Genomic DNA, 56,826 nt, shown 5'->3' with positions numbered 1-56,826 from the left:
GCGCCGAATTGTCCTTGCCCGGGTAGTAGTAGCCGCCTGCCGCATACACGAAGACGCGTGGATTGGCCTCGCGGCCCTTCTTTTCGGCGAGAAGGCGAAACAGCGGCTTGCCCGCGATCTTCGCGACCGCGTCCCAGACAGCCATGTCGAGCGTGCCGACAGCGACGGAACGCTCGCCGTGTCCACCGGGCTTCTCGTTCGCCATCATCGCCGCCCAGATGCGATGTGGATCGAGATTGGTGCCGCTGTCGTCGAGAAGGCCTTTGGGGTCGGCCTCGATGATGCGATTGCGGAAGCGTTCCCGGATCAGGCCGCCCTGACCATAGCGGCCGTTGGAATTGAAGCCGTAGCCAACCACGCGGCGGCCGTCGCGCATGACATCCGTCACGACGGCGACGAGGCTCGCTGTCATCTTCGAAAAGTCGATGTAGGCATTCCGGATCGGAGAGGCGATCGGCTTGGTGATCTCGACGACGTCGACAATACGCATGGCATTCCTTCCGTGTGGCTCTCGGATCGCTTTCGCTATGCCGGAAACGACAGTAGCGAAGGCGTCTGCATCAGCAGCAATCTAACGATGGGGTGTTGGTTATTGCTCTGGTTCAAGGATCGTTAGCGCTGGATTTCGCGCCGGGCCAATGCTATTCGCGCAATTGGTTATGTTGATATGGCATTACCAATGGAGCTGATCTGGTTTGAGGATTATCTGGCGCTCGCGGAAACTCTGAATTTTTCCAGGGCGGCGGAACTGCGCCATGTCACCCAGCCGGCCTTCAGCCGCAGGATTCGCGCGCTTGAGGGATGGGTCGGCGCGGCCCTGTTCACCCGCACGACACACGGGGTCGCGCTCACGCCGGCAGGCGAGCATTTTCACGATCAGGCGGAGGTCCTGACCCGGGCCCTGCACCAGCTGCGCCGCGACACGCTCGAGGTTTCCGGCCGGGGCATCAGGCCGTTGTCGATCGCGGCGACGCATGCGCTTTCGTTCACGTTCTTCCCGAAATGGATCCGCAGCAATGACAGGGTTCTGGCGCTCGGAAACCTCAATTTGATCTCCGACAGCATGCGGGCGTGCGAGCAGATGATGTTGCGGGGCGACGTGCAGTTTCTGCTTTGTCATCACCACAGGAACATGAGCAGCCGGATCGGATCCGGCCAGTTCAAGAGCATCGTGGTCGGCGCCGACACGCTGCTTCCGCTGAGCGCGCCTGCCGCAAACGGGGTTGCGCGGTGGCGGCTTCGTCGCGGTGAGCCGGTGAAATACCTTGCCTACGGCGCGCAATCAGGGCTGGGCCGGATCGTCGCAGCTCAATGGGGCGCGAAGGACCGTCCCTTCGCGCTTGAGACGGTCTTTACGTCGCATCTTGCCGCGACGCTGCTGTCGATGGCCCGCGCGGGGGATGGCGTAGCATGGCTGCCCCGGACGCTGGCGGAAGAGGACATCTCGGCCGGACTGTTGGTTGAAGCCGGCAACGTCGAATTCCAGATACCGATCGAGATCCGCCTGTTTCGCCCCGTGGCGCGCCAGAGCAAGGCGGTCGAAGCGATCTGGTCGGCCTTCGAACGGACCTGACGTTTCGGCGGGTCCGACGATCGCCCTGATCTCGACATCACTTGATCGAAGCATGCCGATGTAAAATTGCGCGCATCTTCGTTTGCGTGCCCGAATGGTTCGCGCCATTCGACATCGACATCGAGATCGATTGCGTCGCGCTGTCGTAGGGCCTTCCAATTCAGCGCAGGCCCTGGCGGTCGACGAGGATCCGATGGATCTGGATGAATTCCGGCAGCTCGATCAGGAACTCCGCATCGCGCGCGAGATGATGAACCTTGGTCGGCTCGCCCTTGGTGAAGGCGGTCATCGACTTGAGGTCCGGCCAATAGGAAATGGTCGTGAACCAGCTCTCGTGCTCGCGATCCTCCCGGAATAGCTGCACGCCAAGCGCGGTCTTCTCCAGCGGGGGCATTCCTTCGGCCTTGATATAGGCTTCATAGCTCTCCGCGACGTCGGGCCGTGTCCGGCCGCGCCAGATGCGCGCGATGGTCGGCTGGGTTGGCATCGGCAGTTCCTTCCCGAAAATGTCAGTAGTGATGGAGGCAGGCCCCGGCGCGACAACGGTGGGGCTGGCGCCGTGTTCCCGCCAGCTCATCCTACGGTTGAGCATGTCGACAACAACCGTCCTCACGCGATGGCAGCTATTCGCCCGCCTCAATCCATTCCGCGGCCTCGCGCCACAGCGTGTAGCGATGCTGCGGCCGGAAAAAGCCGAGATGCCCGATCTTGCCGGTGCCGGCATCCGCCGGTCTCACCGTGATGATCTCGGGCTTGATCGAGGTAAACCCCGAGCACAACAGCTCCACCGCGGGCCGCGTCGCCCAGGGATCGTCGGACATGCAGAGCGCGCGCAACGCCCCCCTGTAGTTCGGAAAATTCTGCAAGGCATCGAGCCTGGCATCGTCGAACAGGTAGCGCGGGCTCATCACCCAGCCGACCCATTGCAGGAAGGCATCCTTCGGCAGGTCCATGCCGAGGCCGGCCTTGCCCGGCATGTAGCCGAGCGCGCGGGTGAGGGGCGAGCCTACAAAATTCAGCATGGCGTAGACGCGGTAGCGCTCGGGCGAGGCCATCAGTTTCCAATAGCCGGCCTGCGCGGCGACGAACAGCGCGCGCGAAATTTCCGAATTGTTCGGCAATAGGCCGAGCGCCTGGCCGCCGAAGGAATGTCCGACATAGGCGAACGGCAGCGCCTTGTAACGCTGGCGCATCCAGGCCACCGCGGCGGTGATGTCATGGGCCGCCCAGTCCGACATCGAGGCCTTGAAGCCGACCAGCGATTTCGGCCTGATGGTGCCGGTCGCTTTCTGCCAGCTATCGCCGGTGCCGCGGTAGTCGTAGGTCAGAACCGCGCAGCCGCGGTTGGCGAGGTAGCTGGCAAAGCCCCGGTAAAGCTTGCGGGGGACGGCGGTCGCGGAATTGATCAGGACCGCCTGGCGCTTGGCCCCGCGGGGCAGAAACAGCGTCGCGGCGAGGGGATATCCGTCCGTCGCGGGCACGGTGATGTCGTCGCTAAAAACGTCGTCCAGCCCCGGCTCGGCCACTGCTTCTTCTCCTCAGGTTGCGAGCGGCCATTAACAAAAGCGAAATCGGCTTTTGCCGCAAGGGCTTGTCCGGACTACCGGAAATCTAACTAGCGGTCAGCGAAAGGCCTGTGTATAACGCGGCCTTCACAATCGCTTGTAAGTTGCGGTTTTTGCTCAGGAGTTGAGGTCATGTCCGAGCGGTGGACGCCCGATAGCTGGCGCACCAGGCCGGTGCTGCAGGTCCCCGATTATCCCGATGCCAAGGCATTGGCCGATGTCGAGGCGCAGCTCGCCACGTTCCCCCCGCTGGTGTTCGCCGGCGAAGCCCGCAGCCTGAAGAAGGCGCTGGCGCGCGTTGCCGCCGGTGAAGCGTTCCTGCTGCAGGGCGGCGATTGCGCCGAGAGCTTTGCCGAGCATGGCGCCAACAACATCCGCGACTTCTTCCGGGTGCTGCTGCAGATGGCTGTCGTCCTGACCTATGCCGGCGCGCTGCCGGTGGTGAAGGTCGGCCGCATCGCCGGGCAGTTCGCCAAACCGCGCTCGTCGAACACGGAAAAGGTCGGCGGCGTCGAGCTGCCGAGCTACCGCGGCGACATCATCAACGACATCGCGTTCACGCCCGAAGCGCGCATCCCCGATCCGCAGCGGCAATTGATGGCCTACCGGCAGTCGGCCGCGACGCTGAACCTCTTGCGCGCGTTTGCGACCGGCGGCTTTGCCAATCTCGGCAGCGTGCATCAGTGGATGCTCGGCTTCCTGAAGGATTCCCCGCAGTCGCGCCGTTACAAGGAACTGGCGGACCGCATCTCGGACGCGCTGAACTTCATGCGCGCCTGCGGCCTCGATCTGGAAAGCCATCCCGAACTGCGCGCCACCGATTTCTACACCAGCCACGAGGCGCTCTTGCTCGGCTACGAGCAGGCGATGACGCGGGTCGATTCCACCACCGGCGATTGGTACGCCACATCAGGCCACATGATCTGGATCGGCGATCGCACCCGCCAGCTCGACCATGGCCATGTCGAATATTTCCGCGGCATCAAGAACCCGATCGGCCTGAAATGCGGTCCGTCGCTAAAGCCGGATGAGCTGTTGAAGCTGATCGACATCCTCAATCCCGATAACGAGCCTGGACGGCTGACGCTGATCAACCGCTTCGGCTCCGATAAGGTCGGCGATCATCTCGCACCGCTGATCCGCGCCGTGCAGCGGGAAGGGCGGGTCGTGGTCTGGTCGTGCGATCCGATGCACGGCAACACCATCACCTCGACCTCGGGCTACAAGACGCGGCCGTTCGACCGCGTGCTGTCGGAGGTGAAGTCGTTCTTCGCCATCCACGCGGCGGAAGGCACCCATGCCGGCGGCGTGCATCTGGAGATGACCGGGCAGGACGTCACCGAATGCATCGGCGGCGCCCGCGCCATCACCGACGAGGACCTCAACGACCGCTATCACACGGTCTGCGATCCCCGCCTCAACGCCGAACAATCGATCGACATGGCCTTCCTGATCGCCGAGCTGCTCAAGCAAGAGCGGGCGGGCAAGGAAAAGCCGATGCCGGCCGCAGCGGGACTCTGACTTGCTGCGACTCTGGCGGGCCACCATCAACACACGTAACGGCCTCGCTTTTGCGATCCGCTCGGAGCAGGCCGTCCGCGAGGAACTGTTCGCGCTGGCGCTGTCGGTGCCGCTGGCCTGGCTGGTCGGCGCGACCGTCATGCGCCGCGTGGAACTAGTCGCGGCAGTCGCCTTTGTCCTGGTGGTCGAGATCCTCAATACCGCCATCGAGAAGCTCGCCGACCGGCTCACCACCGATCACGATCCGCAGATCGGGCGGGTCAAGGACATGGGTTCGGCGGCGGTCGGCGTCGCGCTGCTGATGGTCGGGGCGTTCTGGCTGTTTGCCATCGCCGAACGCATAGGCGCGTTCTAGATTTGCGGTCCTGACACCAGCTCAGAACCGCATATCTAAGTTTTTGTTTTGACGCGTTTTCTTCACGCGAACCGGTGTCCACTTCGCTCGAAAACGCTATCAAAGCAAGCAATTGCAGTTTGCTCTTGTGCAAGGCACCATCGCCCCATGACCGACACCTTTACGATCACGCTGGCGCAGTTGAATCCGACGGTCGGCGATATCCCGGGCAATGCCGCCAAGGCGCGCGCCGCACGTGACAAGGCCAAAGCCGATGGCGCCGACCTCATGGTGCTGCCTGAACTGTTCATCTGCGGCTATCCGCCGGAAGATCTGGTGCTGAAACCGGCGCTCCAGGCCGCCTGCCGCGCCGCCGTCGAGGAACTGGCGCGCGAGACTGCAGGCGGCGGCCCGGCAGTGCTGATCGGCACCCCCTGGGTCGAGGACGGCAAACTCTATAATGCCTGCGCACTGCTCGATCAGGGCCGCATCGCCGCGCTTCGCTTCAAGGCCAACTTGCCGAACTATGGCGTGTTCGACGAGAAGCGCCTGTTTGCGCGCGGGCCTGCCGCGGGCCCGGTGACTGTCCGCGGCATCCGCGTCGGCGTCCCGATCTGCGAGGATATCTGGCTCGAAGAGTCCGAAGAATACGAAAACGTCGTCGAATGCCTCGCCGAGACCGGCGCGGAAATTCTGGTGGTGCCGAACGGCTCGCCATACGCGCGCGACAAGAACGATCTGCGGCTGTCGATCGCAGTCGCCCGCGTCACCGAGAGCGGGCTGCCGCTGGTCTATCTCAACCAGATCGGCGGGCAGGACGAACTGGTGTTCGACGGGGCGTCGTTCGCGCTCAACGCCGATCTTTCAGTAGCGGCGCAACTGCCGGCGTTCGAGGAGAGCGTCGTCACGCTGCGCTGGACCAAGGGCGCCGATGGCTGGCGTTGTTCGGGCCCCGTGGTGCCGCTGGTCGAGGGCGACAAGGGCGATTACGCGGCCTGCGTGCTCGGCCTGCGCGACTACGTCCGCAAGAACGGTTTTCCCGGCGTGCTGCTCGGGGTCTCCGGTGGCATCGATTCCGCGCTGTGTGCGGCGATTGCGGTCGATGCGCTCGGCGCCGATAAGGTCCGCGGCGTGATGCTGCCGTTCCGCTTCACCGCGCAGGTGTCGCTGGATGACGCGGCCAAGTTGGCAAAAGCGCTCGGTTTCAGTTACGAGGTGCTGCCGATTGCCGATGCCGTGAACGGCTTCGAAAAGATCCTGTCCGGCCCGTTTGCCGGCCTGCCGCGCGACATCACCGAAGAGAATTTGCAGGCGCGCACCCGCGGCACGCTGTTGATGGCGATTTCCAACAAGACCGGCGCGATGGTGGTCACGACCGGCAACAAGTCGGAAATGTCGGTCGGCTACGCCACCATCTATGGCGACATGAACGGCGGCTTCAACCCGATCAAGGACATCTACAAGACCGAAGTGTTCCGGCTCTCCAGCCTGCGCAACGAGTGGAAGCCGGACGGCGCGCTCGGGCCCTCGGGCGAGGTCATCCCGGTCAACATCATCATCCGGCCGCCGACGGCCGAGTTGCGTGAGAACCAGACCGACCAGGATTCGCTGCCGCCTTACGAGATGCTGGACGGCATCCTTGAGCGGCTGGTGGAGCGCGAGGAGCCGCTGGCGACGATCATCGCGGCCGGATTCCCGGCCGATGTGGTGACGCGGATCGATCGTCTCCTCAACGTCGCCGAATACAAGCGCCGGCAGGCGGCACCCGGCGTCAAGGTGACCGAAAAGAATTTTGGCCGCGACCGCCGCTATCCCATCACCAACCGCTTCCGCGACAACGGCAAGGCGCTGCCCGCGCCCGACGACAAGCTGGTCGCTCGCGCCGGCCGCGCGTCGGCCGATGTATTCGAGGGGTAGTTTCGACGCTATTCAAGCCGGCGACCCGAAGAACAGCACCCGTATGAGGTGCGTGTATTCGGATTCGAATACCATGATGGCCACGAAAACCAGCACCGCTACTGGAGGCAGCAGGATGGCATAGGCAAGAGCCAGCCGCTCCCAGGCCATGTGCATGAAGACGGCGACGATCAGGCCGGCCTTCAACACCATGAACAGCAGGATCAGCGACCATCTGAGATAGCCTTGCAGGTGAAAGTAGTCGACGAGATAGGAGCATGCGCTGAGGACGAACAGCCATCCCCAGACCACAAGGTAGACCTTGATCGGGTGCTGCTGCCCCTCCACGTGCGGAGCTGCAATGGCGTCATGGACATGGGCATGCAGTGAAGGTTGCTGTGCTTCCAGATGTACTGCCACGTTAGCCATGTGCTGACCTCACCACAGATAAAAGAAGGCAAAGATGAATACCCACACGAGATCGACGAAGTGCCAGTAGAGGCCGGTGATTTCGACGACCTCGTAATTCCCCTTCCTGCTCGTGAAAAAGCCGCGCCTTCCGACGTCGAAGTCTCCGCGCCAGACCTTCCGCGCGATGATGATCAGGAAAATCACGCCGATGGTCACGTGCGTGCCGTGGAAGCCGGTGATCATGAAGAAGCTGGAGCCGAACTGCGCCGCTCCCCAGGGATTTTCCCAGGGGCGCACGCCCTCCATGATCAGCTTGGTCCATTCGAACGCCTGCATTCCGACAAAGGTTGCGCCAAGCGCCGCCGTGACCAGCATCAAGACCGCGGTTTTGACGCGATCGCGGCGGTAACCGAAATTGACGGCCATCGCCATGGTCCCGCTGCTGCTGATCAGCACGAAGGTCATGATGGCGATCAGGATGAGCGGGATATGATGCCCCGCGATCTCGAGCGCGAACACCTCACTGGGATTCGGCCACGGCACGGTCGTGGACATGCGCGCCGTCATGTAGGACAGCAGGAAACAGCTGAAGATGAAGGTGTCGCTCAAGAGGAAGATCCACATCATGGCCTTCCCCCAGGAGACATTCTTGAAGGCGCGCTGATCCGAGGACCAATCGGCCGCAATGCCTTCCCAGCCGTCCGGTCGTGCAGGGGATAGTCCGTGGGTTGTCAGTGCCGTCTCCGCCATCTGGCGTCTCCTTAGGTGAGCAACCGGCGACAGATGTCGACGAACTCGTCCGTCCAGCCTGTCAGCAGGCCGAGCAAGGCCAGCCAGATCAACAGCAGGAAGTGCCAGTAGATGGCGCAGAGCTCCACGCTCAGGCGCAGTTGGGGCATTTCAACGCCACGCCATGCCTTGGCAGTCGTTCTGCCCAGCGCCACCAGGCCGCCGATCAGGTGCAGTCCGTGCGCAGCCGTGATCATATAGAAGAAGGAATTGGAGGGATTGGACGCGACGAAATAGCCCGCGGCCCTTAGCTGCTGCCACGCCAATAATTGCCCGACCAGGAATGTAACGGCGGCTACGCCCCCTGCGCACAGGCCGATGACGACATCTTCCATGTCGTCGCGCCGCGCGGCCACGTAGGCCCATTGCAGCGCGACGCTGCTCAGGACCAGGACGGCCGTGTTGAACCACAGCAGTCCAGGCACGGGCAGCGTCCGCCAGTCCGTCATGTTCATGCGCATGGAGTAGGCGCTGATGAAGAGGGCGAACAGCGAGCCGACGACCGCGAGAAATACGCCCAGTCCGATCTTCGCGGCGGGCCACGTCATTTCGTGCGCAGCGGGAAAATCACCAAGCGCACCTTCTTCCAGCCAGGGTTTGGACATCAGCCGTTGCTGCGAGAGCCACCATCCGGCGATGACTGCTATGACAGCCATGAACAGGACAATGGCGCTCACGGCGCGGCTCCCTGAAGGACCGGCGTCGCGCGTGGCTGGTTCTGCGGAATGAAGTCCTGCGGTGCACCCGGCACGCTGTAGTCATAGGCCCATCGATAGACCACCGGGAGCTCCTTGCCCCAGTTGCCGTGCCCGGGAGGGGTCTCCGGCGTCTGCCATTCCAGAGTCGTCGCCCGCCATGGATTGCCGCCCGAAGGCCGGCCCTTGAAGTAGCTCCAGGCGAGGTTGAACAGGAACACCATCTGGGCGAAGCCGACGATCAGGGCCATGATGGAGATGAAGGCATTGAGCGTATGGGTCGATGAGGGGATGAACGCCGCCTCGCCGATGTCGTGATAGCGGCGCGGAACGCCGAGCAGTCCGATATAATGCATCGGGAAGAAGATCAGATAGGCGCCGAGGAACGTGACCCAGAAATGAAACTTGCCCAGCGCGTCGTTGAGCATCCGCCCCGTCATCTTGGGGTACCAATGATAGATCGCGCCCAGCACGACCATGATCGGGGCTACGCCCATCACCATGTGGAAATGCGCGACGACGAACATCGTATCCGATAGCGGGACGTCCACGACCACGTTGCCGAGGAAGAGGCCGGTAAGCCCGCCGTTCACGAACGTAATGATGAAGCCGAGCGCAAACAGCATCGGGACGGTGAGATGGATGTCGCCGCGCCACAGGGTCAGCACCCAGTTGTAGACCTTGATAGCGGTCGGGACGGCGATGATGAGCGTCGTGGTGGCGAAGAAGAACCCGAATTTCGGGTGCATGCCGCTCACATACATGTGGTGCGCCCATACGATGAAGCTGAGCGCGCCGATCGCAACGATCGCCCAGACCATCATGCGATAGCCGAAGATGTTCTTTCGCGCATGGACGCTGATCAGATCGGAAACGATACCGAAGGCGGGCAGGGCGACGATGTAGACTTCGGGATGGCCGAAGAACCAGAACAGGTGCTGGAACAGGATCGGGCTGCCGCCGCCATACTTCATCTGTTGCCCCATCTCGACCAGGGCCGGCATGAAGAAGCTGGTTCCGAGGAGACGGTCGAACAGCATCATGACGGAGGCGACGAACAGCGCCGGGAAGGCCAACAGCGCCATGATGGTCGCCGTGAAGATGCCCCACACCGTCAGCGGCATACGCATCAATGTCATGCCGCGCGTGCGCGCCTGCAGCACGGTCACGACATAATTCAGGCCGCCCATCGTGAAGCCGATGATGAACAGGATCAGCGAGGCCAGCATCAGAACGATGCCCCAATCCTGCCCGGGGGTGCCGGCGAGAATCGCCTGCGGCGGATACAGCGTCCAGCCGGCGCCGGTGGGTCCGCCGGGCACGAAGAACGTCGAGGCCAGCACCAGGACGGCGAGCAGGTAGATCCAGTAGCTCAGCATGTTCACATAAGGGAAGACCATGTCCCGGGCGCCGACCATCAGCGGGATCAGGTAATTGCCGAAGCCTCCCAGGAACAATGCCGTGAGAAGGTAGATCACCATGATCATGCCGTGCATGGTGATGAACTGGAGATACTGGTTTGCATCGATAAAGGAAAATGTGCCGGGAAATCCCAGTTGCAGCCGCATCAGCCACGACAGCACCAGTGCTACCAGCCCGATGGCTGTCGCTGTGAGCGAGTACTGGATGGCGATGACCTTGGCGTCCTGCGAAAAGACGTAGCGCGTCCACCAGCTCCTGGGGTGATAGAGATCGACCTCTGCTACTTCGGCAGGCGGGACTTCTGTAACGGCATCATACGGAACATCGACCATAGAAATACCTCCTCGGTCGCTTCCATCGGGCGCGAAGATCTGGTTTCACGCGCCCGATCTGTCTTCGCTGCGGCGCCTACTTGCCGCCGGATCTGTACGTCGCCTTCGTAACGGCGTTTCGGCCTGACAATTCTGCGAACGTCTTCTGCTGCGCCAGCCAGGCGTCATATTCGCTTTGTTCGTCGACGATGACCTTGGTGCGCATCTGCGCGTGCGCCGAGCCGCACAGCTCGGCGCACAGCACATCGAACGTTCCCGTGCGGATCGGAGTCATCCAGAAATAGGTGACCATGCCGGGCACCATATCCATCTTGGCGCGGAATTCGGGCACATAGAAATCGTGCAGGACATCGACGGAGCGGAGCAGGACCTTGACGGGTTTTCCGACCGGCAGATGCAGCTCACCACTTTCGATCACGACGTCGTCTTGCCCGTGCTTGTCGTCGCGATTCACGCCCATTGGGTTTTCGGGACTGATGTAGCGGACATCGGTCGTGCCCATCCGGCCATCCTTGCCCGGCAGGCGGAAGCTCCACTGCCACTGCTGGCCCATCACTTCGATCTCGGTGGCGTCAGCCGGAACCGTGACGAACTGATGCCAGACGAACAAGCCCGGTGCCAGCATCGCTGCGACGCCGATCGCCGTTCCGATGCTGAGCCACCATTCGAGCTTCTTGTTTTCGGGATTGTAGTGGGCCTGTCTTCCTTCCTTGTGGTGAAAGCGGAAGACGCAATAGGCCATGAAAGCAATCACCGCGAAGAACACCACGCCGGTGATCCAGAAGGTGATGCTGATGGTGTGGTCGATGTAGCTCCAGTTCGTGGCGATCGGCGTCCACCACCACGGGCTGTAGATGTGAAACAGCACCGAGCCGACGGCGACCAGCAGCAGTATGATAGCAACAGCCATCCTCATTCCTCCTTGCCACCAAAGGCAACGGAGACGAATCAAGGGCGGAGCTCACACCTGTCTCGATGGCAGACTCCACACATGCGCCATCGCAGTGCGTCTTGCCTCGCCCACTTTGATCGGTCGCGACATCAGAAACGTGACACGGAACTCACGTTACGACCGCTAGTCATCAAATCGGGGCGTCCCAAATGAAGATGATACGCGTCGAGGCTGGCGTCAATAGAGCAGTAAGGAACCTGCGGCTCATGGATATGCGCAGCATGATGCACAAGCCGCGCGCAATCCCTTGATGATGCGCCGCACCAAACGACCGTGCGTTCACAATTCACCCAACAGTGCTTACCCAACACAGTGCTTACCCAACAGTGCGTGCTTTCTGATTCCAATCGCGCTAAGCTCGCGAAGCAGGTCGCGACAAGTTTCGTCCGGCTAAGCTCCTTCGCTGAACTTGGGTTTGCCGTACCCGGCTCGACCGCGACTTTCGCACATCAGGGCGGAGGCGCGCGGTTGCGGCGCGTCGTTCTGACCGCCGCAACTTGAAAGCACGGGAGGGTGCGCATGGCCACTCTGTATTCCGACAGCATCGCAAGGGTAGGACGGCACGTATTCGGCGAGGCCGCCACATATCCGGTTCGCAAAATCGAACTGTCCGACCTCGGGGAGGCGCTGCGCCTGGGGTGGGAAGACTTCAAGGCAATGCCGAGTCACGCCGTCGTGGTGTGCGTGATCTATCCCGTTCTCGGTATTGCCCTGTTCAGGATGGTGCTCGGCTATTCGATACTGCCGCTGCTGTTTCCGCTGGCAGCCGGGTTTGCCTTGCTTGGACCCTTTGCCGCGATCGGTCTCTACGAACTCAGCCGCCGCCGCGAGCGCGGCGAGGAACCTTCCGTGTCGGATGCGCTTCACGTGCTGCGTGCTCCCGCTTTCGGTGGCATGGTCGAACTCGGCGTGCTCCTGCTGGTTCTGTTCGGGGCGTGGATTGGGGTCGCGAACGCGATCTATGTCTCGATCTTCGGCCATGCGCCGGCTGCAAGCATCCCTGATTTCGCAACGCGCGTGCTGACGACGTCAGACGGGTGGGCATTGATCATCGTTGGTTGCGGCATCGGCTTCCTGTTTGCGGTCGTGGCGCTCTGCGTCAGTGCCGTGTCGTTTCCGTTGATGCTCGACCGGCATGCGACGGCGATCGACGCGATCCGGACCTCGCTGCGCGTTGTGATGAAGAATCCGGTTGCGATGGCCGCCTGGGGCCTGATCGTCGCAGCGCTGCTGGTGATCGGCTCGATACCGCTCTTTGTCGGCCTCGCCGTCGTTCTGCCGGTGCTCGGCCATGCCACCTGGCATCTGTACCGGAAAGCGGTGGAGCCGGATCCCAATCCGCCACAGGAAGAGGAGCCTCACCTGCGCAAAGGGCATCGCTACGCGGCGGATTTCCCGGCCAATCTGTTCCCGTGGAGCCGCGAGCGCGAGCCGTAGCCGCGAAACGAGAGCCTGGGATCGGCGTCCGTCGCCGGACGCCGATCGAGGCGCTATTGCTTCGGTGGGATGAAGGTCGGTCCGACCGTGCGGATCTGCTTGTCGCTGGCCGCGGCGGTCGCATCGGCCGCAGCAGCCGGCGCAGGTGCTGTGGCGGTGCCTGCAGGCGCAGCACCCTTCTTGGGCGGCGGCTGCGAGCCCTTCGACTGCGCGCGCTGCTGCATCCGTTTCGCACTTTCCTCGGTCACGATGATGTCGCCCTGCTGTTCGACCGAGGCCTTGTCATCGACGGATTTCAGCGCTTCCGACCAGGTCTGGCCCGCCGCCTTGCAGGAGCAGGAGGCGTTGAACTCGGTGCGGAATTTGAACGCGTTGGGCAGCGAGGAATAGGGCTGGCCGTTGATCGAGACCGCCTGATTGATGTCCTCGCCGGGATTGCGATAGGTGAACAAATTCGCCTCCGCCGCCGGGCAAAGCGCCTTGCAGGTCCGCTCGTCGTCCTGAAAGCGCGCCTGATAGGTGGCGAACGACACCGGGAAGTAGGCGCCGTCGCAGGTGCGGACGCAGACGGTGCGGAAGGTGCCGGACGGCGGGCCGAGCTCCGCGCTAGGCGGCGGGATCGGGTTGTTGTTGTTGCCGAACAGGCTGTCGATGAAATTGCCGGGGCCGCGGGCGGCGGCCGCATATTGCGGGCCGCAATTGTTCTGCGCCAGCGCCACCAATACCGAGCGGCGCTGGTTTTCGCGGTCGGCGCCGCCGATGCCGCCGCTGCGCAGGCGCTCCAGGCTGGTGGTGATCTGCTCGAGATTGGCGCGCATCTGCTGGATCTGGTTGTTCACTGGACCGCACTCGGCGGAGCGGCCGTTGAACAGCGAGAAGAAGCCCGAGCTTTCGCAGCCCATGCGCTTGGCCTGCAGTGTGACGCGATCGAGTTCGGACTGCTGCTTGGCCTGGGCTTCCTGATAGCGGCGGATCTGCTCATCCTTGGCGGGATCGCCGGTGCCGGCGCCGCGGTCGATGGTCGCCAACTGTCCCTCGAGCCGGATGCAGATCGGATTGGCTTGCGCGCCCTGCTGCGGCGGAGGCGGTACGGCGCCGGGCGGCATCTGCGCCATGGCGTCCTCGTTCGTCTGCGCCAAGGCGGGCGCGGCAATGCCGAGCAGGACGGCGCAGGTCAAAATCCGGAGAGAGAAGGGAATGATGCGAATTTCCAGCATATCCGGCCATTGAGGGCTGATCCGCGCGGCTTGCAAGCCCGGTGGCGCGGCCAAGGCGGCATTCTGCGGCCAAGGCTGCATCCAATACCTGCTTCTCGGGGCAACGTCACGTCGTTTCCGGGGCGCGGATGTGGCAAGCCAGCCCTTGAAATTACGGGAAAAGTACCGCTAGCGCTCGCAGGTAATGGCGACGTAGTCGCCGCAGGCCGGACCTGAGCATTTCTCGCCGCCGCCGGCCGGAATCGCGCCGGTAACCTCGTCGGGCTCGACCCGGCGATAGGCGGTGGCCTGCGCAAATTCCCGTGACTGGCAGTAGGAGCGGGCGGCGTGGGCGCCGCATTTGTCGCCGCGAGCGAGGCACTCGTCCACGCCGTAACCGTCGGCCTGGTTGGCAACGATGAAAACGCGGCTGTCGGCGGACGCGGCCGAGGCGACGAGCAGTAAGGCGCAGGCAACGAGTGCGGAAGAGCGCATGGATGACACCGGCAGGGGGAAAGACCGCGCTCAGGAATAGGCCCAAAGGGTTAACAATGATTAACCATGAGGGCCGAGCAGCGGCGAAAAGGAAGGTTCCGCGGTCTGATCGGCCCCAAATTGGGCGCGAGCAAGGCCTTGACGGCATCCTTCCGATACCGCAATGGTGGAACCATGAACGGTCTCCTCGCCATCTGCAGCATTTGCCGCGAGATTATTAGCTAGCGATTCGCTGGCTGAGGCCGTCTTTTCTCAAAAATGAGATCACTGGACGCCCGGCCGCAAGGGATGGGTATGTCATGCAATTACGCTTGTACGATACGTTGACGAAGGAGAAGCGGCCGTTCGTGCCGATCGATCCGAAGAACGTCGGCATGTATGCCTGCGGACCGACGGTCTATGACTTCGCCCATATCGGCAACGGCCGCGCAGCGATCGTGTTCGACGTGCTGTTTCGCGTACTGCGCCATCGCTATGGCGCCGATCACGTGACGTACGTTCGCAACATCACCGACGTCGACGACAAGATCAACGTTCGCGCCGCGCGCGATTATCCCGGCGTGCCGCTGAACGAGGCGATCCGCAAGGTCACCGAAGAGACCTATCAGCAGTATCAGGACGACGTCACCGCGCTCGGCTGCCTGGCGCCGACGGTGCAGCCGCGCGCGACCGAGCATATTCCGGAGATGCGGGCGATCATCGAGAAACTGGTTGCCGGCGGCTTTGCCTATGTCGCTGAAGACCACGTGCTGTTCTCGCCGCAGGCGATGAACGAGGCCAATTCGGTGATGCCGCGCTATGGCGCGCTGTCGAAGCGCTCGCTTGACGAGATGATCGCGGGCGCCCGCGTCGATGTCGCCCCCTACAAGCGCGACAACACCGACTTCGTGCTGTGGAAGCCGTCGAAGCCGGGCGAGCCGTCATGGGCCTCGCCATCGGGCATCAAGGTGGAGGGACGTCCCGGCTGGCACATCGAATGCTCGGCGATGGCCTGGAAGCATCTCGGCGAAAAATTCGACATTCATGGCGGCGGCATCGATCTGGTGTTTCCGCACCATGAGAACGAGCTCGCGCAGACCTGCTGCGCGTTTCATTCCGATCGCATGGCGAATGTCTGGATGCACAACGGCTTCCTGCAGATCGAGAGCGAGAAGATGTCGAAGTCGCTGGGCAACTTCTTCACGATCCGTGACCTGCTGGCGGATTGGCCCGGCGAGGTGCTGCGCCTGAGCATGCTGAGGACGCATTATCGTTCGCCGCTCGACTGGACCTTAAAGGGTACCGAAGAGAGCGCGAAGACGCTCGACGACTGGTATGCGATCGCGGCCGATGCCGAGGGCGGTGAGCCGTCGCCGGCGGTGGTCGAAGCCTTGTATGATGATCTCAACACGGCGCAGGCGATGGCGGTTCTGCATGGCTTGCGGAACGCCGCGGTGTCGGGCGGTGCGCGTGAACGCGGCGAGTTTGCGGCGTCGCTTCGGCTGCTCGGCTTCCTCTCGGTGAGCGCTGCAGCGTGGATAGGGCGGAAGCAGCAGGCGAGCGGCATCGATGCTGCGGAGGTCGATCGGCTGATTGCGGAGCGCGCAGCCGCTCGGGCGCGGAAGGACTTCAAGGAGTCCGACCGCATCCGTGACGCACTTGCCGCGATGGGCGTTGCCATCAAGGACGGCAAGGACAAGGACGGAAAGCCTGTAACCACATGGGAGGTCGCGTGATGGAAAAACCCGATACCCCGTTCCCGAAACACTGGCGCTACTACATCTTCATCAAATGGGCGCTGATCGTTGCCGCGGTCATCCTGGCCTTGAGATTGTTCGGAGTGATTTGACGCGATGGGACAGGCTCTGCCCAAACCCGGCTTGCGGCCGTTTCTGCCGGCGGATGTTCCGATGCTGGCGGCGATCTTCGTCGCCGCCATCGAGGGGTTGACCGGCGACGACTATAGCGAGGCCCAACAGGAAGCCTGGGCTGCCGCTGCCGAGGACGAGGAAAAGTTCGGCGAGAAACTCGCCGGGCAGTTGACGCTGATCGCGACCATTCAGAACGCCCCGGTCGGCTTCGCCTCGCTGAAGGGCGCTGACCATATCGACATGCTGTTCGTCCATCCGAGCGTGGCGGGGCAGGGCGTCGCCTCGATGCTGGTCGACGCGCTGGAAAAACTGGCGGGCGCGCGCGGCGCCAAAAAGCTCACGGTCGACGCCAGCGACACCGCGGAGCCGTTGTTTCGGAAGCGCGGTTTCATCGCCATGCAACGTAACAGCGTTACCATCAATGGCGAATGGCTTGCCAACACCACGATGCAGAAGACGCTGGCAGACGCCGCGCCGGGAGCGCCACAATGAGCCGCGAACGCCTTTATCTCTTCGACACCACGCTGCGCGACGGCGCGCAGACCAACGGCGTCGATTTTACGCTGCACGACAAGCAGATCATCGCGCAGATGCTCGATGAGCTCGGCATCGACTATGTCGAGGGCGGTTATCCCGGTGCCAATCCGACCGACACCGAATTCTTTGCCGCGAAGCCGAAATTCGAGCATGCCAAATTCACCGCGTTCGGCATGACCCGCCGTCCGGGCCGGTCGGCCTCGAACGATCCGGGACTGGCGGGATTGCTGGAAGCCAAGGCCGACGCGATCTGCTTCGTCGCGAAATCCTCTGCCTATCAGGTGCGGGTGGCGCTGGAGACCACCAACGAGGAAAACCTCGCCTCGATCCGCGACAGCGTCAGCGCGGCCAAGGCCGCCGGCCGCGAGGTGATGGTCGATTGCGAACACTTCTTCGACGGCTACAAGGAAGACGCCGATTTCGCGCTCGCCTGCGCGAAGGCCGCTTATGAGTCCGGGGCGCGCTGGGTGGTGCTGTGCGACACCAATGGCGGCACCATGCCGCATGAAGTCGAAACCATCGTCGGTGCTGTGACAAAACACATTCCGGGCAGCCATGTCGGCATCCACGCCCATAACGATACCGAGCAGGCGGTGGCGAATTCACTCGCCGCCGTGCGCGCAGGCGCGCGGCAGATCCAGGGCACGTTGAACGGGCTCGGCGAGCGCTGCGGCAACGCCAATCTCTGTTCGCTGATCCCGACGCTGCGCCTGAAGAACGAATTCTCCGACGCGTTGGAAATCGGTGTCACGGACGAGAAGCTGGCGACGCTGATGAAGGTATCGCGGGCGCTCGACGACATGCTCAACCGCGCGCCGAACCGCCACGCGCCTTACGTCGGCGAGAGCGCTTTCGTGACCAAGACCGGCATTCATGCCTCCGCGGTCCTGAAGGACCCGCAGACCTACGAGCACGTATCGCCCGATTCCGTCGGCAATCACCGCAAGGTGCTGGTGTCGGACCAGGCCGGCCGCTCCAACGTGATGGCCGAACTCGACCGCGCCGGCATCCCCTACGAGAAGAGCGATCCGAAACTGGCGCGGCTGGTCGAGGAGCTGAAGGAACGGGAAGCGGCGGGCTTTGCCTATGAATCCGCCGACGCCTCGTTCGACCTGCTGGCGCGGCGCACACTCGGCCGCGTGCCGGAATATTTCAAGGTCGAGCAGTTCGACGTCAATGTCGAGCAGCGCTACAATGCCAATGGCCAGCGGGTGACGGTGGCGCTCGCGGTGGTCAAGGTCGACGTCGCCGGCGAACGGCTGATCTCGGCGGCCGAAGGCAACGGCCCCGTCAACGCGCTCGACGTCGCGCTGCGCAAGGACCTCGGCAAGTACCAGAAGTATATCGAGGGCCTGAAGCTGATCGACTACCGCGTGCGTATCCTCAATGGCGGCACGGAAGCGGTGACGCGGGTGCTGATCGAGAGCGAGGATGAAAACGGCGAGAGCTGGACCACCATCGGCGTGTCGCCGAACATCATCGACGCCTCGTTCCAGGCGCTGATGGATTCGGTGGTCTACAAGCTGGTGAAATCAGGCGCGCCGGTGTGAAGTGAAAAAGAACGTAGCCCGGATGAGCGAAGCGATATCCGGGAATCGTTTGGGCACCGGCCCCGGATATCGCTTCGCTCATCCGGGCTACAAGTGACCGTGATGGGAAGAGAGCAGGGGGCATTCCATGATCGACCACATCTCCGTCGGCGTCAGCGACCTCGAACGTTCCGCTCGCTTCTATGAAGCCACGCTCGGAGCCCTCGGCCTCACACGCCTGGTCACTCGGCCCGCTACCATCGGCTTCGGAAAAACCTATTCCGAATTCTGGATCAACCTTCGCGCCGGCATGGCGCCTGTGCCGCCGGAGAGCGGCACGCACATCTGCCTTCGCGCGAAATCACCCGCCGATGTCGATGCGTTTCATGCCGCCGCGTTAGAGTCCGGCGGCCGTTCTGACGGCGCGCCGGGCCTGCGTCCGCATGATCGCGTGAAATATTACGCGGCTTTCGTCGTCGATCCCGACGGCAACCGCATCGAAGCGGTGACGTTCCCGGCCGAGTGAAGGCGTAACGACTACAACTTCCGCGCCAGTTCCGGCGCCAGCTTCTTGCCGCCTTCAGGTGCGCGCGACGCGGCGGCGCGCAGGCGCGGCACGATGTCCTCGACCCGGTCGGCCTTGAGGACGTCGACGTTCAGTCCCGGCCGGATGAATTCGGTCTCGCGCATATGCGAAAGCAGCGCGAGCAGGGGCTCCCAGAAGCCGTCGATATTGGCGAGCAGCACCGGCTTGGAGTGACGGCCGAGCTGCTGCCACGTCATCTGCTCGACCAGTTCTTCCAGCGTGCCGACGCCGCCTGGCAGCGCCACGAACGCATCGGAATGCTCGAACATCAGCCGCTTGCGCTCGTGCATGTCGGGCGTGACGATCATCTCCTGGACGCGCTTCAACATGTGTTCGCGCGATCGCAGGAAATCAGGAATGATGCCGGTGACCAGGCCGCCGTGATCCAGCGTGGACTTGGCGATCGCGCCCATCAGCCCGACCGATCCGCCGCCATAGACGAGGCGGATATTGTTCTCGGCAAAAGCCTTTCCCAAGGCTTGGGCAGCTTCCACAAAGCGGGGGTTGGAACCAGGGCCGGAGCCGCAATAGACACAAACGGTTTTGATTTGATCGGTGTTGATTTGATCCATGGAAATCATGTGGCACTGCACTCGGTAAAGCTCAAGTCCGGTGGAATTCGGTGATGCAGCAGAAATAGGCCCGAAATCCAACCAAACGGGGGAAAGATTTATCTTTCAAGGCTGTACGGCAGAGGTAAACGCTCTATATGACGACCACATGCAGACTGCCAAAAATTCCCTGAAGGCGACCGGTGCGCCACCTTGCCGTGAGCGCGACGCCAATGGCTGATCCTGATTCGCGCTCCGATGCCGTTGCAGCCGAGCCGGCCGGCGCTTCCCCTGACAAGGCGACCCTGATCGGGACGCTGGTGCATCTGTGGCCGTATATCTGGCCTGGCGACCGCGACGACCTGAAGATGCGCGTGGTCTGGTCGATGGTGCTGCTGCTGGCGGCCAAGCTCGCCACGCTGGTCGTTCCGTTCACCTTCAAATGGGCGATCGATGCGCTCAACGGCATGGGCACCGCGCCGGTCGAGCCGTCGAACTGGATGCTGTGGCTGATCGCCTCGCCCTTGCTGATGACGGCAAGCTACGGCGCGGTGCGGGTCCTGATGGCGGTGCTGACGCAGTTTCGCGACGGCATCTTCGCCCGCGTCGCCATGCATGCGGTGCGCAAGCTCGCCTACATCACCTTCGTTCACATGCACGAATTGTCGCTGCGCTTTCACCTCGAGCGCAAGACCGGCGGCCTGACGCGCGTGCTGGAGCGCGGCCGCACCGGCATCGAGGTGATCGTGCGGATGGTGATCCTGCAACTGATCCCGACCATCGTCGAGGTCTCGCTGCTGATGGCGGTGCTGCTGTGGCAGTTCGACTGGCGCTACGTGCTTGTCACCGCCATTACCGTCGTGATCTACATGTACTACACCTATATCGCGACCGAATGGCGGATCGAGATCCGTCGCAAGATGAACGATTCCGACACGGAAGCGAACACCAAGGCGATCGACTCGCTGCTCAATTACGAGACGGTGAAATATTTCAGCGCCGAGACGCGCGAGGCAGAACGCTACGACCGCTCGATGGAGCGCTACGAGCACAACAGCATCAAGACCTATACGTCGCTCGCGGTGCTCAATACCGGGCAGGCGGTCATCTTCACCATCGGCCTCACCGCGACCATGCTGATGTGCGCGATTGGTGTTCGCAACGGCACCAATACCGTCGGCGATTTCGTCATGGTCAACGCCATGATGATCCAGCTCTACCAGCCGCTCAACTTCATGGGCATGGTCTATCGCGAGATCAAGCAGGCGATCATCGACATCGAGAAGATGTTCAATGTGCTGTCGCGCAATCCGGAGATCAAGGACATCCCGGACGCCGCGCCGCTCGCTGTCAGCGCCGGCAATGTGCGCTTCGACGATGTGCGCTTTGCCTACGATCCGGAGCGGCCGATCCTGAAAGGCCTCAGCTTCGAGGTGCCCGCCGGCAAGACGGTGGCGATCGTCGGTCCGTCCGGCGCCGGCAAGTCGACGATTTCGCGGCTGCTGTTTCGTCTTTACGACGTCTCCGCGGGCAAGATCCTGATCGACGGCCAGGATATCCGCAACGTCACGCAGGCGTCGCTCCGCGCCTCGATCGGCATGGTGCCGCAGGATACCGTGCTGTTCAACGACACCATCCGCTACAACATCCGCTACGGCCGCTGGGACGCCAGCGACGCCGAGGTCGAGCAGGCGGCGCAACTGGCGCAGATCGACAGCTTCATCCGCAACTCGCCGAAGGGCTACGAGACCCAGGTCGGCGAGCGCGGGCTGAAACTATCGGGCGGCGAGAAGCAGCGCGTCGCGATCGCGCGCACCGTGCTGAAGGCGCCGCCGATCCTGGTGCTGGACGAGGCGACGTCGGCGCTCGACAGCCACACCGAACACGAAATCCAGGAAGCGCTGGAGCGCGTCTCGCGCGGCCGCACCTCGCTGGTGATCGCGCACCGGCTTTCGACCATCATCGGCGCCGATGAAATTATCGTGTTGGATCAAGGCCGCATCGCCGAGCGTGGCACCCATGTCAGGCTTCTGGCGGCCGGCGGGCTCTATGCCAGCATGTGGAACAGGCAGCGCGAAGCCGAGGCGGCGCGGGAGAAACTCGCGCAGATCGACGACGACAATGAGGCGCCGAACCGCGCCCCGCCACGGGTCGATGACGCGCTCAATGAGCCGTCGCGGGACCCGCCCGCGGCCAAAGATCCCTTGGCAACCGTCGCGGAATAATCCAAATACGGCGTGCTTTCCGACAAGGGAAGTTGGCCAGAAAGCAGTGAGCTTCGATGTCGATTGCGAATTCCATCCGCGCGCAGATCCCGCCAATCCATCCTGAAGGCTATCCCTTCATCGGCGCCTTTGCGCTGGCCAGCCTGATCCTGTTCTGGATCTGGACGCCGCTCGGCTGGATCGGCACCGGGCTGACCGTCTGGTGTGCGCTGTTCTTCCGCGATCCTGTCCGCGTCACGCCGGTGCGCGACGGCATCGTGGTGTCACCGGCCGATGGCCGCGTCTCGATGGTGGCACAGGTGCTGCCCCCGGCCGAACTCGGGCTTGGCGACCGGCCGCTGCCGCGCGTCTCGATCTTCATGAGCGTGTTCAACTGCCACGTGAACCGTAGCCCGGTGGCGGGCCGTATCGACCGCATCGCCTACCGGCCCGGCACCTTCATCAACGCCGAGCTCGACAAGGCCAGCGAAGACAATGAGCGCAACTCGCTTGTGATCTCGACCACCAACGGCCGGATCGGCGTGGTCCAGATCGCCGGCCTGGTGGCGCGACGGATTGTCTCATTCGTGCGGGAAGGCCAGTCGATCGGCGCCGGCGAACGGTTCGGTCTGATCCGCTTCGGCTCGCGTCTGGACGTCTATCTGCCGGAAGGTACGCGGGCGCTGGTTTCCGAGGGCCAGACCGCAATTGCCGGCGAGACGATTCTGGCCGATTTCGGCTCCAGCGAGCAGGGCCGGACGTTCCGCGCCGATTAACCCTCCGAACGGGTGATTTTGCCGCCCGGTCGCCCAATGGCGAACCGGGCGGGTGCTTGCTATATAATAGCTCGCATGCTGATCCCGGACCCCAAAGACCCTGAATTGCGCCGCCGCCGGTTTCGCCCGATCCCGGTGCGGATGCTGGTGCCCAACGTCATCACCCTGCTGGCGATCTGCGCCGGCCTGACGGCGATCCGCCTGTCGATCGAGGGGCGGATGGAGCTTGCGGTTGCCGCAATCGTGTTCGCAGCCGTGCTCGACGGCGTCGACGGGCGCATCGCCCGTATGATCAAGGGCCAGTCCAAATTTGGCGCCGAGCTCGACAGCCTCGCCGATTTCGTCAATTTCGGCGTCGCGCCGGGCCTGATGCTGTATTTCTGGCAGCTCCAGGAATTGAACAATGGCGGCTGGATCGCGGCCATGGTGTTTGCGATCGCGGGCGGCTTGCGCCTGGCGCGCTTCAACGCCAGCATCGACGATCCGAACAAGCCTGCCTTTGCGGCGAATTATTTCACCGGCGTGCCGGCGCCGGCCGGCGCGATCCTGGCGATGCTGCCGTTCTATCTGGCGTTTCTCGGCGTCGCGAAACCGCCGGCCACGCTGACCGCGGCCTATCTGCTCCTGATCGGATTCCTGATGGTGTCGCGGCTGCCGGTGTTCTCCGGCAAGACGGTGAAGATGCGGGTGCCGCCGGAAATGGTGCTGCCGGTCTTCGTCTCCGTCGTGTTCTTCGTAGCACTTCTGATCGGCTATCCCTGGCATATCCTGTCGATCGGCTCGGTGCTCTATCTCCTGAGCCTGCCCTGGGGCTGGAAGTCCTATCGCGACCACGAGCGCAATGCCGCCGCCACACAACCGGCTGCGACCGCAGATGCCGCCGCGCCGTCATCTGCCGCGGCGCCGTTCTCGCCGGCATCCGGCGATAGCGAGGGCGAACGGCCGGCGCGGCTCAACTGAGCGTCCGCGCCACTCTCCGATATAGCTGCCATGAGCCGCGGCCGAGTTGGGTTCTCCGCCAATCTCGGCTATAGGGGCTCAAGCGACGTACGGCCTGAAAGAGCCGGGCCGAATAATCAGGAGAGAACGCCGTGAACAAAGCCGTTACCGCCCCGCTGCCTGCTTCCGTCCTCGAGGCGTTGGCGCGCTATGACACGCCGACCATCTGCAATGCGATGGAGATCGTGGCGCCGGAGCGCCGCCTGATCGGCTACACCACCAAACAACTGGTCTGTCCGTTTCCCGATCTGCCGCCGATGGTCGGCTATGCCCGCACCGTGACGATCCGCTCGGTGCTCAAATCCACGCTTCCGGCGGACGAGCAGGCGCGGCGTCGCATCGCCTATTACGAATATGTCGGCACCGGCTTCGGTCCGCGCATCACCGTGATCCAGGATATCGACGGCGCCGATGTCGGCTACGGCGCGTTCTGGGGCGAGGTGCAGAGCAACGTGCATAAGGCGCTCGGCTGCCTCGGCGTCATCACCGACGGCTCGATCCGCGACATCCCGCAATGGGCGCCGGGCTTCCAGGCGCTGGCCGGTTCGGTCGGCCCGTCGCATGCCTGGGTTCATGCCGAACACTGGGGCGGCGAAGTCCGCGTCGCCGGCATGACCGTGCATTCCGACGATCTCATTCATGCCGACCAGCACGGCGCCATCGTCATCCCGCACGATATCGCGGCCAAGATTCCGGAAGCCGCCGAACTCTGCGGCCGGCGCGAGACGCCGATCCTGGAGATCGCGCGCAGCCCGGACTTCACGCTGGAAAAACTGAAAGAGGCGCTGAAGCGCTCGGCGGAGATTCACTGACGAAAAGTCGGATCTAACAAACAGGCGAGGGGGAGCGTGATGAGAGGGTTCTGGGCAGCACTGACATTATCGTTCCTTCTCGGCCTCGCAGCCGCGCAGGCACAGACCTATCCCTCTCGCCCGATCACGCTGATCGTGCCGTTCCCGCCGGGCGGTTCGACCGATACCGCCGCGCGCATCATGGGCGAGCGGATGCGCACAACGCTCGGGCAATCCGTCGTGATCGAAAATGTCGGCGGCGCCGGCGGCAGCATCGGCGTCGGCCGCGTGGCGCGCGCCGCGCCTGACGGCTACACCTTCGACATCGGCCAGTGGGATACCCATGTCGGCAGCATCATCTACAAGCTCGACTACGACCTCGAAAAGGACTTTGAGCCGATCGCGCTGGTCTCGAACAATCCGCAGCTCATGGTCGCCAAGAAGGACCTGCCGGCCAACACGCTGGCCGAACTCGTGGCGTGGATGAAGGACAATCCCGGCAAGATCAACTTCGTCAACCAGAATGCGGCGGCGAACGTTACCGGCGTCTTGTTCGAGAACCTGACCAAGCAGAAGGTGCAGTTCATTCCCTATCGCGGCGCCGGACCTGCGATGACCGACCTGGTCTCCGGCACGGTCGATCTTTTGGTGGTGCAGGGCGCGGTGGCACTGCCGCAGATTCGCGCCGGCAAGATCAAGGCGCTCGCCAATCTTTCAGCCACGCGCTCGGCCTCGATGCCGGATATTCCGACCGCGGACGAAAGTGGCGTGGCGGGCCTCTATATGTCCGGCTGGTTTGGCTTCTGGGCGCCCAAGGGCACGCCGAAGGAGATCATCGCCAAACTCAACGCGGCGACGACGGAGGCGCTCGCGGATCCGGCGATCCAGAAGCGCTTTTCGGAGTTGGGACTGGATGTCGCCACGCGCGCGCAGCAGACTCCGGAAGGGTTGGCGGCATTCCAGAAGGCCGAGATCGAAAAATGGTGGCCGATCATCAAGGCCGCCGGCATCGGCACGCAGGCGCAGTGAACGCTTGCGGTCAGGGCGACGGCCCAACCGCGTCATTGCGAGCGAAGCGAAGCAATCCATAGGGCAGCTTGCTGAGACATGGATTGCTTCGTCGCTTCGCTCCTCGCAATGACGGCGAGAGAGGCGGGCTCCAACGATAACCGACCGGCGCCATATAGTTAGCAAATCCTTGCGACCGCGCCCCGCAAGCCCCGCAATTTTACGATCCCTGTTTGAGTTTAACCTTTACGGCTCTTTAATTGCGCCGACGTAGGGTTCCTCTTGCGCAAGCTCCGGATGGGGCGCGCGACCGGTCGAATACATGGTGGATGCCGGACGAGACCGGCGAAATCGCGATGGCCGGTACTTCGCGTATGCGTTGGAGTTCAGAATGGATATCACCACGCTCGTAGGCCTGATCGTCGGCATGATCGTCCTGGCGACGCTGATCCTGATGGGCGGTGATTTCCGGATGTTCTACGACATCCACGCCGTCATCATCATTTTCGGCGGCTCGTTCGCCGCGACACTGATCCGCTTTCCGCTCAGCGCCATCCTGCACGGAATGCCGCTCGGCGCCAAATTCGCCTTCACCATGAGCCGCCTTTCGGCGCGCGACCTGGTCGACGAACTGGCGCGCATCGCCGAAATCGCCCGCAAGCAGGGCCCGGTCGGACTGGAAAAGGTCGAGACCGACGAGCCGTTCCTCGCCAAGGGCATCCGCTACGTCGCCGACGGCTACGACCTCGAATTTATCAGAGACAATATGGAGCGCGACCGCGACAACTTCCTGATGCACCTCAACGAGGGCTCGAAGATCTACCGCGCCATCGGCGACTGTGCACCGGCGTTCGGCATGATCGGCACGCTGCTCGGCATGGTGCAGATGTTCTCCAACATGTCGGACCCGTCAAAACTCGGTCCGTTCATGGCGGTCGCTCTGCTGGCCACGCTCTACGGCGCGCTGGTGGCGAACCTGATCTGTCTGCCAATCGCCGACAAGCTGCATGGCAAGCTGATCGACGAGGAAACCAACCGCACGCTGATCATCGACGGCATCCTGATGATCCGCGATTCCAAGAGCCCGGCCTTGGTGCGTGAAATGCTGCTGGCCTATCTGCCCGAAAAGCATCGCCACGAGGAAGGCGAACTGGTTCCGGCCTGATCGGCTGACAGCATCAAGGCACGGACATAGAGCATGGCCAAGAAAAAACGCGAAGAGGCGCATGGCGGTCACGGCTGGTTCGTGACGTTTGCCGACCTGATGGCGCTGTTGCTGTCGTTCTTCGTGATGCTGGTGGCGTTCTCCAGCCAGGACCAGCAGAAGCTCAAGATCGTCGCCGGCTCGATGCGCGAGGCGTTCGGCGTGCAGACCGAGTCCCGGCATTCGGGCATCGTCGAATCCGACGGCCTGCCGACACGGCCGAAGCTGAAGAACGTCGCGCATATTTCGCCCGAGGAAGCCTCCAACACCCCGACGCCCGACGAGAAGGACCGTCAGCGCGAGGTCGGCGCCCGCCTGAAGGTCGACCGCGAGTTCGCGCTCGCCGCGGCCTCGTTGCGCCAGGCGCTGCAGGACATGCCGGAACTGACCGAGATGTCCAAGCACATCATGTTCGAGGAGACCAAAGAGGGCCTCAATCTCGAAATCGTCGACCAGGATGGCCGCTCGATGTTCGCCGACGGCTCCAAGGTCCCGTACGAGCGCACCCGCCGGCTGATCCAGAAACTGGCGGTGCCGCTGAAGGCGACGCCGCTGCGGGTCAACATCGTCGGCCACACCTCTGCCGGCTTTGTGCCGTCGCGGGGCGAATACAGCGCGTTCGATCTGTCGGCCGACCGCGCCAATGCCGTGCGGCAGATCCTTGAGCGCGAGGGGCTGCCGTCATCCCATATCTACGCCGTCGGCGGCCGGGCCGACAGCCAGCCGCTATTTCCCGACGATCCGACATTGCCGGCAAACCGTCGCGTCACCATCACATTGATGCGCGAAAATCCGCCGCTGCCGCCGAATCTGAAGCCGTAGTTGGAGCTACCATAATACCACCATGTCGTTTCGATGGAATCCGCTTTGCGTAAGCTCCGCAACGCAGGTGGTGCTATGCTCGTCCGAGATTGACAGGCAACGCGGAAGCGTCGATAGCCGCGCGGATCAATTCAACGACGAGAACGTTCCTCTTCGATCATGACTGTCAGCGTCACATCTACCGAAGCCCATGAGGGGCATGCGACCTCAGGCTTTTGGGCCCTGACGTTGGGCAGTATTGGCGTGGTGTTCGGCGATATCGGCACGTCGCCATTGTACGCGTTTCGCGAGGCCGTCACGCACGCGGCCGAAGGCCAGCCAGTATCGCGTATCATCGTGCTCGGCGTGCTCTCGCTGATCCTGTGGTCGCTGTTCATCGTCGTAACCGCCAAATACGTGCTGCTGCTGTTGCGCGCCGACAACAACGGCGAGGGCGGTACGCTTTCCCTGATGGCGCTTGGGCAACGGGCACTGGGTCGCCGAAGCTTGCCCTTGCTGGCGCTCGGCGTGGTCGGCGCCTCGATGTTCATCGGCGATTCCATGATCACACCGGCGATTTCGGTGTTGTCGGCGGTCGAAGGCCTCAAGCTCGTTACGCCCGCGTTCGAGCATTACGTCGTGCCGCTGACGATCTTCATTCTGGTCGTGCTGTTCTCGGTGCAGAGCAGCGGCACCGCGCGTGTCGCCTCGGCTTTCGGGCCGGTCATGGTGGTCTGGTTCGCGACGCTGACGGTATTGGGCCTTATCCACATCAGCGACGATCCCACGGTGCTCTACGCGATCAACCCCTGGTACGCGATCCAGTTCATGCTTTCCCACGGCACCATCGGACTTGTGACGATGGGTCTGGTGTTTCTGGCCGTGACCGGCGGCGAGGCGCTCTATGCCGACCTCGGCCATTTCGGGCGCAAGCCGATCCAGACCGGCTGGTTCTATTTCGTGATGCCGGCGCTCCTGATCAATTATTTCGGGCAGGGCGCGCTGGTGCTGGCCGACCCGTCGGCAATCGCAAATCCATTCTACCGGCTGGTTCCCGGCGTGCTGCTGTTGCCGATGGTGGTGCTGGCGACGGCGGCGACCGTCATCGCCAGCCAGGCGGTGATTACGGGCGCGTTTTCGCTGATCCGGCAGGCGGTGCAACTCGGCCTCCTTCCGCGGTTCGAGGTGCGCTACACCTCGGAGTCGCATGCCGGCCAGATCTATCTGCCGCGCGTCAACCGGCTGCTGCTGATCGGGGTCGTGCTGCTGGTCCTGTTGTTCCGCACCTCGAGCGGCCTCGCGTCGGCCTATGGCATCGCCGTTTCCACCACCATGGTGGTCGACGGCATCATGGGCTTTGTGGTGATCTGGAAATTGTGGAACTGGCGCGCGGCGACGGCCGCGGCCGTGATCCTGCCTCTCGTCATCGTCGACACCAGTTTCTTTGCCGCAAACCTGTTGAAGCTGCTCGAAGGCGCCTGGGTGCCGCTGCTGTTTGGCATTGCGGTCGCGGTGATGATCTGGACCTGGCGCCGCGGCGCCGCGATCCTGACCGCCAAGACGCGGCGCATCGAAGTGCCGCTGGTGGACCTGATCAAGAGCCTGGAAAAGCGTCCGCCACATATCGTCAAGGGCACGGCGGTGTTCCTGACCTCCGACCCGAGCTTCGTGCCGACCGCGATGATGCACAATCTCAAGCACAACAAGGTGCTGCACGAGCACAACGTCATCCTGACCATCGAGACCGCGCAGACGCCGCGCGTCGATCTGTCCGAGCGGGTCAAGATGGAGAGTATCAGCGAGAAGTTCTCAACGGTACGGCTGCGATTCGGCTTCATGGAATCGCCGAACGTGCCGAAGGCGCTGGTAATCGCGCGCAAGCTTGGCTGGCAGTTCGACATCATGGCGACGTCGTTCTTCGTGTCGCGGCGGTCGCTGAAGCCGTCGGCGCAGTCGGGCATGCCGCTGTGGCAGGATCACCTGTTCATCGCGATGAGCAGGTCGGCGAACGACGCCACCGACTATTTCCAGATCCCGACCGGACGGGTGGTCGAGGTTGGAACTCAGGTAACCATTTGATATTGCTGGCGATTGGACTTGGGGGCGATTCCCAATCCATGCTTGGGCTGCATACCGGAGGCCTGAATCCGGCCTAACCTATGCGTTCGCGCCGGGAGTATAGCCCTCCCGTTCTAAATTGTGCACTGCAGCAAGCAATCGAGGCGCAGATCCCATGTCAGTCCAGTTTTCGGTCACCGCGGCGGAAACGCCCGCGGCCAACGGTCATGGCGAAGCGCATTCCACCGCTACCTTCAAGGCCCTGATGCTCGGCAGCATCGGCGTCGTCTATGGTGACATCGGCACTAGCCCCTTGTACGCGCTGCGCGAAGCGGTCGTAGCGGCGAGCGAGGGCTCGACCGCGGCGACGTCGCAGGCCGTGCTCGGCGTGCTGTCGCTGATCCTGTGGGCGCTGATCGTGGTGGTGACGCTGAAATACGTCGTCATCCTTCTGCGCGCCGACAACAATGGCGAGGGCGGAACGCTGGCGCTGATGGCGCTGGCGCAGCGCGCGGTGGGGAAGGGCGGGGCTGCGATTGTGCTGCTCGGCATCATCTCCGGCGCGCTGTTTTACGGCGACGCGGTGCTAACGCCGGCGCTGTCCGTGCTGTCGGCGATCGAAGGCATGAAGCTGATCACCGTGTCCTTCGAACATTATGTCGTGCCGCTGACGCTGATCATTCTGGTCGCGCTGTTTGCCGTGCAGTCCCACGGCACTGCCCGCGTGGCTGCGTTCTTCGGGCCGATCATGTGCGTCTGGTTCGCCGTGATCGCGATCGCGGCCGTGCCGCAGATCGTGCGCCACCCCGAAGTGCTTCAGGCCTTCAATCCGCTCTACGCCGTCTCCTTCATGCTCCATCACGGCCTGATCGGATTCGTCACGCTCGGCGCGGTTTTTCTCGCCGTGACCGGCGCGGAGGCGCTCTATGCCGACCTCGGCCATTTCGGCAAGCGGCCGATCCAGACCGCCTGGCTCTTCATCGTGCTGCCGTCGCTGGCGGTGAATTATCTGGGGCAGGGCGCGCTCTTGATCGCCAATCCCAAGGCGATCGAGAATCCGTTCTTCCTGATGTTCCCGGACTGGGCGCTGATCCCGATGGTGGCGCTGGCGACGGTGGCGACCGTGATCGCGAGCCAGGCCGTCATTACCGGCGCCTACTCGCTGACGCGCCAGGCGATCCAGCTCGGCCTGATGCCGCGGTTCGAGATCCGCCACACGTCGGAAGCCCATTCCGGCCAAATCTACATTCCCCGCATTAACCTTCTGCTGTTTCTGGCGGTAATCCTGCTGGTGGTTCTGTTCCGCTCCTCCAGCGCGCTAGCCTCGGCCTACGGCATCTCCGTCACCGGGACCATGGTGGTCACCGCCATGATGGGCTTTGTCGTGATCTGGCGGGTCTGGAAATGGTCGCCGATCGCGGCCGCCGCCCTGATTGCGCCGTTCCTGTTCCTCGACGTCACCTTCCTTGCGGCCAACCTCTTGAAGGTATTCGAAGGCGGCTGGGTGCCGCTGGCGCTCGGCGGCGTCGTGATGCTGCTGATGTACACGTGGCGGCGCGGCAGCCGGCTGTTGTTCGAGAAATCGCGCAAGCTGGAATTCCCGCTGGCCGGCCTGGTGGCGATGCTGGAGAAGCGTCCGCCGCAGCGGGTGTCGGGCACCGCGGTGTTCCTCACCTCCGATCCCGATTGCGCGCCGACGGCGCTGATGCACAGCCTCAAGCATTACAAGGTGCTGCACGAGAAGAACGTCATTCTCACCATCGAAACCGCGCCGACGCCGCGGATCGACGATGCCGAGCGGGTGCGGATGGAGCAGCTCAGCGAGACCTTCTCGCGGGTCACGCTCAAATTCGGCTTCATGGAATCGCCGAACGTGCCGAAGACGCTGGCGATCGCCCGCAAGCTCGGCTGGCAGTTCGACATCATGTCGACCTCGTTCTTCCTGTCCCGCCGCGCGCTGAAGCCGGCCGCCCATTCCGGCATGCCGCGCTGGCAGGACCTGCTGTTCATCCGCCTCAGCCGCTCCGCCAACGACGCCACCGATTATTTCCAGATCCCGACCGGGCGCGTGGTCGAAGTGGGAACGCAGGTCACGATCTAGGGGCGCGAACCCCGCAAGTTCCGCCTGTGTTGTCGCAAGACGGCAACAGCTTGACGGTTTCTGAGGCGGCACGGTACATCTGACTCCACACGCATCCCGGTTTGTATCAGGCTCTTGACACCGGGGGTCGGTGGATCGAAGTTTCGTCCCACCGGCCGCAGGCGCGAATGCTTGCGGTACTTCATGCCAGACTGTGGGACAGTGCTCGGAAGCCCAGGCGGAAGCCTTGAGTGGCAAATTCCGATGCGATGATGTGGTATTGTGAGGAGTAGCGCTAATGAGTTTCATCCGCGCGAACGACCATCCCAACCCCGATGATCCCCAAGATCCGCTGTACTATGCACCGCGCTCAGCGCGCAGCATGGCGAACCCGCGACCTAACGAGACACCGCAAACGGGATCGCACCATTTTCCTGCCGATCCCCCTTTGTCGCGTTTTGATGAGATGCGCGAAAAAGCATTCGCCAAATCCACCCGTCCGCTGGAATCCCAATTCGTTTACGAACGTCGTCCGTCACGCGGACTGCTCGCCACGGGTGCAATTGCCGCAGCGGTCGGTGCAGCCGTCATCGTGGCGCTCGTGTTGCTGAACATGCCTCCGAGGTCGAAAAGTGAGCCCTCGGACCTCGCCGTCTCCATTTCTACCCCTGCATTGGCTACGCCGGCTCAAGCGACGTCCAAGGAAGACTCCGAGGCACTGCTCCAGGGCTTCAAGCAGTTTCAATCAACGCAAGGAAGCGAAGACCCGGCTGCTTCCGAGCCCACTGGAGCGGCCAAAGCAGCGCCCGAAAAACCCTTGCTTGAAAAATTCATGCAGTGGGAGCAACGGAAATAGCGAACCCTGCTATCCGCGGATCGCCGCATTGGCTTTCTCGGCGGCGTTCGTCATCGCAATCTTGGCCGGTTTCGCGCCGGAGACCACTTCATTCACGCCGATCATGAAGGCGTCGAGGATGGGTCTTGAGTGCGGGTGAAAAAGGATCGCCTTGGCGCGGTCGACATCGGCATTCTGCAAATTGGTCAGCGCCGCCTCCGCGGCTAGCGCGCCAAACGCTTTCTTGAAGCCATCGCTCGACCAGGCCGACACGCGCGTCGTCGCCAGTCCCGCCGCGGCGGTCAGCATTGAGGTCGGCTTGCTTGTCGCCCACAGCAGGAACAGGAAAGCCGCCCGCTTGTTGCGTGACCTGGAATTGATGCACGCCTGCCAGTGCGACATGAAGGGCACGGACGTGCGGCCGGCAACATGTGGAAAGGCGGCAAACACGGCCTTGCCAGCAACGTGGCTTCTTGCCGGATTGGAGATGTCGGTGGCGAAATTGCTGCTGTCGATTGCGATCGCCGTTCTGCGCTGCAGGAAGTCGTCCAGCACGTGGTACCATTCGTAGCCGCTGATGCCGCCAGGCCCGGCCTGGCTGAGCAACCGACCGTACATCTCGATGGCCGCGATTGCCTCGGGGCTCGCGAATGCCGCCCTGTTGTCCTTGACCATGTCGGCGCCATAAGAGAACACGAAGCTCATCGCCGGTACCGACGAATTGCCGCCGGCCTGCGCCCGCATGGCGATCCCGGACATCTCATCCGTCTTGATTGCGTTGGCGGTGACAAGCAGCTCTTCGAAAGTGCGGGGAATCGACAGGTTCTTGGCGGCCAATGCATCGCCGTTGATGAACAAGGTCACCGCCTCCGAGGTGATCGGCATGGCGTAGCGTTCGCCGTCGCGCCAGAGCGGAAAGGCTCGGGCCGTCTTGAGAAGGTCGCCCTCGTCATACCAGCCGAGATCGGTGAGCGACTTGTCGGCATAGTAGGCGTTCAGCGGCTCGAGCCAGCCTCCCGAGATACCCTGGCCATAGGTCGTGTACATGAAGACGTCGGGTGTGCTGTCACGACGGTTGAGCTGAATCGGCAGCGCGCCCAGGTACGTGGTCTCCAATCGGAAGTCGGGAACGACGTTGATGCCGGTGAGCTCGGTGAACTCGGGCAAAAGCGGAGTGATCGCGTTCGTCCAGGGATGGATCGCGCCTGCGAGCGTGATCGTCTGCCCGGAAAATTGTTTCCAACCGATCGCAGCGCCGGCATAGTCCGCGGCGGCGTCCTTTGCGAAACCCCGCCGCGGCAGCATGGTGAGGGCACCTGCCGCACCCAACGCCTTGACGAAGCTGCGTCGGCTGGCTGACCCTGAATTACGCCGCGGCTTTTCCGGCAATTTTTCACTTGGAGCCATGTTGTTTGCTCCTGCCAGTGGATCGGCTTTTCGCAACACGAAAGGCCGGGTCGTTGCCGTGACGTTGTGGCCCCTTGCGAGGGGACTGACGGGCCGGTGTAATCTGCGCAGTTGAGCGCGCCGGTTCCCGCGTCATCTACGCGGACCGTTGGCTGTATTTTCATTATACTAGCAATACTCTGCGTCGGCATCAGAAAACAATTGCTCACGCGAGCATCGAAGACTTTAGGCCAATGTCAGTTCCTCTGAGCCAATCCTTTCGGTGGTTTGCTCGCCCGCTGGCGCTGGTGGTTGCGGCGCTTCTAGCTGTGGTTGTCGCGACCGGGATTCTCGGCTTCCGATATTGGCAGGAGCGTCAAGCGGCAAATCTTGTGCAAGAGCGCAACCGCCAGGTGCTCGAGACGCTGGATCGGCTGAAAACGATCATCGCCGACGTGGAGGCGCAAAGGCGCGGCTATCTGCTGACGCTCGATCCGCACTATCTCAAGGCCTATGGCGTCTCCGACGAAAGCGTACGACGGGACGCGCAGGCGCTCCAGGCTCTGGTCGCGAGCGATCCATTGCAGAGCCACCGCGCCGGACATCTGGCGACGACGGTTGCAGCAAAGTTGCGCGAAATCGATGAGATCGTCAAAACGGCCCGCACCTACTCCGGGCCGGCCGCGATGGCAATGATCCGCAGCCTGGACGAGATAAGGTCGCAGATCGACCAGATGGTGGATCACGAGCGCTTCCTGCGCGTGGACCTGGAGAAGCGTGCCGAGGCGCTTGAGCATCGCAAAGCCTGGCTGATCACGATCGCCGTCGTCATTGTCGCAATCCTGGCGGGGATGGCGTTGGCGCTCGCGCGGCTCGAGGCGATACGGCGGCGCAAGGCGATCGCAGAGAACATTGCGCTCCACGGCGATCTGCTGGCGCGCGACAAGATGATCCGCCGCCTGGTCGACGCCAACATTGTCGGCATCATCATCTGGGAAATCGAGGGACGTATTCTCGAGGCCAATGACGAGTTCCTCCGTATGGTGGGATACGACCGGGAGGATCTCGTCTCGGGGCGCCTGCATCGGACAACGCTGACACCGCCGGAATGGCGCGACCGTGACGCGCATACCGTGGCGGAGCTCAAGCGGGTCGGGATGGCCCTGCCGTTCGAGAAAGAGTACTTGCGGAAAGACGGAAGCCGCGTGCCGGTGCTGATCGGTGGGGCGATGTTCGGGGAAGGCACAAGTCAAGGTGTTGGCTTTGTCCTCGATCTGACCCAGCGCAAGCGGGCGGAAGAGGCGCTGCGGCAGAGCGAGGAGCGCTTCCGCACCCTCGTGCACTTCTCCTTCGACGTGTACTGGGAGACCGATGCGCAACATCGCTTCATTCATCAGGAGTTCGCGGACAGCCTTTCCGACGCGCCGGCGTTGGGCTCCGAGATCGGCAAGACACGTTGGGAAGTGCCTTACCTGGAGCCTGATGAGGAGGCCTGGCGCAAGCACCGGGAGACGCTCGATGCCCACCTGCCGTTCCGCGATTTTGAGCTCGCGCGGTATGCTCCCGATGGCAGCAAGCGTTACGTGTCGGTCTCCGGGCTGCCGGTGTTTGACGGGAGAGGGCGCTTCGTCGGCTACCGTGGCGTCGGGCGTCACATCACCGAACGCAGGCGCGCCGAAGAAGCCTTGCGCGCGGTGCAGGCGGAGCTCGCGCACTCCAACCGCGTCACCACGATGGGACAGTTGTCGGCCTCGATCGCCCATGAGGTCAATCAGCCGATCGCCGCGACGGTGACCAACGCCCAGGCGGCGTTACGCTGGCTGCGTGCGCAGCCGCCCAACCTCGACGAAGTCCGCTATTCGCTCGACCGTATCGTCGAGGACGGCAAGCGCGCCGGCAACGTCATCGGCGGCATCCGGGCCCTGATCCACAAGGTGCCGTCCCGGAAGGATTGGTTCGGCCTCAACGAAGCCATCCTCGAAATGGTCGCGCTGACCCGCAGCGAAATGTTCAAGCAGGGTATCGCGCTGCAGACCGAGCTGGCGCCGGGCTTGCCACTGGTAGAGGGCGATCGCACTCAGCTGCAGCAGGTGATCCTGAACCTGATCCTCAATGCCATTGAAGCCATGGACGGCAGCGACGAGGGCGCGCGCGAACTGCGGATCAACACCGAGACGGAGGCGGCCAGCGTGCTCGTCACTATCAGCGATTCCGGGCCTGGCCTCGACCCGGCGGATGCCGAGCGCGTATTCCAGGCCTTCTACACGACGAAGGCCAAGGGCATGGGCATGGGCCTCGCGATCTGCAAGTCGATGGTCGAGGCTCATGGAGGGCGGATGTGGGTGAGCGCGAACGAACCCCGCGGCGCCGTCTTTCAGTTTTCCCTGCCGCTGGTGCGAGAGGAGAGCGTTCCAGCCCCTCGGGTTCGGTCCAATCCCGCGGCATGAGATTGCAGGTCGCGAAAAGCAAAATGATAGTTGAAGATTGTTGGCCGTGTCTCGGCTTCTTCAGGGCTCGAGCGATCTGGCAACACGAAACCCAAAACTGGCAACCCGATTATCCGGCGGCTCTGAAGCGCGCCTCGCCGCACGCAGAGTGTGGGGGGCGTTGTTAAAGGAAGCGCCGCGCAACACGCGAAGAGTGCAGTCTCCCGTGAGACTGGCCGATCCATCCCCGGGGTTGGCAGCATTTTTGGCGTTCCAGCAATCCTCGGTCCATTCCCAGGCGTTACCATGGACGTTGTAGAGACCCCACGAGTTGGCCTTGAAACTATCAACGGGAACTGTCGCCTTGCGCACCTCGCTGTTGGCGCCGCCAGCATACGAGATGGAGCCGTCGTAATTGGCTTGTTCTGACGAAATCGTGCTGCCCCACCAGAACGGAGTGATCGATCCTGCTCGGGTGACGTATTCGCGTTCGGCCTCGGACAGGAGTCGGTAACTTTTTCCAGTCAATGATGAGAGCCACGCAATATAGGCTTTCGCATCGTTCCAGCTCACACAGACCACCGGGTGACGGTCGTCTTGCAGGAATCCCGGAGTACGCCAGTTGCGATCAACGTCCCGCTTCGGTTCCGATAGCCGAAAGCAGCCGCCGTCGGTTTTGTTGTCTGTTGCGGCGACAAATGTCGCGAACTCACCGCGTGTCACGGCAAAACGCCCGACTGCAAATGGCTTACGTATGGCGACCATAGTCTGGTCTTCACGCTCCGTGGCTACTTCCTCGTCCCGGGATGCGCCCATGGTGAAGCTGCCTGCCGGAATAACCACCATCTCCGGGCAATCAGGGCAGTCCCTGAACGTTTCACCTGCGCCCGGCTTGATGCAACGTTGCTCGCGTTCTCCAATCTGGACTTGAACTCCGTCGCAGGGTTGCGCGTTGGCGGGGCTTCCTCCGGTCAACCCAATCATGATCAGCCACATCGCCCGGGTTATATCCATTGGCTCACGTCCAGATTGGGCCAGCCGGCCAAGTCAGTTATGGAATACGACGGCAACTCCGCCAGGTGCCAGGCGCTTCAATCGACCCTGGCTAACGTCATCCTACCTCACTCCAGCGCCAAGAGTTTCGAAGCGAGGTCATTACCAGGTCGGATTATGCCAAGAGTTCCCGCCAGTGAGCCGGATATGCTCGAGACGTCCGCAATGGGCATGCCCGCCAGTGTCCACAATCGGGTTCATGCACTGCAGCAATCTGCATCTCTATCTCTTTTGGGAGAGGCCGGATGACCCGTTCAAGCGTTGGTTCGGCTGAGTGGCTGGTCTGCGTGCTACCATAGGGCTCGATGTCCAATAGGCTTAAACAGTTTCTGTTTGGGATTTGGGGTCTTCTGCTGATCCCGCTGTTCATGCCTATCCTCGAACGAGGATTGAAGGCGGCAAATGTCTTCTCCGATCTTGGTGGTGTGGTCACGACGGTTTTTGGTAACGCTGCGGTCACGACCGTTTCTGACAATCTGGTCGCACTGGGCCAGCAGCGTTGGTTTAAATTTGCGATGGTCTTTTTGACCGGAATGCTGGTCGGCATCGCATTGGAATGGCTGAACCGGAAGTCGGCCGAAAAAAGAGCTTCCGAGCTCCGAAGCCTGGGCGCCAAATTTCGCAGTGTTTCAGACAGCATCAAAATTCGGAACGCCTCGTCAGAATGGCCGGACAATGTACGTGATCTCAAACCAGCAATCCTGTCTGCATTCACCTCCGCCAGGAAATTTGGTCTGTGGGTGCCGAACGAGCACGTTTATCAATTGCCGGATGCGACATTCCTTTGCGAGTATTTCAGGTCTGTCGGCAAGCTCCTGGAGGAGGGGCAATTCGACAAGGCCAACAGCGAGGCGCTTTCCTGGAAACCATTTCTCGATAATGTGACGCTGTCTTGAGTTTTCCGTAATTGCTGCAATCGAAATGGGCGGCGAGGTCTCAGGGAGAGGATTGTGAGGCGACGCGAGTTCATCGCGCTCCTCGGCGGCGCGGCGGCAATCCGGCCGCTCGGCGCGCGCGCACAGCGCTCGCGAGAGCGCATCCTCTATTTCACGCACTCGGCCGGCTACCGGCACGACGTCATACCGCTTTCCAGCGCAGTCCTGACGCAGCTCGGAACGAACTCCGGCGCCTTCGATGTCACTGCAACCGAAGACGTCTCTGAATTCTCGACCGAGAACCTCCAGCGCTATGCCGCGGTGATATTCTACACGTCAGGAGAACTTCCGATGAGCGGCGATCAGAAGGCCGCTCTGCTCAACTTTGTGCGCTCGGGCCGCGGGTTCCTCGGCGTTCATTCAGCCACCGACACATTCTACGCCTGGCCGGACTATCTTGATCTGGTCGGCGGCTACTTCGATGGTCATCCCTGGCATCAGGCCGTGACGATCGACGTGGTTGATCCCAGTGATGCATCGGTGGCGTTTCTCGGAAATTCGTTGCAGGTCGAGGACGAAATCTATCAGATCAGGGACTTCGACGATCGTGGATCACGCGTGCTCCTGCGCCTCGACCCGAACTCGGTGGATCTCGGCAAGACCGGTGTGCATCAACGATCCTATGGCTGGCCTCTCGCCTGGAAACGAACATACGGCGAGGGGCGGGTATTCTATACGGCGCTAGGCCACGAGGCATCGGTCTGGCGCGACGCCCGCTACCAGCAAATCCTCACCAATGCCATCCTCTGGTCGATGCGAAAGCAACCCTCATGATGCGGGCCGCAGCATGGGTGTCAGCACGGGAGATGAGCCGCTTTGGATCCGGCCGACAATCTCGAAGCCATGGCGCTCATAGAAGGACATGTTACGCGGGTTCGAGCTTTCGAGGTAGGCTGCGATGCCTTCCTCGTCGCATCGTCGAAGCGCGTGTTTCATGAGCAATGCGCCGAGCCCTTGCCCGATCCAGTTCGGATCCGCGGCGATCAGGGGCAGATACCAATGCGGGCCGCGGGGATGATGTTCGGCCATGCCTTTCATGACGGCCTCAATATCCTCGGCGATCTCCGGGCGCAGACTCTCCTGCATGATGGCATCCATTTCCGCTTCATCCGGCTCGACGCCTGGCGGCAGCCACAACGCGGCGGCACGAGCCCCTTCGGTGATATAGGCCGTGCCATGCTCGAAAGCCCGGCCGCCAAAAGCATTGGCGAACCGAGGCATTATTCTGAGGTATTCGGAAGGATCAGACCAGACCCAGCGCGCCATCGGGTCGGCCGCAAAACCGAGCACGATGGTGCTGATCGCGTTTGCCCGGATGTTCGCATCCGCAGATCTGACTTCCGGCGCCGCTGACATCGTGTGGTTCCCTCGATCACCCACCGTCAATGTAAGTGCTCGATACCTTCTTTCCAGCCGTCCGAACTTGAGCGCCATTTCCAATAGCGCTCAAGATCTTCGTCCTTTGCGAACGTTCGGCGTGCCGTTCGCATCGGGTGCTTCATCATCGCGGCAGGGAATTTCCAGCCAAGCCTGGAGGCTCATTTCCAGCCAAGCCTGGAGGCTCCGAGCTTCGCGGAGCCCTCACGCAGCGCAGCTTGCTACGCACTCCGGCCCGGCGGCAGGACGACCACGATCGCGCCCGGCTTCACCCGGTTCACGAGATCGATGACGTCCTCGTTGGTCATGCGGATGCAGCCGGACGAGATGGCCTGACCGATATATTCCGGCTGGTTGGTGCCGTGGATGCGGTACAGCGTGTCCTTGTTGCCCTCGTAGAGATAAAGCGCCCGTGCGCCGAGCGGATTATCTGGACCTCCGGCGACGCGCTTCGGGTAGGGGCCGAGCCGGGCCTGGATCTCCGCCGTCGGGATCCAATCCGGCCATTCAGCCGTCTTGCCAACGGTGGCAATGCCGGACCAGGCCAGCGCTTCCTCTCCTACCGTCACGCCGTAGCGGATCGCCTTGCCGCCCGGCAGGACGTAATAGAGATACTTCGAGTTGGTATCGACCAGGATGGTTCCCGGTTGCTCCTTGCGCGTGTAGTCGACAATGTGCCGGCGATAAGTCTCCGGAATGGTCGCCTGCGCATAGCGCGCGTGGGCGAGCAACTGCCGGTCCCTTGCGGTCAAACTGGCATTCGATGACGGCGCAAGCGTTGCTTGCATGCAGCCGCCAAGCAAGAGGCCATGTAGCCCCACCAGTAACAACGCGAGCCCACGCTTCATCATCGCGTGTCCTCCTACCCGTCTTACATGTCTCGATTTGTTGCTCGAAAAGTGCAGAAATCAAGGCGGACGCCGAATTATTTGTTTCACGCGACTCGCCGCGAGCGTGTGAGGCGCCCTGCGGGCCTGCGTCGGCGCCCTTCGAGACCGATAGCTTGCGATGCTTGCTCGAAAGCAGCCGTCAGGCGGCCGATTTCCTCGGAAGCATGCCATCAGCCGGAGCGTCAATTCCCAGCGCATCAATTCTTTGCCGCAGATGGTCGACCAACAGGTCAGCGCCGATAGTCAGGCAGCCACCATGTCCCCCAGGCACCTGAAGCACTTCGACTTGAGAGCTGAGGTGCCGCCACGCCCGGCCGTCATGTTCGGCCGAGTAAAATGTCACGGGGACCTCGAGCGGTGCCGGAAGATATTGCGCCATTGCAATTGAATAGGCATCCCACAACGCGGGCAGAAACGCGCCCTTGACGATCGCATTCCGGTCGCGTCGCCGCGCCTTGGCGTATCGCTCCAGCTGCGCCATTTGCTCGTACATCCAGCGCAGAAAGTGGGGTGAAACGATTGGCTTCATCAAACCGAGGATTGCCCGCGATGCCGGACGGGCAGCGATGGTCGGCGGATCGACCATCGCAACCAGATCAACCTTGTGGCCAGCCGCCATCAGCAGGCGTGCTGCTTCGAACGCCACCATGGCGCCATTGCATTTGCCGCCCAGGAGGAAAGGACCGCTGGTCTGCCTCTCCAGTATATGCGGCAGGCGGTCGGCGGCCATCGCCTCGATCGATGGCGGAACCGGCTCCCCACGGAGACCGTGGGGACCGATGGAGATGATCGGATAATCGGGCCCGAAAAGCTCGACCATTCGCCGCATACCCTCGTGGCCGCTGAGGGTATCTCCATTGAAGAAGTACAGCGGACGCCGATGGCCACCGGCACTGAACTCGAAGAACGGCGTCGCTTGCGCTCCCGTCTGCATGGCGATCTTGGGAGCAAGTTGCCGGATCGTTTCTGCCCCGAACAGGATCGTTTCCGGTACGGGCTGGCCGATGAGTCGCTCGACCTCGATGAGCATTTCCATCGCCAGCAGGGAGTCGCCACCGCGCGCAAAGAAATCATCGTCGATCGTCACGGTCCCGGACTTGAGCAGCCTGCGCCACAGGATCAGCAATTCAGCTTCCAGATCCAATGTCGCTTTTCTCACGCCAGGTAGAGGCTTCGTCGCCTGATGGTTTACGTCGAGCGCCTCACGCAGCCGTCGCCGTTGGACCTTTCCCGTCGCTCCCTTTGGCAGCCGGTCGAGGATCAGAATGCTCCGTGGAATCTTGAACGAGGCCAACTCGCGCTGTAGGAACTGGCGAAGCTCCGCAGGTGTCGTCTGCGCGCCAGAATGGGCAATGACGGCGGCTGCGACGTCATCGCCAAGGCGTGGGTGCGGTATTGCGAAGGCGGCGGCTTCGGCTACGGCCGGATGGCGTAGTAACGCGGATTCCACCTCAGCAGGGGCGATCTTCTCACCCCCGCGGTTGATTACTTCACTCAGGCGGCCGTGCAGGGTCAGGAAGCCGTCTGCGTCGAGGCTGCCGATGTCGCCCGTGCGAAGCCAACCTTCCGTGAAAGCAGCTTGATTGAGTTCCGGCGCATCGAGATAGCCAGACGTCACGGTGGGACCACGAACCCAGATCTCACCTCGCTCACCGGCTGGCACGAGACGTCCATCCTCACCGACAATCGCCACGGTATCAGGCCAGGGTTGTCCGCAAGTCCCTGGCCGGTTCGGCCCGGGCGGCGGCACGTTGGCGGCGATCTGCGCCGCTTCGCTGGAGCCGTAGTGCTCCAGCACCGGCACGCCCAAGATGCGCTGCAGATCGTCCTGCACGTCTTTCAGCAGCGGCGCGCCACCCGATACGACGAACCGCAGAGTGTGCGGCGCCTCTGCATTCTCAAGGTTTCTTGCCTTGTCCAGCAAGGCAGTGTGAAGCGTCGGACCTGCCGAGTACCAGGTTGGCCGCAGCACATCGAGCCACTCATCCAGCGCCACGACGGCACTGTTCGCCGGAAGGGCAATGCTGCCGCCCGTCAAGAGCGGTGTGAAGACCGTGACTTTGAGCCCATGGGAGTAGTGGGGCGATGAAACGCACAGGCAACGGTCCTGGTGTGTGAGTCCAAACCAGGCCTGAAGCCGCGCGGCCGCCGCCAGCATATTGCCATGGCTGAACGGAATGAGCTTCGGCTGCGCGGTCGTGCCCGACGTCTGCAGGATGAAGGCGGGCGAGTTCGGATCAGGCTCGGCGTCGATCGCAGGGAAGTTGGAGACTTGCGCTACGATATTGATTCCAAGCTGACCGGATCCGACCGGAACCACTTCGATGATGGGGAGCTTTCTCCGCTCAGCGGTCCGGCGGGCTTCAGAGGCATTGCCTTTCGGCACGAGAAGTGCGCTCAGGTGTAGCATGTCGAGACGCTGATCGACCTCCGTCTGCGACAGCCGCGGATCAAGAGGAACCGCGATGCTGCAGCAGGCTACGGCAACGATGGTGAGAACCGCGTCCGCGCCGTTCGGCATGAGGATCCCGATCCGGGCGTTGCAATCGAACCCAGCCAAACGCAACTGCCGGCGGATGCCATCCAATTGGCGCTGAAGATCACGGTATGTGAGTGGCGCGTACGTGGAGGAGACAATCGCAGGCCGGTGGGGAAACAGCGCTGCAGTTCGACCGATGATTTGGGCCAGTGTGAATTCGGCTTTAGCCTTTTTCCCATCGCTCATCAGGATGCCCCCTCTGAGATCCAACCGTAGCGGGAAAAAATGGTGAGTGGCGAGAACGAAGATGCCACTAATCCCTAATTTCCATGGATTGTGAAGGTGTGAGGGAACAACCGGCACCGCTCGGTGTTGATGTCGATGCTTCCAGCCGAAAGGTGCCCCCCCGACTGCTGGAAGAAAACCCGTCTCGTTCGGGTTGGCGGCCCCCCGGTTGGGGCCGTTTAATCGAATAGCTCCGGTCTCCCCGTACATCGAAACGAATCGGCCTTAGCGTTCGGCCAATGTTGACAGTCGCCGAGACCGCAGCCACGGATCGCCTGTAGCAAAACAGGACGACTGCTTTCCCATTGACTACGGTTCCGCATCTCCCGATAGCGGACGTTGCCGGTGGCTCGACACCAGAGTCAGATGACATGGAGATCGTTTACCGCCAGGCGGTGTTCAATGACGCGAGACGCCTCCGCGACATTCGGCGACGATCGATCCTTGAACTCGCGCCTCCAACGATGACCGCCGCCGAGGCTCAGGCGTGGGCGTCGAAGCTCACGCTCTCCGGTATGGAGCGAAAGCTGCGCGAGCTGGAAGTGTGGGTTGCCGGGCGGAACGGCATCGTCGCAGGGTGGGGTGCCGTTTCCGGTGACAGGCTGGAGGGCCCGGATACCGCGCCGGAGTTTGCCGGGCAGGGGATAGGTGCCGGATTGCTTGCCATGCTTGAAGGACCGATGCGCGAGCGGCAGTTCCCATCGGTGCATTGCGCGAAATCAACAGACGGATCAAGAAGCCGTCGCCGTGTTAACATCGGCTTGCGCCACTAACGTTCGGCCGCGAACAATCTGACGTTCTCTGTGAGCCCCTTCAGGGAATGACTACCTTCGTCATGAAACCTGATGCTTGATCCCGCGACAAGATCACGGACTGTATTCGACACCAGAACCTGCCCGGGCTTTGCCATCGTCGCGACACGCGCTGCAATGTTGACGGCGATGCCGCTCAGATCATCATCGGTCATTTCGACCTCGCCGGTATGAAGGCCGGCCCTTACTTGGAGCCCAAGAGCTTCAACGCCTTCATTGATCGCCAGAGCGCACCGGATTGACCGGGCAGGGCCGTCAAAGGTTGCCAGGAAGCCGTCACCCATTGTCCTCACCTCATGCCCTCGATGTCGGGAAATCTCCCGCCGCACCAGCGCATTGTGCCGATCAGGCACGTCGTGCCATGCACGATCTCCGATCGTCTCGTACGCGGAAGCCGAAACCGCCTAAGCGTCGTCCCGGCACGCGACCGGCTACCAAACAAGCCAAAAGCCGCCGACGCGCCTTCCGCCGGTCGTGCAACTGATGTAGCCTGATGATGAGCTGCCGAGCGGGACGTGCCGAAGTCCCTTTTGTCTTAGCCGCAGCGATCATGCCGTCGGCAGGCGCGCATCGAAATTGAACCGACGTCTGCGTGTGCGGCCCTGCGGCTCCGCAGAAACTCCGCATGCCGGCAGTTTGGGGAGGCCGCAATGAAAGTTGCACGCCGTCAATTCCTGCATCTGGCAGCGGCCGCTGCCACCGTTCCTGCACTATCCCGTTTCGCCAGCGCACAGAGTTACCCGACGCGACCGGTGCACCTGCTCGAAGGCTTTGGCGCCGGTGGAGCGCCTGACATTGTCGCGCGATTGATCGGCCAATCGCTGTCGGAGCGACTTGGACAGTCATTTGTCATCGAGAACCGCAGCGGCGCTACCGGCAACATCGCCACCGAGGCGGTCGTGCGGGCATCCCCGGATGGCTACACGCTGCTGTTGGTCACCGCAGCAAATGCGATCAATGCGACCATGTTCAACCTTGGCTTCGACGTCATCCGCGATATCGCGCCGATCGCAGGTATCGTTCGTGTGCCCTTGGTTATGGAGGTTCACCCATCGGTTCCCGTCAAGACAGTCGCGGAATTCATCGCCTACGCGAAGGCCAGGCCCGGCAAGGTCAATATGGCGTCAGCCGGAACCGGATCTACGACCCACTTGGCCGGCGAAATGTTCAAAGCGATGGCCGGCGTCGATCTCTTTCACGTGCCTTATCGGGGCGCGCAGGTATTTCCGGCGCTTCTCACCGGCGAAGCGCAGGTCTATTTTGGCCCGCTACTCTCATCGATCGAATATGTCAGGGCCGGCAGTTTCCGCGCCCTGGCGGTAACGACCGTGGCGCGCTCGCCGATATTGCCGGATGTTCCAGCCTTGGACGAAACCTTGCCCGGTTACGAGGCAAGTTCATGGTACGGCCTTGGCGGTCCAAGGCGCACGCCGGAAGAAATCGTCGAAAAACTGAACAGGGAGGTCAACGTCAGCATCGCCGATCCGAAACTCCAAGCGCGGCTTGCCGATCTGGGCGGCACGGCTCTCGGCGGATCGCCCGCCGATTTCGCCAAACTGATCTCGGATGAGGTCAAGAAGTGGAGCAGGGTGGTTTTGGCGGCTGATATGAAACGGTGATAAGCAGCAAGGGGGCACTGCCGAACTACGGGTTCTTCTTTGCCCGCCGCCAGTGCTTGCTGCTCGGTGGGGAGGAAGGGTTGATGCCGGGGTCGCTGGGGGAGAAGATCGGCGAGGGCGTCTTTGCGGACGTTCATGCCTGGGCACCCGGTCAGGTCGTGAAGCTGTTCAAGGCCGGCATTCCGAAGCGGGTGAGCTGGTGGGAGGCGCGGATGACCCGCGCCGTCTTCGCCGCCGGCGGCCCGGCGCCCGAGGTCCTCGACGAGGTAACTTTGGCGGGGCGCTTCGGCATCGTGCTGCCGCGCCTCGACGGACCGACCCTGCTGCAACTGTCGCGCAGCGGCGCCCTGACCTTCGGGCAAGCGGGCGCGATCCTCGCCTCCCTTTACCTATCCGTTCACAAGACGCCCCCGCCGCCGGACGTCCTCTTTCTGCGCGACTTGATGGAGGGCTCGTTGCGACTTTTCGATGGCGTTGTTCCGAAGCACATTGCCACGGGCATCCTCGCCCTGATCGAACGGCTACGGCCCGGGGACGGGCTGTGCCACTGCGACCTCCACCCCGACAACGTGATCATGACGGCGGATGGTCCGAGACTCATCGACTGGGGCGGCGCGGTCCGGGCGCCCGTCGGCCTCGACCTTGCGCGCTGCCACGTCATGCTGTCCGAGATCGCTGCGGAAATCGCCGATAATCCGCAGCGTCCGCGCGCCGTCAATGCGGCCGCGCAGTCCGAGTACGCGCGGCTGGCCGGCATGTCCCAACCGGCGCTAACGGCGGCGGTGGAGCCCTACCTGCCGATCGTCCGCGTATTCGCCCTCCACGGGCGACCGGCGCCTGCCCAACGGGAGCGCCTGATCCAGCGGATCGAAGCAGCCCTGCTCTCGAAGGACTGAGCCGCTCGCGAGCCGGCGTGCCCCGTCGAAGCGACTCGTCACGTCTGAGATGGCGTCATTCTCAGACATCGGTGTACGCAGTAACTACGTCTGCTGATCTTTCAGGCGCGGAGGTTTGCGCCACGCTGGTTTGGCCGGTCCGTTTGACGCGAGGCAGGTAACGATGGGTGCCATTTACCGTCTGGCGAAGCGCACGGACGCAAGTGATCTTCACGACATTCGACGCCGGTCGATCCTCGAGCTTGCGCCGCCCAAAATTTCCGTTGCCGAAGCGCAGGCGTGGGCGTCGAAGCTCACGCTATCAGGTATGGAGCAAAAGCTGCACGAGTTGGAAATATGGGTGGCCGAGCTGGACGGCATCGTTGCCGGATGGGGGGCCATTCGGGCCGACAGGCTGGAGGGCCTGTATACGGCGCCTGAATTTGCCGGGCAGGCGTGGGGGCCGGATTGCTTGGTTGGCTGGAAGGGCTGCTGCGCGATCGCGAGTTCCCTTCGGTGTACGCAGAGGCAAGCTCAAACGCCCACGATTTCTACCTTCGTCGCGGCTATCGGGCAGCCGGCCCGCAAACGCCTAATGGCGCCTGGCCCATCATGAAAGAACTTCTGACCTGAAATCAGGTGTGGGGGAGAATAACCGCGTCGGGCGGCGGCACGGTTTGACGGCCATTCAACCCGCTCGCGGCGCTTGATTTTCGCCCCGCAAGGGGCGACTTTGGCGCCCGCTTGGCGGGGCCTGTTGGCGTCCTCGCAGCGGGTTGTCAGGAGGATATGTTGGCGGACCATCAGGTGCACGATTTAACCCCGGAAGACGTGTCCAGCGGGATCGCGGAAGGGCGCTATCTTCTGGTCGACGTCCGCGAGCCCAATGAAGTGGCGGTGGAAGCCTATCCGGATGGCGTGGTCGTTCCGCTCCAGAGCTTCGATCCGGCGGCGATTCCGGACCCGAAGGGGAAGCAGGTGGTGTTCGCCTGCCGCTCCGGCAAGCGCTCGGTGACTGCATCGCTGGCGGCGCAGGCGGCAGGGCTGCCTTACGACAAGCATCTGGCCGGCGGTATCATCGGCTGGAAGGCTGCGGGATTGCCGACAAAGACCGGCGGCTGATCTCCATCATGACTTCCATGAACAAGGTCTTTGCCGACCTTCCCGTCACCGTCTTCGAGGCGATGTCGCAGGCCGCGCGCGACAACAACGCCATCAATCTCGGCCAGGGCTTTCCTGACGATCCCGGCCCGGAGGACATCCGCCGCGCTGCCGCCGATGCCACCGTGAACGGCTACAACCAGTACCCGTCGATGATGGGTATCCCGGAACTGCGGCAGGCGATCGCCGCCCATTACGGCCGCTGGCACAAGCTTTCCCTCGATCCGATGACGGAAGTGATGGTGACCTCGGGCGGCACTGAGGCACTGACGGCGTCCATTCTCGCCGTCGTCGAGCCCGGCGACGAAGTCGTGGTGTTCCAGCCGGTCTATGACAGCTATCTGCCCATCATCCGCCAGGCCGGCGGTATTCCGCGCCTGTTGCGGCTTGAGCCGCCGGGCTGGCGGCTGACGGAAGAGATGCTGGCCAGCGTCTTCAACGAGAAGACCAAGGCGGTGCTGTTCAACAATCCGCTCAACCCGGCCGCCGTCGTCTATCCCCGCGAGGATCTGGAACTCTTGGCGCGGTACTGCCAGAAGTTCGACACCATCGCGATCTGCGACGAGGTCTGGGAGCACGTGATCTTCGACGGCCGCGAACATATACCGCTGATCACGATCCCGGGCATGCGCGACCGCACCATCAAGGTCGGCAGCGCCGGCAAGATATTTTCGTTGACAGGATGGAAGGTCGGCTTCGTCTGCGCCGCGCCGCCGCTGTTGCGGGTGGCCGCAAAAGTGCACCAGTTCCTGACCTTCACCACCGCGCCGAACCTGCAGGCCGCGGTGGCCTACGGCCTCGGCAAGCCTGACGAGTATTTCTACGACATGCGCAAGGATCTGGCGCGGAGCAGGGATCGCCTCACGAAAGGGCTGGAGAGCATCGGCTTTCCCGTGCTGAAATCGCAGGGCACATATTTCCTCACCGTCGACCTGTCGCCGCTGGGCTTGAACGAGACCGACGTCGAGTTCTGCAAGCGGATCGTGACCGACTACAAGGTCGCCGCGATCCCGGTGTCGGCGTTCTACGAGCAGGACGCGGTGACCTCGGTGGTGCGGTTCTGTTTTTCCAAGAAGGACGAAACGCTCGACACCGCGCTGGAACGGCTGTCGGACGCGGTGCACGGCCGGCGCAAGAGGTAGGACATGCGCGATTCGACTGGAGCTTCACTGCGCCTTTTCGGCGCGATCGCGCTCGCGCTGACGCTCTCTCCTGTGTCGGCGCAAGAGCGCACGGTGAACTTCTACAACTGGTCGAACTACATGGCCCCGGGGGTGCTGGAAGCCTTTACCAAGGAAACCGGCATCAAGGTGGTCTACGACACTTTTGACGCCAACGAGACGCTGGAGACGCGGCTCTTGGCGGGGAAGTCGGGCTACGACGTCGTGGTGCCCACAGGCTATTTCCTGCAGCGCCAGATTACGGCAAAAGTCTTCCTCAAGCTCGACAAGGCGAAGCTGCCCAATCTCGCCAACGCCTGGCCGGTGGTGACCGGCCAGCTCGCCACCTACGATCCCGGCAACAACTACGCCGCCAATTACATGTGGGGCACCACGGGCATCGGCTACAACGTCAAGACCGCGCAAAAAATCCTCGGGGCCGACGCCAAGATTGATAGTTGGGACATCGTCTTCAAGCCGGAGAACCTCGCGAAGTTCAGGGATTGCGGCATCCACATGCTGGATTCCGCCGACGACATTCTGCCGGCAGCCTTGAGCTATCTCGGCATCGATCCGAACTCGACCAAGCAGGCGGACCTCGAAAAGGCCGCCGAGCTCGTCAGCAAGATCCGGCCCAACGTCCGCAAGTTTCATTCCTCCGAATATCTGGGCGCGCTGGCCTCCGGCGAAATCTGCTTCGTGGTGGGCTGGTCGGGCGATGTCATGCAGGCGCGCAGCCGCGCGGCGGAGGCCAAGAACGGCGTCGAGATCGGCTACACGATTCCGAAAGAGGGCGCGCAGATGTTCTTCGACAATCTCGCGATCCCTGCGGACGCGAAGAACGTCACTGAGGCCTACGAGCTGATCAACTACCTCTACCGCCCCGACGTCGCCGCGAAGAATTCCGACTTCCTGTCCTACGCCAACGGCAATCTGGCGAGCCAGAAGCTGGTCGATCCCAAGATTCTGAACGACAGGAATATCTATCCGGACGAGGCGACGCAGAAAAAGCTGTTCGTCATCCAGGCCCGTGATCCGGCGACGCAACGCGTGATCAACCGTCTCTGGACCAGGGTGAAGACGGGGAAGTGACCGGTGAGGCGCGCGGACCTCTCTCCGTCGTCATTGCGAGGAGCGCAAGCGACGAAGCAATCCATGCCTCAGCAAGCGGATAGATCGATTGCTTCGCTCCGCTCGCAATGACGTGGAGAGGTCACGTGCGCAATATAAACTTCTGTTGCCGGAACCCGAGGCGGAATCTATAGCTCCCGTCCGGGAGCATCACATGACCAACATCCTCGCCTTCTTCTCAACCCGCACGCTGCTGCAGATCATCTTCGTCCTGGGGGCGACTGTTGCGATGAAAGCGTGGAGCCTCGGCCTGTTGTTCGGGGGATAGTGAAGAACCTGTAGCCCGGATGGAGCGCAGCGTAATCCGGGGACTTCAGCCGGTTGGGAGAGTGCGCCGGGTTGCGCTGCGCTTCACCCCGGCTACGCTCGCTACGAAACCGGCCTTACCGCCACCTTCTGTGCAGCCACAGCCACTGGTCCGGATATTCACGCACCCAGCCTTCGATCACATCCGTCACCGCCTGCATTGTGCCCTGGATGTCGATCTGCCCCGACGCATCGCGCGCCGGCTTGACCTCTTCGGAGAGCTCGGCGCGGAAGCGGTGGTTGGGCAGGCGGATGATGCGCACGCCGTGCACGGGGCATTCGACCTGCCGTAATAGCCGCGCCAGCGTCGGGTTGGCCTTGGTCTTGCGACCGAAGAACGTCACCTCGACGCCATTACCCATGTACTGATCGACCAGCATCGCGACGTGCTGGCCTCGCTGCAGCGCTTCCGCCAGTTTCAGCGGCGCCTCGCGCCCCGCAGGCACCAGCGTGCCCATCTTGACGGCGCGGATGCGCTCGATGGCGCGGTCGGCGGACTCGATGTTCGGGCGGCGGAACAGGATGGCGCAGTCGAGCCCATGGGCGACTGCGCCGAGCGCCGGAATCTCCCAATTGCCGAGATGGCTGGCGAAGATGATGGCCGGCTTGCCGTCGTCGCGCAGGGCATCGAAAATCTGCTTGGTCCGCGGGGTGAACTCGATGCGGCTCGGCTTGTCCGGCTGGTCGAGGTCGTAGTCCCAGATGTGGTCGAGATGGGCGAACTCGGCGCCGATGCGGCCGAGATTGTCCCACACGCCGGCGAGAATGGTCTCGATCTCTTCCGGCGACTTCTCGGGAAAGGCGGCTTTGAGATTCTCGCGCCCGATGCGGTCCTCGCGCAGCCTTCGGCCGATGAAGCGGGTGACGCGGCCGAAGAAGTTGGCTGTCTTGTCCGGGTCGAAATAGCGAGTGGTGCGGAGCAGGGCGATCGTCAGCGCGCCGACGGCGGCTTCCGCCACGGGCTTTCCGGCATCGCGCAGGCGCGCCTTGGTGCGTAGGAGCAGGCGGTTCATCGTGATGAGTGGCGTACTGCTACAGCGGTTCGCGCGTCAGGATCAGCGACGCGTTCTGCCCGCCGAAACCGAACGAGTTGGACATCACCGCCGTCACCTTGGCATCGCGCGCGGTGTTGCCGACCACGTCGAACAGGATCGACGGATCCGGAATCTCGTAATTGATGGTCGGCGGAATCCGCTGGTGCTCCAGCGTCAGCAGCGAGAATACGGCTTCCACCGCGCCGGCCGCCGAGATCGTATGCCCGACCATCGACTTGTTCGACGACACCGGAATTTTCGGCAGATGATCGCCGAACACGACCGCGGTCGTGTTGTATTCCATCTTGTCGTTTTCCGGCGTCGCAGTGCCGTGGGCGTTGATGTGATCGATCTGCTCCGGCTCGAGGCCGGCGTCGGCCAGCGTCTTGCGCATGCAGCCGATGATCGGCTTGCCGTCCGGGCTGGAGCGGGTGCGGTGGAACGAATCCGTCAGCTCGCCGCAGCCGGCCACCACACCGAGAATTTTTGCGCCGCGGGCCATCGCCGACTCATAGCTTTCCAGCACCATCGCGCCGGCGCCTTCCGCCATCACGAACCCATCGCGGTTCTTCGAGAACGGCTTTGAGGCGGCCCGCGGCGGATCGTTCTGCGTCGACAGCGCCGACAGCAGCGAGAAGCGCACCATCGCTTCGGGGTTCACCGAGCCGTCGGCGCCGACGCACAGCGCAGCATCGGCCTCGCCGCGGCGGATCGCCTCGACGCCGAGCTGGATTGCGGTCGCACCCGAGGCGCAGGCAGTTGAAAGCGAGATCGGCGATCCCTTGGTGCCGAACTTTTCGGCCAGATAGCTCGCCACCGAACCGAACATGAAGCGGCGATGATATGCGGTGAACCGTCCGCCGCCGCTGACGTGCAGCATGTCCCCGTAATCGAATTCGGTCCTGCCGACGGCGCGTCCGAGCTCGAGCCGCTGCGGCCACTCGACTTCGACCGGCGCGACCGCCAGAAACAGCGGTCCGGGAAAATCGGCCTTGCCGCCGATATCAGCCTGTTCGAGCGCTTCCTCGGTCGCCATCGCAGCGAGACGTTCGGTGAGGCCGGTCGACGAGAACGGCTCGACGGTGACGAAGTCGACGGTGCCGGCCATGTTCGTCTTCAGGCCGTCGATCGGAAAGCGCGTCACGGTCCGGATGCCGGATTCGCCGGCGGTCAGCCGGGTCCAGTTGTCGGTCTTGCCGGCGCCAAGCGAGGTCACCACGCCCATGCCGGTGACGACGACGATCGGCCTGCCGAGTTTATCGCGTGGTGCTGACATGGTTCCCCCGTCGCTGCTGCGCCGTAACGCGCGAGATGGCGTTCCCTCGGATCGTCATCCCGCCCTATCCCTTCTTGAGCATGATCTTTTCGGAAAACCGGTATCCACTTTTCCGGATCATGCTCCAAGCGCTGTCGCGCTCATCTCTTGCTCTGGCCGTGATGCCGCAAGCCTTCTTGCGGGAATCACGCTCTACTTGATGGCCTCGACCAGGGCCATGCCTTCGCCCTGCCAGTGACCGGCCCCCACCACGACTATCTGGTCCGGGCTATCAGCCTTTTCAACCTCGAGCCCGGTCGGGTCGTTGGGCGGAAACAGCGCGCCGCGGGAGATCGAGAGCGCGGCCAGCGCCAGGCCGAGCGGAAACTGGGTCTCCAGCGTGTGGCCGAACATGGTTCCGGTGGCGCGGATCGCGAATCCAGGGTGCTGGCGCAGAAACGCCTTCTCGTCCGAGGTCACCGGCTCGGCGCCGGTCGCCCCCGTGATCAAGCTGCCGCTGTTGCCGACGCCGAGCTTCGGCCACAGTGCTTCCAGCGATCTGGTCACCGCGCCCGGCTGCTTGCGCTGCGCGAGGTCGGCGACCACCTTGGTCAGTTTGGCATAGGGCTTGGCGCCGCGGGCTTCGGCGTGCTCACGGGACTCCAGCACCAGGAAGCAGCCGGCCGAGCCGAGCGCGAAGCCGCTCTTGTCTTCGCGTTGCCAGACGGGAGCGAACTTGTCGGTCAGATTGAAGTCGCCGAATTCGTAGAGGATCAGCAGGTCCATCCGCTCGCCATTGTGGGCGGCGCCGACCAGCGCGATGTCGCTTTGGCCGCTTTCGATCCGTGCCAGCGCAATCCGCGCCGCGTCGATGGAGGCGGCTTCCTCGCCCATGAAGGTGCGCGACGTGCCGCAGACGCCGTGGACGATGGCGATGTTACCGGCAAGCAGGTTGGAGAGCTGGGCCAGAAACAGCGTCGGCCGCAAATCGTTCATCAGCCGTTCGTTGAGAAAGCCCGGACCCGAATTGCCCTTGGCATCGGCGTTGAGGATCGCCGCATCGACCGCGATGTCGCGCTCGCCGCCGCCGGCGGCGACGATCATGTCCATTCTGGCAAGGATTTCCTTGTTGCCTTTGACGCCGGCCGAATCCAGCGCCAGCCCCGCGGCATAGGTGCCGATGCGCTGCCAGGCTTCCATCTGGCGCTGGTCGCCCTTCTTCGGAATCTGGGCGTCGAAGCTTACCGGCGCCAGCGGGTGCACGATATGGGGCGCGAACCGCTTGTCGTCGACGTTGATCTTCTTTTCGTTCAGCGCATCCCAGTGCGCATCGAGCCCTTCGCCGAGTGAGGAGACGATGCCGATACCGGTGATCCAGACTTCCTTGGCGCCCGCGGATTTTGGCTCAGTCATGCGTAATCGCCTGCAGTGGGAAGCCGATCTTGTTGGCCATCGCGTCCATATGCACGCGCAGGGCCGGGTCGGGGAAGGGGGCAAGGCCGAAGGTGAGTTCAGCGCTGCACTTCAAGTCCTTGCCGATACGCCCCTTGACCTTGGTGACGGCAAAACCGGAGCCTTCGTGCTCAAGCTTCGCCTCGATCGTCAGCAGCGAGCCGGGGCTGACGAACCCGCGCATCTTGGCTTCCTTCACGATGGCCAGGAACGGCATGCGCTCGAACTTCAGGACGCCGAGTATCAGCCAGCCGGAACTCTGCGCCATCGCCTCGGTGAGCAGGACCCCGGGCATGATCGGGAAGCCGGGGAAATGCCCTTCAAAGATGGTGTGAACGGCCGGCACCTGCGCCTCGACCGTGATTTTCTTCTCGTCGAGGTCGAGGTCGACGATGCGATCGATCAGCCGAAAATAATCGATGTCCATGGCGGGCGATTACGCGCCCGGGGCTGCATTCTTGGCGGCGACCAGTTCGTCGATACGATCGGCGAGATTCTGCAGTACGAAATACTGCTCGGTCGTGGCCTTGCCGTCGTTGACCTCCTGGGTCCATTTTTCGAGCGGCATCTTGATCCCGAACGCCTTGTCGATGGCAAAGGCGATGTCGAGGAAGTCCAGGCTGTCGATTCCCAGATCGTCGATGGCGTGGCTCTCCGGCTTGATCGTGTCGCGCGGAATGTCGCAGGTCTCCGCGATAATGTTGGCGATCTGATCGAATGTGGAAGACATCATTAAGCCTTTGATATACTGGAGAAATTCCGGAACGGCTTGGAGGAGGCGGGTGCGCGGCCCCGGAAGGCCCTGTTCCCTCGGCCGGAGTCGAGTGCCCGTATATCGGAGCAGGGCGCTGAGTTCAATGGAGGGAGGCGGTTCGGACGGGGAGGGATTTATGGGCAAAGGTGGCGGTTTTTTGGTTCCGGGGGAGCGGTGCCTGAGCACGCGTAGGCCGGATGGGCGGAGCGACATCCGGGTCTTCCACCTGGGGGTCTCATCCGGCCACTTGCCGCAACTTGCACAGACGAGACCTCCGGCACGTTATCTGCCGGCCGCAATAGGATAGAGCATCCCCGATGGTAAGCTTGGACGAAGAGATTCTGCTGAATCAGTTGGCACAGGGGATCGTAAGCGCTTCAGAAGGCGACGTATGGTTCCAGGCGCACAACGAAGATGCCCAACGTAGGCTGCTTCTTGGTTTGAATGTCCTCATCCTGCAGGCGAGTCCACGACAGGAAGACGCGGTCGTTGCGGTTTCCGAAGCCCGGCTGAAGCAGACGCTTACCCCAAGCGTGTTGATCATGAAGCCAGATCTCAAGGTTCAACTGGCGAAACTCGTGAGGCTTCCGGAATCTGAACTGCCCAGAGTTTTCAAACTGCTCATCAAGTTACTTGCGGTCGCAGACAATAGGCGACGCAGGGAGAAGCCGTTAGATCCCGTGAACCATTGGTGGCACAGAGACCTGAGCGACCCAAAGGTCGTGAATGACATCAAGCGGACTAAAGCTTGAAGCAAGTTCAGCCCGAACGAGTGAGGCGACATCCAGTCCCGATGTCCGGGCAGCCCCGCATATCGCATGCGCTACTTGTCTGGGAACGAGAACTCGGGTCAGCGAAAGAACGACACGTCTTGCGGTCGTCATTCAGGTTGACAACGACCGCGACCGAGCCAACTATAATGACCGGTTGATACACCCGCCGCTTGCGCCCTTCGGGATGGTGAACGTATCAAATCTCTCGGCCCTCGCTATTGGCGAACGGGTCGGCAAGGCAAGCCCCGATCTCCTCCGTTCGCCGATACGGGTGCTCTCATGCGCGATTTCCGCGATGCCAAGGCCATGGCGCGTTCCCTGCGCGATGCCTTGACTGCCAAGGCTGTGCAAACCACGCACAGCGAGTCTTTGGAGCTGATCGCGAAGGCGTTCGGCTACGATAACTGGAATATCCTGTCCGCCAAGATCGAAGCGGTCCGGCCACCTTCCGGCCAAGCGGGCAGTCCGCAGAATCCGGCATCACAAGCCAGGCTTCTCTATTGCTCGTTCTGCGGCAAGAACCAGGACGAGGTGAACAAACTGGTCGCCGGACCTGCGGTGTTCATCTGCGACGAATGTATCGACCTCTGCACCGACATCGTCGACGAGCAACTTCTTCGCCTGATCGAAGGCGACGAGGCGGGCGCCCGCACCATGTCGACCGACAGGCTGCATCACTACGTCGTACACGCAGAGAAGGGAGCGGAGCGCAACCGACTCGCATTGCAGCGCATCGCGAGCGTGCTCGCGCTTCGCGAGAGAGGGTCGGCAGCGGACGGCGAGACGTCGCTATCGCCCAGCCTCGCCCAGTTGAAGAACAAGACGCCGGACGAATTGCGAACCATGCAGGCGTATTCGCGGGCTCAGCTGCAGCGCTATGAGCAGGCGCTGCGAACCGCGACGGTGATCGTCGGCGAACGGACCCAATAAAGGCCCTACGAGACGTGACACTGGATGAGGTCGGCGATTGCCGACCTCGCGTTAGTGGACTTGATCACGCCGCCTGCGGACGCGACTTGCGATAACCGAGATAGCCGAGGCCGGCGAATCCGATCAGCATCAAGTGGGTAGGTTTTGCACAAAGGATAAAACGCGCAATCAATCCGATTTAATATTCATGTCGCGCCTCAATTGAAGTTATTAAATTTATCATCGGCGATCTTTCCGGAGGCATGTTGACAAGGCAATGCAGGAATTTTAATGGATTATTAATGGCTAAATTGATTCGGCTTGGCG

At 62.6% G+C, this 56,826-nt stretch carries 52 protein-coding genes and 2 pseudogenes (1 of these 54 only partly in view); 32 read left to right on the top strand and 22 right to left on the bottom strand.

Annotation, left to right across the window (positions count from 1 at the left end; translation table 11 throughout):
* On the bottom strand, positions 1-490 hold the beginning of the coding sequence (locus CQ12_RS31815) for a mandelate racemase/muconate lactonizing enzyme family protein (protein WP_057839231.1). 674 nt of this gene lie to the left of the window's left edge; 490 of the gene's 1,164 nt are visible here — the first part of the coding sequence; its start codon is at positions 488-490; the stop codon falls past the left edge of the window.
* A gap of 189 nt (positions 491-679) precedes the next feature.
* On the opposite strand from CQ12_RS31815, the gene CQ12_RS31810 reads away from it, so the two are divergent.
* Positions 680-1,573, top strand: a complete 894-nt coding sequence (locus tag CQ12_RS31810) for a LysR family transcriptional regulator (RefSeq protein ID WP_057839230.1) — start codon at positions 680-682, stop codon at positions 1,571-1,573.
* A gap of 160 nt (positions 1,574-1,733) precedes the next feature.
* On the opposite strand, the gene CQ12_RS31805 is transcribed toward CQ12_RS31810, so the two are convergent.
* Positions 1,734-2,060 carry an antibiotic biosynthesis monooxygenase family protein gene (locus CQ12_RS31805; protein WP_057839229.1) on the bottom strand — a complete coding sequence of 109 codons (327 nt, stop codon included), beginning with the start codon at positions 2,058-2,060 and terminating at the stop codon, positions 1,734-1,736.
* A 136-nt stretch (positions 2,061-2,196) separates the two neighbouring features.
* Positions 2,197-3,099, bottom strand: a complete 903-nt coding sequence (locus CQ12_RS31800) for an alpha/beta hydrolase family protein (protein WP_057839228.1) — start codon at positions 3,097-3,099, stop codon at positions 2,197-2,199.
* 171 nt (positions 3,100-3,270) lie between these two features.
* On the opposite strand from CQ12_RS31800, the gene CQ12_RS31795 reads away from it, so the two are divergent.
* From CQ12_RS31795 to CQ12_RS31785, 3 genes are all read left to right on the top strand, one after another.
* Positions 3,271-4,659, top strand: a complete 1,389-nt coding sequence (locus tag CQ12_RS31795) for a class II 3-deoxy-7-phosphoheptulonate synthase (protein ID WP_057839227.1) — start codon at positions 3,271-3,273, stop codon at positions 4,657-4,659.
* A gap of 1 nt (position 4,660) precedes the next feature.
* Positions 4,661-5,014 carry a diacylglycerol kinase gene (locus CQ12_RS31790; protein WP_057839226.1) on the top strand — a complete coding sequence of 118 codons (354 nt, stop codon included), beginning with the start codon at positions 4,661-4,663 and terminating at the stop codon, positions 5,012-5,014.
* 147 nt (positions 5,015-5,161) lie between these two features.
* On the top strand, positions 5,162-6,910 hold the full coding sequence (locus CQ12_RS31785; protein WP_057839225.1) for an NAD+ synthase: 1,749 nt from the start codon (positions 5,162-5,164) through the stop codon (positions 6,908-6,910).
* 12 nt (positions 6,911-6,922) lie between these two features.
* On the opposite strand, the gene CQ12_RS31780 is transcribed toward CQ12_RS31785, so the two are convergent.
* The 5 genes from CQ12_RS31780 to coxB all read right to left on the bottom strand — a co-directional run bounded on the left by CQ12_RS31780 (position 6,923) and on the right by coxB (position 11,448).
* Complete coding sequence (locus tag CQ12_RS31780; RefSeq protein ID WP_057839224.1) at positions 6,923-7,318, bottom strand: cytochrome C oxidase subunit IV family protein; 396 nt, start codon at positions 7,316-7,318, stop codon at positions 6,923-6,925.
* Positions 7,319-7,327: 9 nt separating this feature from the next.
* A complete protein-coding gene (locus tag CQ12_RS31775) occupies positions 7,328-8,050 on the bottom strand; it encodes a heme-copper oxidase subunit III family protein (RefSeq protein WP_057839223.1) in 723 nt (240 codons plus the stop codon).
* Between the two features lie 11 nt (positions 8,051-8,061).
* Positions 8,062-8,766, bottom strand: coding sequence for a cytochrome c oxidase subunit 3 (locus CQ12_RS31770; protein WP_057839222.1), 705 nt, complete (start codon positions 8,764-8,766; stop codon positions 8,062-8,064).
* A complete protein-coding gene (locus CQ12_RS31765) occupies positions 8,763-10,538 on the bottom strand; it encodes a cbb3-type cytochrome c oxidase subunit I (RefSeq protein WP_057839221.1) in 1,776 nt (591 codons plus the stop codon). Before CQ12_RS31765 ends, CQ12_RS31770 begins: the two co-directional genes overlap by 4 nt.
* A gap of 76 nt (positions 10,539-10,614) precedes the next feature.
* Positions 10,615-11,448 carry a cytochrome c oxidase subunit II gene (coxB, locus tag CQ12_RS31760; protein WP_057839220.1) on the bottom strand — a complete coding sequence of 278 codons (834 nt, stop codon included), beginning with the start codon at positions 11,446-11,448 and terminating at the stop codon, positions 10,615-10,617.
* A 561-nt stretch (positions 11,449-12,009) separates the two neighbouring features.
* On the opposite strand from coxB, the gene CQ12_RS31755 reads away from it, so the two are divergent.
* Entirely contained in the window at positions 12,010-12,927 is a 918-nt protein-coding gene (locus tag CQ12_RS31755; RefSeq protein ID WP_057839219.1) for a DUF2189 domain-containing protein, read from the top strand.
* Between the two features lie 53 nt (positions 12,928-12,980).
* Here CQ12_RS31755 and CQ12_RS31750 read toward each other — a convergent pair whose 3' ends face one another.
* Positions 12,981-14,144: a DUF2865 domain-containing protein gene (locus CQ12_RS31750; protein ID WP_057839241.1), complete on the bottom strand. Its 1,164-nt coding sequence runs from the start codon at positions 14,142-14,144 to the stop codon at positions 12,981-12,983.
* Positions 14,145-14,312: 168 nt separating this feature from the next.
* The gene (locus tag CQ12_RS31745) at positions 14,313-14,618 is read right to left on the bottom strand and encodes a hypothetical protein (RefSeq protein ID WP_057839218.1); all 306 of its coding nucleotides are present in this window, start codon (positions 14,616-14,618) and stop codon (positions 14,313-14,315) included.
* Between the two features lie 299 nt (positions 14,619-14,917).
* Here CQ12_RS31745 and cysS point away from each other — a divergent pair, with 299 nt between their 5' ends.
* The 4 genes from cysS to CQ12_RS31725 all read left to right on the top strand — a co-directional run bounded on the left by cysS (position 14,918) and on the right by CQ12_RS31725 (position 19,060).
* Entirely contained in the window at positions 14,918-16,333 is a 1,416-nt protein-coding gene (gene cysS / locus CQ12_RS31740) for a cysteine--tRNA ligase (RefSeq protein WP_057839217.1), read from the top strand.
* A gap of 117 nt (positions 16,334-16,450) precedes the next feature.
* Complete coding sequence (locus CQ12_RS31735; RefSeq protein WP_057839216.1) at positions 16,451-16,960, top strand: GNAT family N-acetyltransferase; 510 nt, start codon at positions 16,451-16,453, stop codon at positions 16,958-16,960.
* On the top strand, positions 16,957-18,555 hold the full coding sequence (gene cimA / locus CQ12_RS31730) for a citramalate synthase (protein ID WP_057839215.1): 1,599 nt from the start codon (positions 16,957-16,959) through the stop codon (positions 18,553-18,555). The genes CQ12_RS31735 and cimA overlap by 4 nt, the downstream gene beginning before the upstream one ends.
* A gap of 127 nt (positions 18,556-18,682) precedes the next feature.
* Positions 18,683-19,060 (top strand): VOC family protein, encoded by a 378-nt coding sequence (locus CQ12_RS31725; RefSeq protein WP_057839214.1) that lies wholly within the window; start codon positions 18,683-18,685, stop codon positions 19,058-19,060.
* 11 nt (positions 19,061-19,071) lie between these two features.
* Here CQ12_RS31725 and CQ12_RS31720 read toward each other — a convergent pair whose 3' ends face one another.
* On the bottom strand, positions 19,072-19,692 hold the full coding sequence (locus tag CQ12_RS31720; RefSeq protein ID WP_057839240.1) for an LOG family protein: 621 nt from the start codon (positions 19,690-19,692) through the stop codon (positions 19,072-19,074).
* Between the two features lie 212 nt (positions 19,693-19,904).
* Between CQ12_RS31720 and CQ12_RS31715 the strand changes: the two genes are divergently transcribed.
* The 10 genes from CQ12_RS31715 to CQ12_RS31670 all read left to right on the top strand — a co-directional run bounded on the left by CQ12_RS31715 (position 19,905) and on the right by CQ12_RS31670 (position 32,448).
* Positions 19,905-21,896 (top strand): ABCB family ABC transporter ATP-binding protein/permease, encoded by a 1,992-nt coding sequence (locus CQ12_RS31715; protein WP_057839213.1) that lies wholly within the window; start codon positions 19,905-19,907, stop codon positions 21,894-21,896.
* 56 nt (positions 21,897-21,952) lie between these two features.
* A complete protein-coding gene (locus tag CQ12_RS31710) occupies positions 21,953-22,651 on the top strand; it encodes a phosphatidylserine decarboxylase (RefSeq protein WP_057839212.1) in 699 nt (232 codons plus the stop codon).
* 75 nt (positions 22,652-22,726) lie between these two features.
* A complete protein-coding gene (locus tag CQ12_RS31705; protein WP_057839211.1) occupies positions 22,727-23,611 on the top strand; it encodes a CDP-alcohol phosphatidyltransferase family protein in 885 nt (294 codons plus the stop codon).
* 131 nt (positions 23,612-23,742) lie between these two features.
* Positions 23,743-24,462 carry an RraA family protein gene (locus CQ12_RS31700; RefSeq protein ID WP_057839210.1) on the top strand — a complete coding sequence of 240 codons (720 nt, stop codon included), beginning with the start codon at positions 23,743-23,745 and terminating at the stop codon, positions 24,460-24,462.
* A gap of 39 nt (positions 24,463-24,501) precedes the next feature.
* Positions 24,502-25,470: a Bug family tripartite tricarboxylate transporter substrate binding protein gene (locus CQ12_RS31695; RefSeq protein ID WP_057839209.1), complete on the top strand. Its 969-nt coding sequence runs from the start codon at positions 24,502-24,504 to the stop codon at positions 25,468-25,470.
* Between the two features lie 370 nt (positions 25,471-25,840).
* Entirely contained in the window at positions 25,841-26,614 is a 774-nt protein-coding gene (locus CQ12_RS31690) for a motility protein A (protein WP_057839208.1), read from the top strand.
* 33 nt (positions 26,615-26,647) lie between these two features.
* On the top strand, positions 26,648-27,475 hold the full coding sequence (locus tag CQ12_RS31685) for an OmpA/MotB family protein (protein WP_057839207.1): 828 nt from the start codon (positions 26,648-26,650) through the stop codon (positions 27,473-27,475).
* 159 nt (positions 27,476-27,634) lie between these two features.
* The gene (locus CQ12_RS31680; RefSeq protein ID WP_057839206.1) at positions 27,635-29,533 is read left to right on the top strand and encodes a potassium transporter Kup; all 1,899 of its coding nucleotides are present in this window, start codon (positions 27,635-27,637) and stop codon (positions 29,531-29,533) included.
* A 154-nt stretch (positions 29,534-29,687) separates the two neighbouring features.
* Positions 29,688-31,613, top strand: a complete 1,926-nt coding sequence (locus CQ12_RS31675) for a potassium transporter Kup (protein WP_057839205.1) — start codon at positions 29,688-29,690, stop codon at positions 31,611-31,613.
* Positions 31,614-31,890: 277 nt separating this feature from the next.
* Positions 31,891-32,448: a hypothetical protein gene (locus CQ12_RS31670; RefSeq protein WP_157088612.1), complete on the top strand. Its 558-nt coding sequence runs from the start codon at positions 31,891-31,893 to the stop codon at positions 32,446-32,448.
* Between the two features lie 9 nt (positions 32,449-32,457).
* On the opposite strand, the gene CQ12_RS31665 is transcribed toward CQ12_RS31670, so the two are convergent.
* The gene (locus CQ12_RS31665) at positions 32,458-33,834 is read right to left on the bottom strand and encodes an ABC transporter substrate-binding protein (protein WP_057839203.1); all 1,377 of its coding nucleotides are present in this window, start codon (positions 33,832-33,834) and stop codon (positions 32,458-32,460) included.
* Positions 33,835-34,067: 233 nt separating this feature from the next.
* Here CQ12_RS31665 and CQ12_RS42930 point away from each other — a divergent pair, with 233 nt between their 5' ends.
* The gene (locus tag CQ12_RS42930; RefSeq protein ID WP_083519557.1) at positions 34,068-36,260 is read left to right on the top strand and encodes an ATP-binding protein; all 2,193 of its coding nucleotides are present in this window, start codon (positions 34,068-34,070) and stop codon (positions 36,258-36,260) included.
* 60 nt (positions 36,261-36,320) lie between these two features.
* Here CQ12_RS42930 and CQ12_RS31655 read toward each other — a convergent pair whose 3' ends face one another.
* Positions 36,321-37,253, bottom strand: a complete 933-nt coding sequence (locus tag CQ12_RS31655; RefSeq protein WP_057839202.1) for a formylglycine-generating enzyme family protein — start codon at positions 37,251-37,253, stop codon at positions 36,321-36,323.
* Positions 37,254-37,597: 344 nt separating this feature from the next.
* On the opposite strand from CQ12_RS31655, the gene CQ12_RS31650 reads away from it, so the two are divergent.
* Both CQ12_RS31650 and CQ12_RS31645 read left to right on the top strand, forming a co-directional pair.
* Positions 37,598-38,188, top strand: a complete 591-nt coding sequence (locus CQ12_RS31650; protein WP_057839201.1) for a hypothetical protein — start codon at positions 37,598-37,600, stop codon at positions 38,186-38,188.
* Positions 38,189-38,242: 54 nt separating this feature from the next.
* The gene (locus tag CQ12_RS31645; protein ID WP_057839200.1) at positions 38,243-39,001 is read left to right on the top strand and encodes a ThuA domain-containing protein; all 759 of its coding nucleotides are present in this window, start codon (positions 38,243-38,245) and stop codon (positions 38,999-39,001) included.
* On the opposite strand, the gene CQ12_RS31640 is transcribed toward CQ12_RS31645, so the two are convergent.
* The 3 genes from CQ12_RS31640 to CQ12_RS31630 all read right to left on the bottom strand — a co-directional run bounded on the left by CQ12_RS31640 (position 38,996) and on the right by CQ12_RS31630 (position 43,219).
* Positions 38,996-39,583 (bottom strand): GNAT family N-acetyltransferase, encoded by a 588-nt coding sequence (locus CQ12_RS31640; protein ID WP_057839199.1) that lies wholly within the window; start codon positions 39,581-39,583, stop codon positions 38,996-38,998. The genes CQ12_RS31645 and CQ12_RS31640 overlap by 6 nt on opposite strands.
* 242 nt (positions 39,584-39,825) lie before the next feature.
* Positions 39,826-40,455, bottom strand: coding sequence for a L,D-transpeptidase (locus CQ12_RS31635; protein ID WP_063799851.1), 630 nt, complete (start codon positions 40,453-40,455; stop codon positions 39,826-39,828).
* 178 nt (positions 40,456-40,633) lie between these two features.
* Positions 40,634-43,219 carry an AMP-binding protein gene (locus CQ12_RS31630; RefSeq protein WP_083519556.1) on the bottom strand — a complete coding sequence of 862 codons (2,586 nt, stop codon included), beginning with the start codon at positions 43,217-43,219 and terminating at the stop codon, positions 40,634-40,636.
* Between the two features lie 410 nt (positions 43,220-43,629).
* On the opposite strand from CQ12_RS31630, the gene CQ12_RS31625 reads away from it, so the two are divergent.
* Positions 43,630-44,031: a GNAT family N-acetyltransferase gene (locus tag CQ12_RS31625; protein WP_057839198.1), complete on the top strand. Its 402-nt coding sequence runs from the start codon at positions 43,630-43,632 to the stop codon at positions 44,029-44,031.
* Here CQ12_RS31625 and CQ12_RS31620 read toward each other — a convergent pair.
* Positions 44,028-44,399, bottom strand: coding sequence for an adenylate/guanylate cyclase domain-containing protein (locus CQ12_RS31620; RefSeq protein ID WP_283807428.1), 372 nt, complete (start codon positions 44,397-44,399; stop codon positions 44,028-44,030). The two genes, CQ12_RS31625 and CQ12_RS31620, sit on opposite strands and share 4 nt — an antisense overlap.
* A gap of 321 nt (positions 44,400-44,720) precedes the next feature.
* Here CQ12_RS31620 and CQ12_RS31615 point away from each other — a divergent pair, with 321 nt between their 5' ends.
* The 6 genes from CQ12_RS31615 (at position 44,721) to CQ12_RS31590 (ending at position 49,977) form a co-directional block, all read left to right on the top strand.
* Entirely contained in the window at positions 44,721-45,689 is a 969-nt protein-coding gene (locus CQ12_RS31615) for a tripartite tricarboxylate transporter substrate binding protein (protein ID WP_057839196.1), read from the top strand.
* 83 nt (positions 45,690-45,772) lie between these two features.
* Entirely contained in the window at positions 45,773-46,585 is an 813-nt protein-coding gene (locus tag CQ12_RS31610) for an aminoglycoside phosphotransferase family protein (RefSeq protein ID WP_057839195.1), read from the top strand.
* A gap of 163 nt (positions 46,586-46,748) precedes the next feature.
* Positions 46,749-47,180, top strand: coding sequence for a GNAT family N-acetyltransferase (locus CQ12_RS31605; protein WP_157088611.1), 432 nt, complete (start codon positions 46,749-46,751; stop codon positions 47,178-47,180).
* Positions 47,181-47,353: 173 nt separating this feature from the next.
* Positions 47,354-47,686 (top strand): rhodanese-like domain-containing protein, encoded by a 333-nt coding sequence (locus CQ12_RS31600; RefSeq protein ID WP_057839193.1) that lies wholly within the window; start codon positions 47,354-47,356, stop codon positions 47,684-47,686.
* An 8-nt stretch (positions 47,687-47,694) separates the two neighbouring features.
* Positions 47,695-48,867, top strand: a complete 1,173-nt coding sequence (locus CQ12_RS31595) for an aminotransferase (protein WP_057839192.1) — start codon at positions 47,695-47,697, stop codon at positions 48,865-48,867.
* 3 nt (positions 48,868-48,870) lie between these two features.
* Positions 48,871-49,977: a polyamine ABC transporter substrate-binding protein gene (locus tag CQ12_RS31590; RefSeq protein ID WP_057839191.1), complete on the top strand. Its 1,107-nt coding sequence runs from the start codon at positions 48,871-48,873 to the stop codon at positions 49,975-49,977.
* Positions 49,978-50,399: 422 nt separating this feature from the next.
* Here CQ12_RS31590 and CQ12_RS31580 read toward each other — a convergent pair whose 3' ends face one another.
* From CQ12_RS31580 to CQ12_RS31560, 5 genes are all read right to left on the bottom strand, one after another.
* Positions 50,400-51,335, bottom strand: a complete 936-nt coding sequence (locus CQ12_RS31580) for a lipid A biosynthesis lauroyl acyltransferase (RefSeq protein ID WP_057839189.1) — start codon at positions 51,333-51,335, stop codon at positions 50,400-50,402.
* Between the two features lie 19 nt (positions 51,336-51,354).
* On the bottom strand, positions 51,355-52,632 hold the full coding sequence (locus CQ12_RS31575) for a beta-ketoacyl-ACP synthase (RefSeq protein WP_057839188.1): 1,278 nt from the start codon (positions 52,630-52,632) through the stop codon (positions 51,355-51,357).
* A 192-nt stretch (positions 52,633-52,824) separates the two neighbouring features.
* A complete protein-coding gene (locus tag CQ12_RS31570; RefSeq protein ID WP_057839187.1) occupies positions 52,825-54,024 on the bottom strand; it encodes a beta-ketoacyl-ACP synthase in 1,200 nt (399 codons plus the stop codon).
* Complete coding sequence (locus CQ12_RS31565) at positions 54,017-54,490, bottom strand: 3-hydroxyacyl-ACP dehydratase FabZ family protein (RefSeq protein WP_057839186.1); 474 nt, start codon at positions 54,488-54,490, stop codon at positions 54,017-54,019. The genes CQ12_RS31570 and CQ12_RS31565 overlap by 8 nt, the downstream gene beginning before the upstream one ends.
* Positions 54,491-54,499: 9 nt before the next feature.
* Entirely contained in the window at positions 54,500-54,793 is a 294-nt protein-coding gene (locus CQ12_RS31560; RefSeq protein ID WP_028346689.1) for an acyl carrier protein, read from the bottom strand.
* 350 nt (positions 54,794-55,143) lie between these two features.
* Between CQ12_RS31560 and CQ12_RS31555 the strand changes: the two genes are divergently transcribed.
* The 3 genes and pseudogenes from CQ12_RS31555 to CQ12_RS47495 all read left to right on the top strand — a co-directional run.
* Positions 55,144-55,569: a DUF5958 family protein gene (locus CQ12_RS31555; protein ID WP_157088609.1), complete on the top strand. Its 426-nt coding sequence runs from the start codon at positions 55,144-55,146 to the stop codon at positions 55,567-55,569.
* Between the two features lie 300 nt (positions 55,570-55,869).
* Positions 55,870-56,040 (top strand): annotated as a pseudogene (locus tag CQ12_RS47315) (glyoxalase superfamily protein); the annotation flags it as partial.
* A 42-nt stretch (positions 56,041-56,082) separates the two neighbouring features.
* Positions 56,083-56,191: pseudogene (locus CQ12_RS47495) on the top strand (ClpX C4-type zinc finger protein); the annotation flags it as partial.
* Positions 56,192-56,826 lie beyond the last annotated feature (635 nt).

Source organism: Bradyrhizobium jicamae (genome assembly GCF_001440395.1).
Classification (GTDB): domain Bacteria; phylum Pseudomonadota; class Alphaproteobacteria; order Rhizobiales; family Xanthobacteraceae; genus Bradyrhizobium; species Bradyrhizobium jicamae.
Note: the sequence above shows the minus strand (reverse complement) of the source record. Positions and strands in the feature narration are given on the sequence as shown.

Bases quoted from the DNA above. Each gene is read 5' to 3' on its own strand.
- CQ12_RS31680 (WP_057839206.1), top strand. From the start codon at position 27,635: ATGACTGTCAGCGTCACATCTACCGAAGCCCATGAGGGGCATGCGACC.
- CQ12_RS31600 (WP_057839193.1), top strand. From the start codon at position 47,354: ATGTTGGCGGACCATCAGGTGCACGATTTAACCCCGGAAGACGTGTCC.
- cysS (WP_057839217.1), top strand. From the start codon at position 14,918: ATGCAATTACGCTTGTACGATACGTTGACGAAGGAGAAGCGGCCGTTC.
- CQ12_RS31805 (WP_057839229.1), bottom strand. From the start codon at position 2,060: ATGCCAACCCAGCCGACCATCGCGCGCATCTGGCGCGGCCGGACACGG.
- CQ12_RS31765 (WP_057839221.1), bottom strand. From the start codon at position 10,538: ATGGTCGATGTTCCGTATGATGCCGTTACAGAAGTCCCGCCTGCCGAA.
- CQ12_RS31745 (WP_057839218.1), bottom strand. From the start codon at position 14,618: ATGCGCTCTTCCGCACTCGTTGCCTGCGCCTTACTGCTCGTCGCCTCG.
- CQ12_RS31655 (WP_057839202.1), bottom strand. From the start codon at position 37,253: ATGGATATAACCCGGGCGATGTGGCTGATCATGATTGGGTTGACCGGA.
- CQ12_RS31625 (WP_057839198.1), top strand. From the start codon at position 43,630: ATGGAGATCGTTTACCGCCAGGCGGTGTTCAATGACGCGAGACGCCTC.
- CQ12_RS31685 (WP_057839207.1), top strand. From the start codon at position 26,648: ATGGCCAAGAAAAAACGCGAAGAGGCGCATGGCGGTCACGGCTGGTTC.
- CQ12_RS31580 (WP_057839189.1), bottom strand. From the start codon at position 51,335: ATGAACCGCCTGCTCCTACGCACCAAGGCGCGCCTGCGCGATGCCGGA.
- CQ12_RS31725 (WP_057839214.1), top strand. From the start codon at position 18,683: ATGATCGACCACATCTCCGTCGGCGTCAGCGACCTCGAACGTTCCGCT.
- CQ12_RS31775 (WP_057839223.1), bottom strand. From the start codon at position 8,050: ATGGCGGAGACGGCACTGACAACCCACGGACTATCCCCTGCACGACCG.
- CQ12_RS31670 (WP_157088612.1), top strand. From the start codon at position 31,891: ATGAGTTTCATCCGCGCGAACGACCATCCCAACCCCGATGATCCCCAA.
- CQ12_RS31755 (WP_057839219.1), top strand. From the start codon at position 12,010: ATGGCCACTCTGTATTCCGACAGCATCGCAAGGGTAGGACGGCACGTA.
- CQ12_RS31635 (WP_063799851.1), bottom strand. From the start codon at position 40,455: ATGATGAAGCGTGGGCTCGCGTTGTTACTGGTGGGGCTACATGGCCTC.
- CQ12_RS31610 (WP_057839195.1), top strand. From the start codon at position 45,773: ATGCCGGGGTCGCTGGGGGAGAAGATCGGCGAGGGCGTCTTTGCGGAC.
- CQ12_RS31720 (WP_057839240.1), bottom strand. From the start codon at position 19,692: ATGGATCAAATCAACACCGATCAAATCAAAACCGTTTGTGTCTATTGC.
- CQ12_RS31630 (WP_083519556.1), bottom strand. From the start codon at position 43,219: ATGAGCGATGGGAAAAAGGCTAAAGCCGAATTCACACTGGCCCAAATC.
- CQ12_RS31560 (WP_028346689.1), bottom strand. From the start codon at position 54,793: ATGTCTTCCACATTCGATCAGATCGCCAACATTATCGCGGAGACCTGC.
- CQ12_RS31570 (WP_057839187.1), bottom strand. From the start codon at position 54,024: ATGACTGAGCCAAAATCCGCGGGCGCCAAGGAAGTCTGGATCACCGGT.
- CQ12_RS31690 (WP_057839208.1), top strand. From the start codon at position 25,841: ATGGATATCACCACGCTCGTAGGCCTGATCGTCGGCATGATCGTCCTG.
- CQ12_RS31665 (WP_057839203.1), bottom strand. From the start codon at position 33,834: ATGGCTCCAAGTGAAAAATTGCCGGAAAAGCCGCGGCGTAATTCAGGG.
- CQ12_RS31650 (WP_057839201.1), top strand. From the start codon at position 37,598: ATGTCCAATAGGCTTAAACAGTTTCTGTTTGGGATTTGGGGTCTTCTG.
- CQ12_RS31810 (WP_057839230.1), top strand. From the start codon at position 680: ATGGAGCTGATCTGGTTTGAGGATTATCTGGCGCTCGCGGAAACTCTG.
- CQ12_RS31565 (WP_057839186.1), bottom strand. From the start codon at position 54,490: ATGGACATCGATTATTTTCGGCTGATCGATCGCATCGTCGACCTCGAC.
- CQ12_RS31605 (WP_157088611.1), top strand. From the start codon at position 46,749: ATGGGTGCCATTTACCGTCTGGCGAAGCGCACGGACGCAAGTGATCTT.
- CQ12_RS31595 (WP_057839192.1), top strand. From the start codon at position 47,695: ATGACTTCCATGAACAAGGTCTTTGCCGACCTTCCCGTCACCGTCTTC.
- CQ12_RS31640 (WP_057839199.1), bottom strand. From the start codon at position 39,583: ATGTCAGCGGCGCCGGAAGTCAGATCTGCGGATGCGAACATCCGGGCA.
- CQ12_RS31705 (WP_057839211.1), top strand. From the start codon at position 22,727: ATGCTGATCCCGGACCCCAAAGACCCTGAATTGCGCCGCCGCCGGTTT.
- CQ12_RS31710 (WP_057839212.1), top strand. From the start codon at position 21,953: ATGTCGATTGCGAATTCCATCCGCGCGCAGATCCCGCCAATCCATCCT.
- CQ12_RS31615 (WP_057839196.1), top strand. From the start codon at position 44,721: ATGAAAGTTGCACGCCGTCAATTCCTGCATCTGGCAGCGGCCGCTGCC.
- CQ12_RS31715 (WP_057839213.1), top strand. From the start codon at position 19,905: ATGGCTGATCCTGATTCGCGCTCCGATGCCGTTGCAGCCGAGCCGGCC.
- CQ12_RS42930 (WP_083519557.1), top strand. From the start codon at position 34,068: ATGTCAGTTCCTCTGAGCCAATCCTTTCGGTGGTTTGCTCGCCCGCTG.
- CQ12_RS31575 (WP_057839188.1), bottom strand. From the start codon at position 52,632: ATGTCAGCACCACGCGATAAACTCGGCAGGCCGATCGTCGTCGTCACC.
- CQ12_RS31675 (WP_057839205.1), top strand. From the start codon at position 29,688: ATGTCAGTCCAGTTTTCGGTCACCGCGGCGGAAACGCCCGCGGCCAAC.
- CQ12_RS31785 (WP_057839225.1), top strand. From the start codon at position 5,162: ATGACCGACACCTTTACGATCACGCTGGCGCAGTTGAATCCGACGGTC.
- CQ12_RS31735 (WP_057839216.1), top strand. From the start codon at position 16,451: ATGGGACAGGCTCTGCCCAAACCCGGCTTGCGGCCGTTTCTGCCGGCG.
- CQ12_RS31780 (WP_057839224.1), bottom strand. From the start codon at position 7,318: ATGGCTAACGTGGCAGTACATCTGGAAGCACAGCAACCTTCACTGCAT.
- CQ12_RS31750 (WP_057839241.1), bottom strand. From the start codon at position 14,144: ATGCTGGAAATTCGCATCATTCCCTTCTCTCTCCGGATTTTGACCTGC.
- CQ12_RS31795 (WP_057839227.1), top strand. From the start codon at position 3,271: ATGTCCGAGCGGTGGACGCCCGATAGCTGGCGCACCAGGCCGGTGCTG.
- coxB (WP_057839220.1), bottom strand. From the start codon at position 11,448: ATGGCTGTTGCTATCATACTGCTGCTGGTCGCCGTCGGCTCGGTGCTG.
- cimA (WP_057839215.1), top strand. From the start codon at position 16,957: ATGAGCCGCGAACGCCTTTATCTCTTCGACACCACGCTGCGCGACGGC.
- CQ12_RS31590 (WP_057839191.1), top strand. From the start codon at position 48,871: ATGCGCGATTCGACTGGAGCTTCACTGCGCCTTTTCGGCGCGATCGCG.
- CQ12_RS31695 (WP_057839209.1), top strand. From the start codon at position 24,502: ATGAGAGGGTTCTGGGCAGCACTGACATTATCGTTCCTTCTCGGCCTC.